51 protein-coding genes and 8 pseudogenes (1 of these 59 running past the window's edge) are annotated in these 57,671 nt (G+C 55.4%); 40 read left to right on the top strand and 19 right to left on the bottom strand.

The features are described 5' to 3' along the window. From AC007G_RS25525 to AC007G_RS25430, 20 genes are all read left to right on the top strand, one after another. On the top strand, positions 1-3,066 hold the 3' portion of the coding sequence (locus AC007G_RS25525) for an LPD7 domain-containing protein (protein ID WP_064357941.1). 150 nt of this gene lie to the left of the window's left edge; the window shows 3,066 of its 3,216 coding nt (coding positions 151-3,216); the start codon falls outside the window, past its left edge; the stop codon is at positions 3,064-3,066. Between the two features lie 33 nt (positions 3,067-3,099). Further along, complete coding sequence (locus AC007G_RS25520; RefSeq protein WP_064357942.1) at positions 3,100-3,453, top strand: hypothetical protein; 354 nt, start codon at positions 3,100-3,102, stop codon at positions 3,451-3,453. 73 nt (positions 3,454-3,526) lie between these two features. Beyond that, complete coding sequence (locus AC007G_RS25515) at positions 3,527-4,195, top strand: DotI/IcmL/TraM family protein (RefSeq protein ID WP_196548568.1); 669 nt, start codon at positions 3,527-3,529, stop codon at positions 4,193-4,195. A 10-nt stretch (positions 4,196-4,205) separates the two neighbouring features. Further along, entirely contained in the window at positions 4,206-5,309 is a 1,104-nt protein-coding gene (locus tag AC007G_RS25510) for a DotH/IcmK family type IV secretion protein (protein WP_479466717.1), read from the top strand. 3 nt (positions 5,310-5,312) lie between these two features. Beyond that, positions 5,313-6,641: a conjugal transfer protein TraO gene (gene traO, locus AC007G_RS25505; RefSeq protein ID WP_064357943.1), complete on the top strand. Its 1,329-nt coding sequence runs from the start codon at positions 5,313-5,315 to the stop codon at positions 6,639-6,641. Positions 6,642-6,647: 6 nt separating this feature from the next. After that, the gene (traP, locus tag AC007G_RS25500; RefSeq protein ID WP_064357945.1) at positions 6,648-7,367 is read left to right on the top strand and encodes a conjugal transfer protein TraP; all 720 of its coding nucleotides are present in this window, start codon (positions 6,648-6,650) and stop codon (positions 7,365-7,367) included. 9 nt (positions 7,368-7,376) lie between these two features. Further along, on the top strand, positions 7,377-7,910 hold the full coding sequence (gene traQ / locus AC007G_RS25495; RefSeq protein WP_064357947.1) for a conjugal transfer protein TraQ: 534 nt from the start codon (positions 7,377-7,379) through the stop codon (positions 7,908-7,910). 55 nt (positions 7,911-7,965) lie between these two features. Beyond that, positions 7,966-8,367: a DUF6750 family protein gene (locus AC007G_RS25490; RefSeq protein ID WP_032440588.1), complete on the top strand. Its 402-nt coding sequence runs from the start codon at positions 7,966-7,968 to the stop codon at positions 8,365-8,367. Positions 8,368-8,410: 43 nt separating this feature from the next. Further along, positions 8,411-8,974, top strand: coding sequence for a hypothetical protein (locus AC007G_RS25485; protein ID WP_064357949.1), 564 nt, complete (start codon positions 8,411-8,413; stop codon positions 8,972-8,974). A gap of 9 nt (positions 8,975-8,983) precedes the next feature. Further along, on the top strand, positions 8,984-12,031 hold the full coding sequence (locus tag AC007G_RS25480; RefSeq protein WP_064357951.1) for a hypothetical protein: 3,048 nt from the start codon (positions 8,984-8,986) through the stop codon (positions 12,029-12,031). Between the two features lie 9 nt (positions 12,032-12,040). Then, positions 12,041-13,237: a conjugal transfer protein TraW gene (traW, locus tag AC007G_RS25475; protein ID WP_064357952.1), complete on the top strand. Its 1,197-nt coding sequence runs from the start codon at positions 12,041-12,043 to the stop codon at positions 13,235-13,237. Then, positions 13,234-13,815 (top strand): conjugal transfer protein TraX, encoded by a 582-nt coding sequence (traX, locus tag AC007G_RS25470; RefSeq protein WP_064357954.1) that lies wholly within the window; start codon positions 13,234-13,236, stop codon positions 13,813-13,815. Before traW ends, traX begins: the two co-directional genes overlap by 4 nt. Positions 13,816-13,856: 41 nt before the next feature. Continuing rightward, entirely contained in the window at positions 13,857-16,001 is a 2,145-nt protein-coding gene (locus AC007G_RS25465) for a DotA/TraY family protein (RefSeq protein ID WP_064357955.1), read from the top strand. A gap of 65 nt (positions 16,002-16,066) precedes the next feature. Then, positions 16,067-16,690 (top strand): plasmid IncI1-type surface exclusion protein ExcA, encoded by a 624-nt coding sequence (excA, locus tag AC007G_RS25460; RefSeq protein ID WP_064357957.1) that lies wholly within the window; start codon positions 16,067-16,069, stop codon positions 16,688-16,690. A 101-nt stretch (positions 16,691-16,791) separates the two neighbouring features. Further along, the gene (locus AC007G_RS25455; protein WP_071887238.1) at positions 16,792-18,210 is read left to right on the top strand and encodes a secretion/conjugation apparatus DotM-related subunit; all 1,419 of its coding nucleotides are present in this window, start codon (positions 16,792-16,794) and stop codon (positions 18,208-18,210) included. 10 nt (positions 18,211-18,220) lie between these two features. Beyond that, positions 18,221-19,312, top strand: coding sequence for a thioredoxin fold domain-containing protein (locus AC007G_RS25450; RefSeq protein ID WP_064357959.1), 1,092 nt, complete (start codon positions 18,221-18,223; stop codon positions 19,310-19,312). Position 19,313: 1 nt separating this feature from the next. After that, the gene (gene trbC / locus AC007G_RS25445; RefSeq protein WP_064357960.1) at positions 19,314-21,506 is read left to right on the top strand and encodes an F-type conjugative transfer protein TrbC; all 2,193 of its coding nucleotides are present in this window, start codon (positions 19,314-19,316) and stop codon (positions 21,504-21,506) included. Between the two features lie 45 nt (positions 21,507-21,551). Next, on the top strand, positions 21,552-22,085 hold the full coding sequence (locus AC007G_RS25440) for a phospholipase D family nuclease (protein ID WP_096807525.1): 534 nt from the start codon (positions 21,552-21,554) through the stop codon (positions 22,083-22,085). An 11-nt stretch (positions 22,086-22,096) separates the two neighbouring features. Further along, a complete protein-coding gene (locus AC007G_RS25435) occupies positions 22,097-22,348 on the top strand; it encodes a hypothetical protein (RefSeq protein WP_064357964.1) in 252 nt (83 codons plus the stop codon). Between the two features lie 708 nt (positions 22,349-23,056). Further along, positions 23,057-23,554 (top strand): RepA family replication protein, encoded by a 498-nt coding sequence (locus tag AC007G_RS25430; protein ID WP_159041655.1) that lies wholly within the window; start codon positions 23,057-23,059, stop codon positions 23,552-23,554. A gap of 1,065 nt (positions 23,555-24,619) precedes the next feature. Here the strand turns inward: AC007G_RS25430 and tnpC are convergent. Both tnpC and tnpB read right to left on the bottom strand, forming a co-directional pair. Beyond that, a pseudogene (tnpC, locus tag AC007G_RS25425) lies at positions 24,620-25,546 on the bottom strand (IS66 family transposase); the annotation flags it as partial. Between the two features lie 49 nt (positions 25,547-25,595). Next, entirely contained in the window at positions 25,596-25,943 is a 348-nt protein-coding gene (tnpB, locus tag AC007G_RS25420) for an IS66 family insertion sequence element accessory protein TnpB (protein ID WP_479466716.1), read from the bottom strand. A 186-nt stretch (positions 25,944-26,129) separates the two neighbouring features. On the opposite strand from tnpB, the gene AC007G_RS25415 reads away from it, so the two are divergent. Continuing rightward, entirely contained in the window at positions 26,130-27,098 is a 969-nt protein-coding gene (locus AC007G_RS25415) for an IS5 family transposase (RefSeq protein ID WP_072206565.1), read from the top strand. 246 nt (positions 27,099-27,344) lie between these two features. Here AC007G_RS25415 and AC007G_RS25410 read toward each other — a convergent pair whose 3' ends face one another. The 4 genes from AC007G_RS25410 to AC007G_RS25395 form a co-directional block, all read right to left on the bottom strand. Then, the gene (locus AC007G_RS25410; protein WP_016947011.1) at positions 27,345-28,664 is read right to left on the bottom strand and encodes an anaerobic C4-dicarboxylate transporter family protein; all 1,320 of its coding nucleotides are present in this window, start codon (positions 28,662-28,664) and stop codon (positions 27,345-27,347) included. A 61-nt stretch (positions 28,665-28,725) separates the two neighbouring features. Next, on the bottom strand, positions 28,726-29,571 hold the full coding sequence (locus tag AC007G_RS25405) for a fructoselysine 6-kinase (RefSeq protein ID WP_016947010.1): 846 nt from the start codon (positions 29,569-29,571) through the stop codon (positions 28,726-28,728). Positions 29,572-29,634: 63 nt separating this feature from the next. Then, positions 29,635-30,612, bottom strand: coding sequence for a 6-phosphofructose-aspartate deglycase (gene fraB, locus AC007G_RS25400; RefSeq protein ID WP_085956082.1), 978 nt, complete (start codon positions 30,610-30,612; stop codon positions 29,635-29,637). Positions 30,613-30,804: 192 nt separating this feature from the next. After that, entirely contained in the window at positions 30,805-31,521 is a 717-nt protein-coding gene (locus AC007G_RS25395; RefSeq protein ID WP_016947008.1) for a GntR family transcriptional regulator, read from the bottom strand. Between the two features lie 95 nt (positions 31,522-31,616). Between AC007G_RS25395 and AC007G_RS25390 the strand changes: the two are divergent. Further along, a pseudogene (locus AC007G_RS25390) lies at positions 31,617-31,844 on the top strand (DDE-type integrase/transposase/recombinase); the annotation flags it as partial. Positions 31,845-32,055: 211 nt separating this feature from the next. On the opposite strand, the pseudogene AC007G_RS25385 reads toward AC007G_RS25390, so the two are convergent. The 3 genes and pseudogenes from AC007G_RS25385 to AC007G_RS25375 all read right to left on the bottom strand — a co-directional run. After that, a pseudogene (locus AC007G_RS25385) lies at positions 32,056-32,228 on the bottom strand (IS110 family transposase); the annotation flags it as partial. 56 nt (positions 32,229-32,284) lie between these two features. Continuing rightward, positions 32,285-33,253 (bottom strand): IS5 family transposase, encoded by a 969-nt coding sequence (locus AC007G_RS25380; protein WP_000654811.1) that lies wholly within the window; start codon positions 33,251-33,253, stop codon positions 32,285-32,287. A 95-nt stretch (positions 33,254-33,348) separates the two neighbouring features. Next, positions 33,349-33,543, bottom strand: a pseudogene (locus AC007G_RS25375) (helix-turn-helix domain-containing protein); the annotation flags it as partial. A gap of 76 nt (positions 33,544-33,619) precedes the next feature. Between AC007G_RS25375 and AC007G_RS25370 the strand changes: the two are divergent. The 10 genes from AC007G_RS25370 (at position 33,620) to AC007G_RS25325 (ending at position 43,867) form a co-directional block, all read left to right on the top strand. Then, entirely contained in the window at positions 33,620-33,850 is a 231-nt protein-coding gene (locus tag AC007G_RS25370; RefSeq protein WP_214574972.1) for a PhzF family phenazine biosynthesis protein, read from the top strand. A 393-nt stretch (positions 33,851-34,243) separates the two neighbouring features. Then, positions 34,244-36,028, top strand: a complete 1,785-nt coding sequence (atzF, locus tag AC007G_RS25365; protein WP_040119812.1) for an allophanate hydrolase — start codon at positions 34,244-34,246, stop codon at positions 36,026-36,028. 28 nt (positions 36,029-36,056) lie between these two features. Then, positions 36,057-37,163, top strand: a complete 1,107-nt coding sequence (locus AC007G_RS25360) for a BMP family ABC transporter substrate-binding protein (protein ID WP_040119811.1) — start codon at positions 36,057-36,059, stop codon at positions 37,161-37,163. A gap of 9 nt (positions 37,164-37,172) precedes the next feature. After that, a complete protein-coding gene (locus tag AC007G_RS25355; protein WP_047721805.1) occupies positions 37,173-38,279 on the top strand; it encodes an ABC transporter permease in 1,107 nt (368 codons plus the stop codon). Continuing rightward, positions 38,272-39,192: an ABC transporter permease gene (locus AC007G_RS25350; protein WP_040119810.1), complete on the top strand. Its 921-nt coding sequence runs from the start codon at positions 38,272-38,274 to the stop codon at positions 39,190-39,192. The genes AC007G_RS25355 and AC007G_RS25350 overlap by 8 nt, the downstream gene beginning before the upstream one ends. Positions 39,193-39,204: 12 nt before the next feature. Continuing rightward, the gene (locus AC007G_RS25345) at positions 39,205-40,209 is read left to right on the top strand and encodes a formamidase (RefSeq protein ID WP_040119809.1); all 1,005 of its coding nucleotides are present in this window, start codon (positions 39,205-39,207) and stop codon (positions 40,207-40,209) included. Between the two features lie 6 nt (positions 40,210-40,215). Further along, positions 40,216-40,905 carry a biuret amidohydrolase gene (gene biuH / locus AC007G_RS25340; protein WP_040119808.1) on the top strand — a complete coding sequence of 230 codons (690 nt, stop codon included), beginning with the start codon at positions 40,216-40,218 and terminating at the stop codon, positions 40,903-40,905. Further along, a complete protein-coding gene (locus AC007G_RS25335; RefSeq protein ID WP_198537384.1) occupies positions 40,902-42,446 on the top strand; it encodes an ABC transporter ATP-binding protein in 1,545 nt (514 codons plus the stop codon). Before biuH ends, AC007G_RS25335 begins: the two co-directional genes overlap by 4 nt. Next, the gene (locus AC007G_RS25330; RefSeq protein ID WP_040119807.1) at positions 42,443-43,111 is read left to right on the top strand and encodes a cysteine hydrolase family protein; all 669 of its coding nucleotides are present in this window, start codon (positions 42,443-42,445) and stop codon (positions 43,109-43,111) included. Before AC007G_RS25335 ends, AC007G_RS25330 begins: the two co-directional genes overlap by 4 nt. Positions 43,112-43,147: 36 nt before the next feature. Further along, positions 43,148-43,867, top strand: coding sequence for a GntR family transcriptional regulator (locus tag AC007G_RS25325; protein WP_040119806.1), 720 nt, complete (start codon positions 43,148-43,150; stop codon positions 43,865-43,867). 50 nt (positions 43,868-43,917) lie between these two features. Here the strand turns inward: AC007G_RS25325 and AC007G_RS25320 are convergent. Beyond that, a protein-coding gene (locus AC007G_RS25320) for an IS1 family transposase (RefSeq protein ID WP_249418530.1) occupies positions 43,918-44,615 on the bottom strand; the annotation gives its coding sequence in 2 pieces (ribosomal slippage) (positions 43,918-44,366 and positions 44,366-44,615; 699 coding nt in all). Between the two features lie 56 nt (positions 44,616-44,671). Between AC007G_RS25320 and AC007G_RS25315 the strand changes: the two are divergent. From AC007G_RS25315 to AC007G_RS25305, 3 genes and pseudogenes are all read left to right on the top strand, one after another. Continuing rightward, positions 44,672-45,184: pseudogene (locus tag AC007G_RS25315) on the top strand (transporter substrate-binding domain-containing protein); the annotation flags it as partial. Positions 45,185-45,207: 23 nt separating this feature from the next. Beyond that, the gene (locus tag AC007G_RS25310) at positions 45,208-45,732 is read left to right on the top strand and encodes an L-2-amino-thiazoline-4-carboxylic acid hydrolase (RefSeq protein ID WP_003032103.1); all 525 of its coding nucleotides are present in this window, start codon (positions 45,208-45,210) and stop codon (positions 45,730-45,732) included. Then, positions 45,729-46,481, top strand: a pseudogene (locus tag AC007G_RS25305) (VOC family protein). Before AC007G_RS25310 ends, AC007G_RS25305 begins: the two are co-directional and overlap by 4 nt. A gap of 100 nt (positions 46,482-46,581) precedes the next feature. Here the strand turns inward: AC007G_RS25305 and AC007G_RS25300 are convergent. Beyond that, a complete protein-coding gene (locus tag AC007G_RS25300) occupies positions 46,582-47,346 on the bottom strand; it encodes a GntR family transcriptional regulator (RefSeq protein ID WP_032192077.1) in 765 nt (254 codons plus the stop codon). A 226-nt stretch (positions 47,347-47,572) separates the two neighbouring features. Between AC007G_RS25300 and AC007G_RS25295 the strand changes: the two genes are divergently transcribed. The 4 genes and pseudogenes from AC007G_RS25295 to AC007G_RS25280 all read left to right on the top strand — a co-directional run bounded on the left by AC007G_RS25295 (position 47,573) and on the right by AC007G_RS25280 (position 51,251). Continuing rightward, positions 47,573-48,358 (top strand): ABC transporter substrate-binding protein, encoded by a 786-nt coding sequence (locus AC007G_RS25295; protein WP_003032097.1) that lies wholly within the window; start codon positions 47,573-47,575, stop codon positions 48,356-48,358. A 4-nt stretch (positions 48,359-48,362) separates the two neighbouring features. Next, positions 48,363-49,337, top strand: coding sequence for an SIS domain-containing protein (locus AC007G_RS25290; RefSeq protein WP_003032095.1), 975 nt, complete (start codon positions 48,363-48,365; stop codon positions 49,335-49,337). A gap of 12 nt (positions 49,338-49,349) precedes the next feature. Then, positions 49,350-50,162, top strand: coding sequence for a PfkB family carbohydrate kinase (locus AC007G_RS25285; RefSeq protein WP_003032093.1), 813 nt, complete (start codon positions 49,350-49,352; stop codon positions 50,160-50,162). 391 nt (positions 50,163-50,553) lie between these two features. After that, a pseudogene (locus tag AC007G_RS25280) lies at positions 50,554-51,251 on the top strand (IS1 family transposase). Between the two features lie 52 nt (positions 51,252-51,303). Here the strand turns inward: AC007G_RS25280 and AC007G_RS25275 are convergent. From AC007G_RS25275 to AC007G_RS25260, 4 genes and pseudogenes are all read right to left on the bottom strand, one after another. Next, entirely contained in the window at positions 51,304-52,272 is a 969-nt protein-coding gene (locus AC007G_RS25275) for an IS5 family transposase (protein ID WP_479466713.1), read from the bottom strand. A 33-nt stretch (positions 52,273-52,305) separates the two neighbouring features. Beyond that, a pseudogene (locus AC007G_RS25270) lies at positions 52,306-52,443 on the bottom strand (sugar dehydrogenase); the annotation flags it as partial. Between the two features lie 65 nt (positions 52,444-52,508). After that, complete coding sequence (locus AC007G_RS25265; protein WP_008502228.1) at positions 52,509-53,210, bottom strand: DsbA family oxidoreductase; 702 nt, start codon at positions 53,208-53,210, stop codon at positions 52,509-52,511. 65 nt (positions 53,211-53,275) lie between these two features. Then, complete coding sequence (locus tag AC007G_RS25260; protein WP_006687059.1) at positions 53,276-54,382, bottom strand: alkene reductase; 1,107 nt, start codon at positions 54,380-54,382, stop codon at positions 53,276-53,278. Positions 54,383-54,594: 212 nt separating this feature from the next. On the opposite strand from AC007G_RS25260, the gene AC007G_RS25255 reads away from it, so the two are divergent. Beyond that, positions 54,595-54,924: a thioredoxin family protein gene (locus AC007G_RS25255; protein WP_008502229.1), complete on the top strand. Its 330-nt coding sequence runs from the start codon at positions 54,595-54,597 to the stop codon at positions 54,922-54,924. A gap of 29 nt (positions 54,925-54,953) precedes the next feature. On the opposite strand, the gene AC007G_RS25250 is transcribed toward AC007G_RS25255, so the two are convergent. The 4 genes from AC007G_RS25250 to AC007G_RS25235 all read right to left on the bottom strand — a co-directional run bounded on the left by AC007G_RS25250 (position 54,954) and on the right by AC007G_RS25235 (position 57,346). Continuing rightward, positions 54,954-55,292, bottom strand: coding sequence for a carboxymuconolactone decarboxylase family protein (locus tag AC007G_RS25250; RefSeq protein ID WP_000888080.1), 339 nt, complete (start codon positions 55,290-55,292; stop codon positions 54,954-54,956). A gap of 4 nt (positions 55,293-55,296) precedes the next feature. Then, positions 55,297-55,878 carry a TetR/AcrR family transcriptional regulator gene (locus AC007G_RS25245; protein ID WP_008502230.1) on the bottom strand — a complete coding sequence of 194 codons (582 nt, stop codon included), beginning with the start codon at positions 55,876-55,878 and terminating at the stop codon, positions 55,297-55,299. 141 nt (positions 55,879-56,019) lie between these two features. Further along, on the bottom strand, positions 56,020-56,577 hold the full coding sequence (locus AC007G_RS25240; RefSeq protein WP_274920441.1) for an OsmC family protein: 558 nt from the start codon (positions 56,575-56,577) through the stop codon (positions 56,020-56,022). A 184-nt stretch (positions 56,578-56,761) separates the two neighbouring features. After that, positions 56,762-57,346: a recombinase family protein gene (locus AC007G_RS25235; RefSeq protein ID WP_008502231.1), complete on the bottom strand. Its 585-nt coding sequence runs from the start codon at positions 57,344-57,346 to the stop codon at positions 56,762-56,764. Positions 57,347-57,671 lie beyond the last annotated feature (325 nt).

Raw genomic sequence — 57,671 nt, 5'->3', positions numbered from 1 at the left:
GAAGGCACCGCCTTAGCAGGCATCCGGTTATGGCTCCCTGATACTTCCGCGCGGGCAACGGGTGACGCCGACCCCCGGGTGGAGTTTGCTGACAGGTTAAAGGAAGCCGGTTTCATCCTGGAAGGCCTCCCCGTCATGGACGGGAAATGGCACCGGGCCAAAGTCGAAGAGGATAAAAAAGGTAAATCACACCGGGAAGGGGGCGGTGCCTATAAAGGGTTCACTGACGGCCATCCCGCCGGCATTTTTGTGAATTATCACCGTTCGTCGGAAAAAGAAGTTTCCCGGTGGCGGGCTCAGGGGGGAGAAACGGACCCGCTGACACGGCTGCACATTCGCGCTGCAACCCGCCAGGCGCAGGACGATAGCGAACGTGTCCGGCAGCAGGCCTATGCGGAAAAAGCCCGTGCGGCCAGCCAGCTTTATGACCAGCTGGCCCCGGCGACAGACTCACATCCTTATCTGATGCGTAAAGGCGTTTCCGCCGATCCGGCATTACGTGTCACCCGCAACAACCGACTGGTAGTACCGTTTTATAACCAGGACGGTGAATTTCAGTCCCTGCAGTACATCGCCGAAGACGGGGAAAAGAAACTCTATTCTGAAGCGCCCAAAGCCGGCAATTTTTTTATCACCGGCGGCATGCCGGTGAATGGCCAGCCCATTTTGTATGCCGAAGGGTATGCGACGGCCAGAAGCCTCACTGCAGCGACAGGCTTCCCGGTCGTGATGGCCATCGATGCCGGCAATATGAGAACGATAGCGGAAGGATTCGGACAGCGGTTCCCCGACAGCCCGCACTTCTTCATGGCCGATATGGACCTGAAGAAAAACGATAACAAAGACGATCTTTACCTTGCCATTCAGTCCTCCCGTTTTGTCCCCAGCGATCCGGGTTTCTATATGGATGAAGAAAAACTGAAGGAAATGAAGGGACTGTTTATGGCGTTACAGGCCGCCGATCGTGTGCCTGACGGACATGTTGTGATACCGCCATTTACTGAGCAGGAAATGAAAGCAGGGTTGTCTGATTTCAACGATCTCCATTCAGCTCGCGGGCTGGATTCACTGAAAACCGTACTGGCGGAGACACCCGGCCTTGCTGCACATCTGTATCACCCGGAGACGCAAACAATGACAGTTCCAGTTGAAAAGCAGGCACCTGCGCAGCCCTTCCCTGAGCCGGTCCCCGCGTATGACAACGTATCACAGGAAGGGCCTGACAATACCAGCGCAGATATGGAGAGTTATGAAGCCATGATGGCTGCGGAAGCAGCAGCTGCACCGGAAGCAGCAGCGGCACCGGAAGCAGCAGCGGCGCCCACCTTCGCCAGCCTTCTGAAAGTGACCTCAGCGCCTGCGGAACCAGAGGTATCTGCAGATCCGGCGGCAGATGACAATCCGGCACCGGTAAAAGCAAAAACCACGGCAGAAAACGCGACGACCGCTGCGAATGAGCCGGATGAAACTGAAAATGCCATCGTATGGGGGCCCCGCGCGCCGGGCGAAGGTAACTTCACCCCGGAGACAGCGCCCGCATCAACCTTAATTGATACCAATGCCCTGCTTCAGCGCATCACGCATGAAATGCAGAGCAACACCGTGCTGTACAAGCTCGATGGTCAGCCGGCATTTCGCGATCATGGCAACCGGATGACAATGGAAACCCCGGATGCCAGTAAGCAGGATGACATGGTGATGGCCGCGCTGCTCACGGCAATGCAGCATTATGGTCGCAGGATCCAGATCACCGGCAGCGAAACCTTTCAGACGAAAGTTATCGGGCTGATTGCATCACACGGGCTGGATGTGCAGATGCGCGATCCGGTACAGCAGGCCATGTTAAACGAGGCGATCAAACAGCAGGCCGCTGACAGGCCGGATGTCCGCGACAGTATCAATGCCACGCCCGTGATGCCTGCGGATGCGCCCGTTCAGACCAGTCCCGGCAAAAACGCGCCCGGTCCAGCACCGGCAGGCGAACAACCCTCCCCGGTCCCGCCCGGTGGTACGGCCGTACCGCCGGTTAAGGCCTCTGAACCGGCGGGGCAACCACCTTTAGCGACGAAAGCCGAGGACTTTAAAGACGGCGTGAAGGGGCGCCTGCTGGAGCATGGCCGGGCGCATTACCAGTTCAATGAACGGAACAGCATGAACTATTACGTTCATCTCGAAACCCGCGAGGGAGTCCGGGAGGTCTGGGGAAAAGAGCTGGAACAGGCCATCAATCAGAGCCGCGTCAGTGAAGGTCAGGTCGTCAGTCTGAAGTTTGAAGGGAATAAACCTGTCACCGTCAATCAGCCCGTCATGAAGGACGGAAAAATCCAGGGATACGAACAGATCACGGCGCACAGAAATTCATGGAGCATGACGCCGCTGGTTAATCCCCGCGTTCGCCCGCCGGCGACACCCACTACCGGGGAAACACTCTCCGCGTATGACCTCCATGAGTACAGCAAAATACAGGCCCGTCTGTTGCGCACCGTGCAGGCAGAGAACGTGCCACCGATCGTTGGGCAGAAAAATAACCTGCTGTGGATACGGCCCGACGGGCGGGGAACGGGCGATGCCGGCGACCCGGCCACGGTAAAACTTCCAGCTAAAGATAGCCAGTCCACGACCCCGGTCGTCAGCGCCTGGCGGGATGACGGACAGCTGGCACTGCACCTGGTCAAAGGGCATGGCCCTTACCTGCAGGGCATTGCGCAGATTAACGGACAGTACCAGCACGTCCTGGCTTCCATGACGGGAAATCAGAGCAATGCCAGTCTGATTATCAACGCGATAACCCCTGATGGCCTCAAAACCGTGGGATACGGACAGGCCTTAAACAAGGTGGAAGGTAAGCCCGTTGCGCGGGATGCCATGGCCTTTCGTTTCGCGGGGGAGGCCGGCACGGACAAAAAGCTGATTGGTAAGCTGGAAAATCCGGAAACCTTACCCCGGACTATCCACGCCAGACTCGGATTTGATGAACCTTTCCGTCCCGACACCGACTACCCAAAGTCGCAGCCCCGGGCAGAACATCATCACAAGGCCGCACCGGGAGCCGGACGCCCGGGGTAACACGCAGCACCCGACCCTCATGAGGAATCCATTATGCCAGTACAAAAAACACTGGGCGCCCTGGTTGTATGCGCCCTCTTCCTGACACCCCTCTCGCTGCAGGCCGCTACCTGCCGGGCTGCCACCGCGGCCGAGAAAGGCAGTGACACGGGATACCAGACAGCAAAAAAAGCGGCCGAAGCCTGGTATGAACGGGAATCAGATGTCTCTGACTCCCTGCAGAGTTGCCTGGATAAAATCAGGACCCTGTCCATTACCATGCCAAATTTCAGCAGCCTGTCTTCCATTCTGAACGGCTATGCGGATGAAATTTGCAGCACCGTGGTCAGTAAAGTGAACAGTTACATCCCGTCCAGTATTGACCCCTGGGATGAGTTAACCGACTAACCCCCGACCGTCCCCTTTTCTTACGGAAAAAAACGCCATGAATACACCCGCGACAGGGGGCACAGACTCGTCTGTGCCTCAGACAACGCGTTCGCTTTCAGCGCAGGAACAACAGGTCTACGACGAAGCCATTCGCCTGCAGAATGAGCAGGCGCTGGGGGCGACCTTCGCCCGTAAGCTGCTGACATCAAACCTCATTCTGGGCACCGCGTTCCTGCTCACCACTTCCCTCAGCGGTGTGACGCTGTGGAAAGTGTATCACCCGGATAATCACTACTTCGCCACGGAAAGCGGCCGTGTCACACCGATTTATCCGCTGAACAAACCGGCCTGGTCGATGGAAGACATTGCTGGCTTCGGCGCCGACACCATCCAGCGGGCTTTCACGATGGACTTCGTTCACTACCGTCAGCAGATGACATCGGTGATGACGCGCTTTACCAATCAGGGATACGCCGATTATTACAAGGCGCTGACGAGCTCGAACGTGCTGAAGATGGTGCGCGATCAACGCATGAACCTGTCCACCACCGTCTCGCCGGGGGTCGTACACAGCCAGGGCATTATTAACGGGATCTATACCGTCAGGGTTCAGTATCCCGTCTCCCTGAAGCTCGATGGCCAGGAGCGCAGCCTGCCTGCAGCGAATTACATCATCGAGCTGACTATCCAGCAAACCGATCCACGGGAAAAGCCCCTCGGCCTGGAGGTCAGGCAGACCATCATGACTTCCAGTCATTAACGGAGAACGCATGAAACAGTATTTTGCACTCTCTTTACTCGCCGTGATGTGCTGCAACGTCGGGGCGGTGGAGACTCAACAGACCGTGGTACCTAACTCTGCCGATCCGATACTGGTCACTGACGGCCCCCAACAGGATGCCGCGCTGATGAATAAAGCCGGATTACCGCCGCAGCCCGCTGAACAGCCACCGGCGCCGCCGGTGCAAGCGCCAGAAACCACTCAGGCCGCACCGCCATCTGCATCAACAGTCGCCGCGCCACAGGCCAGTTCGCAGACGGACCCGGCACCGGCGGCGACGCCAGGCAGTGACGAACTCCCGCCGCCTTCGCCGCTGTACAGTGCCGCGCAGAAGCAGGTTGCGCCCCTGACACCGGATGAAGTCCGACAACTGCGGGGGCAGAAAGAGAATATCAACCGGGCGCTGGCTTCCCCGGCGATGACGGTGGTACCCCGCATCAGTGCGCAGACGGTGAATCTGTCACCGGGTTCCAGTCTGCCTCTGGTCCGCACAGCGGTAAACCATCCCAGCAACCTGAGTTTTACCGATGCTACGGGCGCCCCCTGGCCTGTGACAGGCAAGCCGACGAACCCGATGACGAAGGACTTTGATGTGTATTACATCCCGGACTCACCCATCGTCACCATTGTGGCCAAACGGCCCTATGCGAGCGGCAGCATTACCGTCCTGCTGAAAGGCCTGTCCGTACCGATTTCGGTGGAAGTCACCAGCGGTGACACCGACAGCCAGTCCCGGGTGTGGACCGTCGATAACCGTCTGGATCTGCGCATTCCGCAGCGGGGACCGTCCGCCAGCCCGATGGCCGCGCCGGAATCGAAAATCGGCCTTTACGACAACACGCTTCAGGCCTTCCTGGATGGTACGCCCCCGAGGGAGGCACACCGCCTGAAAGCGACCGGGCAGGTGCCTGATACCACCGTCTGGCAGCTGGGCGACGACCTCTTTATCCGGACGCGCGCTGAGATAGTCGATGAGTTTGATCAGACGCTGTCCTCCGCTGACGGGATGCACCTCTTTAAGCTCCCGGTCACGCCCTATGTGACGTTCTCCGTGATGGGGCGTTCTCAGGCACTGAACATTACTCTGGAGTGAAGCATGGCCAACGAAAATGACGCAAGTCGCGATAAGACATTACTGGTCGGGCTGGCTGCCCTCGTCTGTGCCGGCGTTGCCGGAGGGGGCTACCTGCTCTGGAACCACTTCTTTGCCCCGGCGCCGACACCTTCCCGTATCAATGTGACCAACGTTGCCAGTGCGGGGAAACACCAGAGTGCAGAAACTGAGCAGTACCGTCAGCTCCTGCACGAATACAACCGGGAGGGCGCCAGTGCCGCACGGGCGGATAATTCCAGTTTTATAGCCAGTATCCCGGTAGGCGGGAGCACCCCGGTGCATACCGTGGAAGCCCCCCCGAAAGAGAAAAAGCGGAAGCCCGCTCACGAGGAAAAACAGCAGGAGAAGAAAAAGGACGAGGGCCTCAGTAAGTCAGACCAGGCCGCCCTGAATAAACTCCTCGCATCAATGGACACGTCGGCACAGTCGCCGGATCTGCAGCAGGTCTCTCTGGCCGTGGCAACCGAGCCGGGCGCTGCCGCCGAAGGCAGTCAGGCCAAATCGGCTTACGCTGACTGGACATCGTCCATCATGCCCCGGACAACCGGCGGGGGTTTATCTGGCGGGGGGGAAAGCACGGCCCCGGTCATCGAGCTGATCCCGGCTTATACACGTGTGCCCGGCTCAGTGGATTTTGGTATTGATTCCGACAACAACCATTCGCCGGCGGTCGTCAGGCTCTATACCGGCCCCTATAAGGGGGCGGTGTTGAAAGCCTCTCAGGCACAACTCGGCGGGGACGGCATGGTGATCCACATGACAACCATGTACTGGAACCGCAAAAACTACCGTGTTGACGCCTATGCGCTGAAAGACGACACGCTCATGGCCAATGTGGCCACTGACGTGAATCACCACTATATGTCCCGCATCCTGTTGCCGTCGATTGCTGCCGGCATCGGTAAAGCCGGTGACCTCTATGCGGATGCCAATACCGAGATCCTGACCAACGGCTACAGCACGGTGACCAGCCATGCCGGGATACCGGATGGCGAGGCGGTGGCCGGCGTGGTAGCCGGTGGCGCCGCATCCAATGCTGCTGACGTACTGAAGTCGGACGCTGCCAAAATTTCACCGACTCAGGTCACGGTGGATGCCGGCCAGGCCGTTTATGTCGAGTTTATGGCTGCTGTCACCACGGCCGATGAAATCAAGCCTCGCGGTCAGAACACCACCGGCAACACGGCCACCCCGCAGGACAGCCATACCGACAACGCACTTTCGCCGGTCAGCCCTACGCTCGCACAGCTACGGGAACAAACGCAGTCACGCATCCGGACCCAGTCACAGCCTGAAAACACGTCGGAGTAAAACAACATGAATGAATTTAATCATCCCGCCACAGACAAGGATGATCAGCCAGATATATCGGCTATCGTGCAGCATGAGAAACCGAGTCTGAAATATCTTATTCTGGAGAAACAGTATGTTATGGGACTGAATGGTCCCTGGCTTATCGGCATTCTCATCGCCGCCACCCTGGCCATCTGGTATCTCTTTGGCACAGCTACCCCGTCTTCACAGGATGAGCTGAATGCGGCGGCCGGCTTTGAAAACGTTCCTCCGGCAGCCTCACAACCAGACAACCGGTCAATGTCCTCAACACTGTCCCCGCCGGCCGGCGATAACGTGAAAGAGGAAGTGGCCACGATGGTGAACGGTGTCAAAACCTACGCGGAAGCCAACCGTACAGCCATCCAGCGGCTGTCCGACACCGTGAAAACCCTGCAGCAGCAGGCGGCCACCGCGCAGCAGCTGCAGAGCCAGTATCGGGAGGAGATCAACATCCTGAAGTCACGGGTGGCGACACTGGAGGTGGAGAAGGTCAATACCGCAACGTCCGCCCCCCATCGCCCGCGCCTGCTGACGTCGGGCATGAAGGTCAGTTCAGTCCAGGACGGTGCGGCGTGGATCTTCTGGAAAAACAAAACCTGGGCCGTCCGTGAGGGCGATACCCTGGCTGACGGTAAAGTCAACATCATCCGGATCGATTCGGCAAACCGCCAGGTATTCACGACTGAAGGCGTGATCCGTTAAGGGGGATACATGGTTGATGCCCTGACGGCACTGGTCAACCTGGCCAGTGCGATCCACACCAGTGGTAACCGGTTCATCTTCGCCCTGGCCGTTGTGCTTGGCATTTATGGGGTGATGTTCGCACTGACCAAAGAGGCCCGACTGGCCCGCCAGGTGCCGGGCCACAACGGTACGGGAAAAATCATCGGCGTCGTCATTCTCGGCGGCATGCTGATAGGGCTGTCCCAGATAATCAATGCCGGGGCCGCCCAGCTCGGCTGGTCTGATGTCACCTTTGATGAGGTCTCGTATGTTTCCACCGACACCTTTGGTCAGGGTGCCGATGCGGCCAATGCCCTGCTGACGCTTCTCCAGACGCTGGGTATAGCCTATGCACTGTCCGGCACACAGCGCATCAAACGTTCACTGAAAGACGGCCACACCGGTCTGTCAGCCGGTGAAGATGTGGGAACCGGCGCCGTGAAATTCATTACCGGGGTGTTTCTTATCTGCGCCCCGACACTGCTCGATGCTATCCAGACCAGCCTTGGTCTGTCTCTCTAGTCTGTCCTCCGCTCTCGCGGAACATTTAAACCAAAACTACCTATAAGGAGACGTTATGTCTGCAATCTTCGATCGTGTCTTAAAAGCTTCCATCACTGCACATGAGCTGCGCCATTCCATGAAACGTAAATTCACTGCCGGTATGGCAAGCCTGGTGGCGTTAACCCCGCTCAGCGCCCTCGCTGACGGTACCCTGACCGACATGGTTGATGAGGGGGCGAGCGGGATGAGCGATGTGGAAAAAGACGCGCTGGTTTTCGCCGAAGGTGTCGGCGTACTGATCGTGTTTGCGACCATCATCGCCATGAAGAACAAGGAGAAAAGTCCGCACATCACCACCAAAGGCATCATTATCGGCTGGGTTGTCGGGATCTTCCTCATCGGGCTGGGTGAAATCGTTCGCCGTTCGCAGAGCCAGGTGGGTCTGACCGAAGTCACCGTCGGTTCCGGTAGCTAATCATCACAACGGGCAGCCTTCGTGCTGCCCTCCGGAGGTCTCAGTGACACAAAAAGGTGTTGATGATGTCGCCTGGCTGGATGTCAGCGGTGATGACACGCCGCCCTCACCGGTTCAGGTAAATGCTGAATGTTGCTCACGGTGCCGGTGGCCCGCCCGGCGGCTTTTCCGGCTCCGTGAAGCAGAGAACGACGCGGTCTGTGCAGTCTGCTGGATAAGCCACAACCTGGACACGGCGTCAGCACACCAGGGCGACCTGTGCTGGTTACCGGGGCTTCATGCCGCAGACGTCGTGAACCTGCAACGGATCGCCTGTATCGCGGCCATCGCCGGCAACAGTCACGCGAAAAAACAGGGGCAACGGGTGCTGCTATGGATGCGCCGCCACAAACGGGAAACCGAACGCGCCTGGGATACGTCCCGCCCGGCTGAATTTGCGGCGGTGATGTCACGCTTACACCCGGATGACCGGCGGGCATTCCGTCAGCGACTGGCAGGCTGTCATCTGGTCCTGCCGGCCACCGTGTTCAGCGATCTCACATTGCTGCTGCCTGCCGGCATGGACGCGGACGCCCTGCTGAACACTCTCACACTCCCCAGGCTGTAGGAGCTATATATGTCATTAATGAATGCGGTTGAAGATTTCATCACCTCGGTCAGCCGGCACACGGTTTCTAATGCAATGCCGGACTACTGCGACCTGCGGACCATCGTCAATCTGACGGAGTCAGATCGCAACTTCTATCCGGATATGCAGGTCCCCTTTATCGCCGTTACCGACGCCGGCCATTATGCCTCTACTTTTGAGGTACAGGGTGGCTTCTGTGAAATGGACGAGGACGCCCCCGCCAGTCAGAAATTCAGTTTTGACGGGTTTATCAATAAAGTGGCCACGGCAATGGCCACGGATTTTAAATCGACGGGCCACAAAATCTCGATGGTGATGGAGAATGACCCCAACCAGGGCAATGCGGAACTGAAGCGCCTGCTGGCACACCAGTACCGCTCCATTGCCCGCACTGGTGTGAGCATGGCGGACATTCTGGATGAAAAGATCGCCAAAATTTCCCCGTGGGTAAGCCGTGAACGCGTCTGGCTGACCTGCTGGACGGGGCGAGAAACCCTTTCGCCTCAGGAGCTGAAAGGCGACATGCGTCGGATCAGCGGACTCGTCAGTAAAGCGCCCGGCACGCAGTTTGGCCAGGTCCCCGCGTTCTCCGAACTGACAGGGCTGAAAATTCGCCATGACGCCTTTCTCAACACGATAAAAACCGCCCTTTTTGACGGGGGGGATGGTCAGCTTATCGACCTGATGGATGTCCATCAGCTCGGTCGGGAAATTCGCCGCCAGGTGGACAGAAAGGGCACCGATGAAACTTACCGGCCGGTACTGGCGTCCGATCGCGTCAGGCCTCACGGAAAACGTAACCGGGAAGACGCTTCACCGCTCTTCGCCCCCTGGCTGAACTACCAGCTCATGGGCGTGGATGCCGACGCCGAAAACAACTTCATTAACATTAACGGCATGTGGCACGCCACGCTCTCCGTGGCGATGGGCCCACAGCAGCTATTAACCTTCGCTCAGCTGAAAGCCCGGATCCCCCGCTCCATACCGTACCGTATTCGCATGGACGTCATGCCGGGAGGACTGAAGAGTCTGTCATGGAAAGGCACCCTGCTCACATATACCGCTTATATCCCGCCACTGCGCCCCATCTGGGAGGCGGTGGAAGAACTGAAGAAGCGCGACAGTCACGATCCGGTCTGTGTGATGACGATAGTGGCTTCAACCTGGGGAGAAACGAAGGAAGAGGCAACGCTGAACCTCACCCTGCTGACCAAAGCGTTTCAGGGCTGGGGCGTCTGTGAGGTGACCAGTACGTTTGGTAATCCCTACCGTGCCTGGGCGTCAACGTTACTGGCGGCCCGGACCGGTGGTGGTCCACACAACCTGTATCCACCGCTGAAAGATGCGCTCAGCCTGCTGCCGTTAAGCCGGCCCGCGTCAGCCTGGTCCGATGATGCCTCGATTGTTTTCCCGACCCCTGACGGCAAAATCATTCCGGTGGGGCTGGCGTCAGCTAAGCAGAATAAGCACACCGAGGTGATTGTCGGTGAACCCGGTTCGGGTAAGTCGCTCATCATGAACATGCTCAGCAATGCCATTGTGTGCAACGCCCAGCAAAAACTGCCCTTTATCGCGGTTGTCGATAAGGGCTACAGCGCCCAGGGACAAATCCAGCTTATCCGGGACAGCCTGCCCCCGGAACGCAAGGATGAAGCCATCGGCTGGGCACTGCGAAATCACAGCGATCACTGCCGCAATATGTTGGACATCCAGCTGGGTGCCCGTTACCCCATCGCCCCGGAACTAACCTGGATGAAAAGCATGCTGACCGCGATGTGTATTGACTCCAACACCGGTCTGCCGCCTAACTCCCGCGATATCGACGTCCTGCTGGAGCGGGTGATTACGATGGCCTATCGCGATAAGGATGAAACCAGCCCCAATAAGTTTTCAGACGGCGCATCGCCGGAGATCACCCGGGCGTTAAAAGCGTCCGGCCTCTGGACCCGGTATGACGAGGAATGGTGGGACGACTGTCCCTGGTATGACGTCCGCGACATGCTGTTCAGCGCCGGCTACGTGAAAGAGGCCCAACTGGCACAGTTCCTCGCCGTGCCGGAACTCTCCGACATGAGCGAGTACATCAACAGCCCGGAGATCAAAGCGAGCTTCGGCAACGTCTTTCGTGATAACTCCCGGGAGCTGCTGACAGAGTATGTCGCCCGCGTGATCGGCCAGGCTTGTAACACTTATAAAATGCTGGCCGGCCGGACCCGGTTCATTATTAACCCGGCCACCCGCATTATTGCCATCGACCTGAATAATGTCGTCGGGGATAAAAGTGCTGAAGGGCAGTTGCGTACTGGCATCATGTACCTCTTCGCCGGCCAGGTGAGCGGCGGAGACTTCATCCTGCCGCAGTACCGTAAAGAGCTGATGGCCGCGGTACCGGAGATGTACCGGCCGATGCACATGGAAAAACTGGATCAGCTTGACCAGGAAGTGAAGTCGAAATACTACGACGAACTCCACAACGCTTCGGACGTGCCGTTCATCTTCCCGATGCTGGAAACGCAGGACCGTGAACAGCGTAAATTTGGTATCCGTACCGTGTTGTGCTCACAGTACCTGACCGACTTCCCTGACACGATCCTGAAATCGGCCAACTCGGTGTATCTCATGCACTGCCGCCCCGAAGATGAACGGGCGCTTGTCGACCACTTCCAGGTACCGGAAGTCACCATCCGGAAGTTCATGCAAATACCGAAAGGCCCGGCCGCTGATGGCAGCGGGACGAGCTTTCTTGCCGTATTCCGCACGAAAGCCGGTCGCATCGCCCACATTCTGAAAAACACCGCGGGCCCGAAAGAACTCTGGGCGCTGAGTTCATCGCCGGGCGACACCGCCCTTCGGGATTATCTGTATGAGGAACTGGATGGCGCCACCGCGCGCGACATTCTGGCGGAAAACTTTGAGCACGGTTCGGCTCAGCGTGTCATTGAATTCCGTCGCAAGAAGGCCGGCGAACAGGACGCCGGGAACGTCACCCGCCATCTCGCCCGGGAAATTATCGAAAAACGCGGTTACCGCCTCTGAGGTGAATCCATGAAACGAAAACTTTTAGCCGCCGCATTGTCCATCGCATGCGGACAGGCTCTTGCTGCCTACCCGGTTAGCGTTGTTTCCAGTGTGCCGATCACAAGCCAGGTTGTGCCCCATCTGACAACGATGCAAACCACGCTGGCAGAAATCCTGACCACCAACACGGAAATCGGCAGCGCCATTACCCAGGCGAGCGATAAAAACACGGCGACCCTGACAGAAGGCTTCCAGGCACAACGTCAGGCGGACAATTTCGGCCGTGAAACCGAACGTCTGGAAAAGGCACGCGCCAGCTTTAGCGTGCCGGACAGCATCTGCAGCGAATCGGCGTCCGGCGTGGCGCATCAGGTTCATAATACTGCCCGGGCCACCGCGTCCTCTCTGGCGTCAGGAAGCGGGATCAGCAACTCGGCCATTCAGAAAGCCGTGGCTTCCGCGCCGGTTCTCCCCGCGCAGGATGATTACCGCAGCGCCGCCATTCACGCGAATTACTGCACCAGTGCCGAATACGCGGTGTATGGCGGCACCGCGCTGTGCCAGTCGGTGTCCTCCGACATGCCTGGCGGCGACATCCAGGTCCAGTCGCTCTATGACGGTGCCGGTGCCGCGGGTAAAGAGTCGGAACTCACCTTCAGTGATGACCAGATCGATGCCGGGATGGCGTACATGCGGAACAGCGCGAAACACAGTCCCGGGCGCACGCTCGGCAAGGGAGAAATCAAGAATGAAACCGGCTGGCAGTACCAGGGCCTGCTGACGCAGTACAAGGCGATTCAGAGTGCCGCCCAGCAACCGCAGTTATCGATGATTGCGGACAGTAAACCCAACAGCAGCACGACCACCGCGCTGAAAGAAGTGCTGGAAAATGCATCCGCCAGGTCGTATTTCGATGACACCGCGTCAGATCTGGCCAAAAGCAACTACCAGATGTCAGCCCGCGAGTTTGAAAGTTTCGAAGTCGGCCGCCGGTATGCCAATACCGATTACCAGGAAGACCTGCAGGCAATGGATGGCGATAACCTGATGCGCGAACTGATCCGGGTACAGTCACTGTCAAATTATCTGCAGCTCGGCATTAAGAACCAGCTCAGGGAAAGCAACATTATCGCCGGCCAGCAACTCGCCCTGGCGGCTGACCGGGAATATCGCCCGCAGTTGCAGGCACTGATGCAGGAAATCAGCGGAGGCGTCGCCAAATGACACACAATGCCCATGATGACCAGACCGAAGCGGCCGGACAGGCGCTGCGTTCAACGGCAGTAAAAAGGGCCCGCAAGGCCCTTTCCTTGTCGGTCTCGATTTTAACGCCCATTAACGACATGCGCCGTATGGGGGCGGACGTCAGCCAGTCCGTGAAGACCAGTATCTCCCGGCTGAAGGCCTTCCGGCGTCAGGCGCGCGAGGAAAAACGCGAGAAGCTGACATTTGAACAGGCTGTCCAGGCCAGTGGCTACAGTCTGCCGCAGCTGCTGTGGAAGTATCGTTTTCTCAAGCGACTGTGGTGGGTGGTCGCCGGACTGTTCCTGGTCCTGACGCCCGTACTGATGAGTATGATATTGCTGACGGCGTCCACCCTGCCCCCGATGACGTTCTGGCGGGCGATTATTTTTGTGGTGATCTTCGCCGCGCTGGCCAGTCTGGCGGCACTTAAAGTGGTGATATGTCAGTACCGCCTCTGGCAGCTGCAGCAACGTCGCGTCAGTGACGAAGAAGGCGGACGCTTCAGCGATTTCCTCCACCACGCACACTGGATCAAAGACGCCCTGAACCCTGTCTGAACGGATCCCTCTGTTCTTACTCATTTACGCGCAGGTTTTCTATGAAACTATTTAAGCAGCCCCTGCAGGGTCTGTTGCTGCTGCTCGTCTCACTGCCGGCGCTGGCCGATGACGTGACGTACAGCACCATTCGTGACGCTGCTGAAAATTCAAGTGACCTCTCCCGCCAGGCGCTGGTTACAATCTTTGGCGACGTGGTGACGTCGCCCTTTACTTCAACAGATACCACCGTTATCGGTTCCCTCTTCGGTATCCTGAACGGTGTTATCTGTGCTATTGCCCTGTTCTGGTTTCTGACGGTTACCCTCAAAAGCATTGTCAAAGCGGGTAATGCCGGCAAAGTCTTCGGCAGTACGCGCACCGCGATGGCGCCCCTCATGTCCTTTGTCGGGTTCATCACCCTGGTACCGACAACGAGCGGCTGGTCGCTTTCGCAGCTGGTCATGCTCTGGGCGGCCTCCATCATGGGGGTGGGCGGCGCCAATCTGCTGACAAACAAAGCTGTGGATATGATGGATGACGGGTATTCACTGGTCACGCAACCCGTCGCCAGCTCGACGAGGGATGCAGCCCAGCAGATTTTTGAGATGAACCTGTGCAAGTATGCCATCAACGAACAGCTCAGCGGCTTCTACGACGATGCCGGCTCAGCGAGCACGTCAGAGATGAGCACCTCCGGCAGTGACGGCAGTTATGAAACCAGCAACGGCAGCGCCTATTGCGGGACCGCGAAAATCCCCACGACCACGCGCAGCAGCAGCTGGTCGGTCTTGTTTGATTCCGATGTGGATACCGACGCCATTGTTGATGCGCAAAAGTCCGCGCTGGAAACCATGCAGACGACCCTCGACAGCGCCGCGCAGACGTTTGTCAGTACCTATATCAGCAAACGTGATGATGACTCCGGTACGCTGACCGATGCCGAAACCACCATCCAGAATGCAGCAACCGCCTATGAGAACACCATTAACTCCGCACTCAATCAGATTGACTATGAAGACACCCTGCAGAGCAGTCTGACCAGCAACATGAAAACCTACGGCTGGATCGCCCTGGGTGCCTGGTATCAGACGTTTGCGACCGCGAACGCCAAGACCTCCGACGTAGGTAAATCAGCACCGACCGTCAGCGGGCCGACAGGACTGGGGGAAATGGGCAACACCGACCTCTACCAGCAGGTGTTCGCTGCCTACAACGCCCAGCTGCAGAACAGCAGCTACACTGCAGCACTCGGCACCCAGACCAGCAAGAAAGACATCGAAACGGGGCGGGCAAAAGATCCGAAATCGGTGTTCGTCGGGCTGTTTAACAGCCCGATGCAAAAATTGACCAACTATATTGCGACGAAAAATATCGGACAAACCGATAACAGCAGTGAACAGGTTAATCCATTGCTTAAGATGAAAGCCATCGGGGACTACACCCTGGACACGGTCGGCACGGCCCTGACGGCCTATGTGACCATTCAGGGGTCGATTGCATGGAGCGGTAATAATATCGTGGGACGAATCACGAACGGACTGACCGGCTGGAAAGCTACAGTCGCGGCGGTGGTGCAGGCGCTGTCCCCTCCGTTCTACTTCCTGCTGCTGATCCTGTTCTCGGCGGGCTTCAGTCTGTCTGTGTTGCTGCCAGCGATCCCGTTCATCTACTGGATGACCGGCGTTCTGAACTGGTCCGTCAGCGTGCTGGTTGGCTGTGCCGCCGGCCCGATGTGGTCCGCCACGCACCTGGGCACCGAAGAGGATCGGGGAAGCCGCGCGGCCTACGGCTATGTCTTTCTTATCGACATGATGCTGCGCCCCAGCCTGATGGTGCTGGCCTTCTTTTTTGCCTCTGTAGCTATCGTGGCGGCCGGTACGATCCTGAACCTGCTGTTTGCCTCGGCACTGGCCAACGCACAGATTGACTCCTGGACCGGCCTGTTTACCGCCGTCGGCTGGCTGCTTATCTATGCCAGGATTTGCACCACCGTGGCCACCAAGGTGTTCTCGATGCTGGTCGTCATTCCGGATTACGTCATCGGCTTCCTGGGCGGGCGTGAAGGGGCCTCACTGTTCAGCGGCCTGAGCGATTCGGTCTCGAATATCTTTGCCGGCGTCGGGCGTACGGTTAACCCTGGCCGCATCCCGGGAATGGATGCTAAAGAGCGTACTCCCGGGGACAAGGATGGATTTAAGGGGTGAGAAACATACTCCGGATCAACAGGTTATGATATAATTTAACCATGAATTAACAATGAGGACTGCTTATGGCAAGCCAGCGGGAACGTACCGGCATGGAGACCTTCGTGTCACTGTTAAAATTCTGGGCCGCGATGATCTATCTCCCGATATGCCTGTTTTTTGCCTTCTTCCACACGATTTCTTCAGAAGATGGTGATGGGGAAATAGCGCTAATATTTTGGGCTCTTTTTGTCGCACCGTTCATCATTCGGCAGTTTACCCTGCAAAAACGCCGCCGCGCCCTGAACAGCGTGGTGGCGGCCGTCAGTGGTGAGGAGTTTATGCCGCAGAAAGGGAACGTCATCATCTCGGGCAACCGGACCTATCTGGGTGTGGATGCCATCCGGGGAACCCTGCTCTACGTCAGTATGCGCCGCAAGGGAGAATACGATGTGATGGGGATGGACATGTCCAGCTGGACGCGGGTGGCGTATAAGGGCGATGTCATCACCCTCAAAACCAAAAACCCGGAACTCCCCAGCGTCAGCGTCGATGCACCGGGCGGTGAGAAATATTCTGCCGCGCTGTATGACGTCATCTGTGCGATGGAGCACCGGCAGTATGCCGACCTGCAGTTCCCTCAGAAGGCCCATGAGCGTGCCCGTACCGCCCGCAAAGAGACCGGTCTGACGGTGTTCAGCTACACCTGATACCCCGTCGCGTTAACGTCCCCTCTACCATACCGCCCCCGGTTCCCGGGGGCTTTCAGTTTCTGCATCCCTGATCCGCTTATCGTATTAATGAGGTCCCTATGTCTCAGAACCGTCAGGCCGCTTCCGGCCATGATGACGCCTACGGCTTTCTGCTGATCCCTGCCGCCCTCGTGATTATCTGCTGGCTGTGGTTCAGTAAATTTGTATGGGTATCGTGCCTGCTGCTCTACTGGCTATGGGGGATGGTCGATTTTCAGCGTATCCATCCCTGGGTCGCGGAAAAAATCAAACTGCTGGCCCGTACCGGCAATCACGCTCAGTCTATCTCCTGGCATGACTGGTTCGCCGTGATGAATGAAACGTCCGGCATCCTGCTGATTTTTCTTCTCCCCATCGCCATCAGTGCGCTGGTCGGCATCAAAAACCATCCGTCCCGGCCGATGAAGAGCAAGCGTATCGTCAATATCCACACGCTGCCGCAGATCATGAGCAAATGGTCGCCGGCCATTGTGCCGGTGCTGGCAGAAAGCCGGTCGCCGGACCTGTTAATGAACGATGACGGCCCGGAACGCCGCTGGGCGGAAAAACCGGAAGAGTTCGCCGCCAGGCATGGTCTTATCGCCTCGCGCATACTGGACCGAGAAAAAGCCCGTGACGTTTTTATCTCTCAGCTGGGTACACGGTTGTCTGCCTCTCCGGACACATTGCAGGATTATGAGAAAGCCCTGTTTGCCGTGTTCGGCCTGCAGGTGTTGATGAATGACCGTAAGGCTGCCAAAAAACTGCTGGATGATCTGAACCGCAGCTGCCTCCCGCGCAACCGTAAAGAACGTAAGCGCACGAAAAATCTGTACCGTCCTGATTTTTCCCGAGCAGAAAAAGCCTTTCTGACGGTCTGGCAGGCGGAGGGGATGAAAGAAATCCATGCCACACACCAGTACGTCAGAACGGCTCTCAGCGGCCTGCTGGGCCACGATATTCGCCTGCCGCCGTCACAGTATCTCTGGCTGAAGCCCATCGATCGCACGCTCTGGTATGCCCTGCACGGTGCCGATACCGCCAGCGTGTTTGTGGAGGGGGCAGGCGTCATTGCTCAGACGCGTTTTGAAATCGTGGTACGAAAAGAGAAGCTGCCATTGCAGATCGATTATGTCGAATCCGCCATCGACGGGCTGCAGTACGAGCTGGAAGGGCTGGGTCTGGTGCATGAGCGACGCGTGAAAAAAACCGAACGCCGGAAGAAAGCACCTGACTGGTTACCCCCGACGCTCAGCCAGGACAGCTTTACTGACCTCCAGGGCGATGAACCGGAACCTGCAGAAGCAGAACAGCCTGAAGATAATGCTGCTGCAGCGGAGGCGCATCCCGACCAGGACGCCGGGAGACACACCGGGCCGTCCACTCCCCCCCTCACTGATACCGCCTCAGCTGCCGTATCGACCGTAACCACACCTCACGTATCACATGACGCCGCAGCCTGTGAGGCGACGGACGACGATGAACCTGCTTTTATATAAGGCCCCAACGATGATGACTCCGACATTTAATGCCCGTATCTCCGGTAATCACCTGATTGCTTCACTGAATGACGACACACCGATTTTTTCCCTCAATGTGAGTGAGGACCCGAGTTTCTGGATCGAAGGGGGCACGCTGATGGTCAGCCTGAATACCGACAGTAGCCATCCGGTATACCGGGCGCTGGACTACAAAGAGGCAGAACAACTGCTGTCTGTCATTACACGGGTACTCAGCGATCGTAAGCCGAAAATAAAGTGGAAGAACACCCTCCTGCCCGCGGCGGCGCTGCTGGTTAGCTGTTTTGCCGTCTGGCGTTTTGCGCCTGCAACACCCTCAGCGGGCATGCCGCCGTTCGGACAGGAAGAGCCCCAGAATGCCACGGCGGAAACAGCCGCACCGCGCTTCCAGGGACTACCGGAGCTGCGCAACCCTGCGCCGGGTAATCCCTATTTTGGCAACCACACAACACCGAATGCCGACAATGGCCAGCCGATGCCGACAGCTTCCCCTGTCCGGCCCTCAGCAACCCGGCCGGTTTCCGTGGCCAGTCAGGAAACGCTGAGCCCACACATTATGCAGAACCTGCAGAAAGCAGCAGGCCGCGGCTATTTCACCGTCCCCCTGTCTTCCGGACACGAACGGACACTGTACGTTTTTGCCGATCCGGAGTGCCCTAACTGCAAAAACTGGGAGCCGGTCGTCGAAGCATTAGGTAATGAATACAACGTGGTGGTCTTCCCCGTCTCTGCGATTGGTAAAGAGAAATCTGTCCGGAAAATCCAGTCTGTCCTGTATCTGGAGACGGCGCACCGCGCTGCGGCCTGGAAGAAACTGTTTTCGGTTGACGAGGGCATGCTCACCATTGGCAAAAAGAAAACCGGTGACGATCAAAAAGAAGCCCCGGTACAACGCGATTATAAACGCTGGAAAATCGCCGGCGAGGCGCTGGCCATTAACGATGTCGCGTTCAGGCAATACCGTATCCCCGGCACGCCCTGGGTCATTGCCGACGACGGCCGCCATGTACCGCAGTCAACGATGAAAGATCCGGCCATCCTGCGCGCCTTCATGACAGAGCACAGCAACGCGGAGAACTGATATGCAACAGAAGCAGAAACCGGTCGATGCCGCCCGGCTGCAGCGTCAGGTACATCAGAGCATGGTCGAAGAGATGGCGTATCGCACCGGCCCCCTGCTGCTCGCCATTATCGCCATATTTGGTGCGGCAATAGTCTGGCCTGTCCTTCTGTGGGCGGCCATTCCGGTCATGCTGGTCTGGGTCCCGATGTTCATGCTGAATGAATTCCGAATGCCGGCGAGGATGCCAATGGACATGGACAGGCTGGATCCGTCAACGGAAACCATGCGACCCGGCAAACTGCTGGGCTTTCTGCCCGTCACTAAGCTTAACCGGCATATGGAAAAGGCGGCGGGCGTGTTCTATACCGGATACGAACGCACGCTCGATGGCGGCCGTGAGATATGGCTGCGCATGGATGACCTGACGCGCCATCTCATTCTTATGGCCACCACCGGTGCCGGCAAAACCGAGATGTTGCTTGGTTTTGTGTTAAATGCACTGTGTTGGGCGAAAGGGCTGATCTTCTCTGACGGTAAGGCCCAGAATGACGTCTGGTTTGCTGTCGCCTCCCTGTCCCGCCGCTTTGGCCGTGAAGACGATCTGCGGTTGCTGAACTACATCACCGGCGGCCAGAGCCGCTCTCAGCGCCTGCTGGAGAATGACAAATCACGCCAGCAGTCCAATAACACGAACCCGTTTGCGCTGGCCCAGGAAACCTACATCACGCAGCTGATGGATTCCATGATGCCGGAAGCCGGCAACGACCGTACCTGGCAGGAGAAAGCCAAGGGGATGAACCAGGTCCTGACAAAGGCCCTGATTTACAAAAGCCGCAAGGAACAAAAGGTGATGTCGCAGCGGCTGATCCAGGAGTACCTCTCCCTGGATAAGTTCGCGGAGCTCTATCTGCAGGCTGAAGCTGAGGAATGGCACGAAGAAATTCGAACCGGGCTGCGTAATTATCTCTCAACCAGCGTGCCGGGCTTTGATATGAGCCTGATCACCAAGCCATCAGAGTGGTCGCAGGAGGCGCGTAACCAGCATGGTTATCTGACGAGCCAGTACAACCGTATGCTGTCACTCTTCAGCGATACCTATGGCCACGTGTTTTCATCCGGCGCCGGCGATATTGACCTGCGGGATGTGGTCCACAATGACCGTATTCTCGTCATCCTTATCCCGGCACTGGAGCTATCCGCGTCAGAAGCGCTCACGTTGGGGCGGCTGACAACCTCCCAGCTGGCGATGATCCTGAGCCAGGACCTGGGCGAAAGGATGGAGGGGAAAGCGGAAGACATACTGGTTATCAAAAAATTCAGGGACCGCTTTCCCTTTTTATGGCTGGCAGATGAGGTCGGTTCGTACTACTCCGATACCATCGGTCAGCTGGCCACCCAGGTCCGCTCCCTCGGCTATGCGCTCGTTCTGGCAGGTCAGGACCTGCAGAAGCTCAAAACGGCCGTGGGGGATAAGCTCTGGACGCTGCTCGGCAACATGTTCACCCGCATCTTCGGGACCATCATCGATCCAACTGAAACCGCAGAGTTCGCCGCGAAATCAGCCGGGATGGAATACCAGGCCATTCAGGACAGTATGGAATACCGCGCCGGCGCGATTGGGGGGAGCTATGCCGATACCGGGCGCGTTACGGTCCAGGAGAAACCGAAACTGCCCTTTGATGAACTGCAGGCTTTAAACCAGGGGGAGCAGGCCACGGTCTTCAAAGGGGCCGTCATCCGGAACAACGCCCTGTACATCGCGGATGACGACAAAATCACCGACAAGGACGTCCGCATCAACCGGTTTGTTGAGGTGGAATGGCCAACGTATGACAGCCTGTCTCACCTGCTGCCGGCAAAAGTCCGCCGTGACCGCCCTCGTCCGGCCAGTATCAACCGCATTATGGCCATCGTGAAAAACGACAACATCAGACACGCCCCTGACAGCATGATCATTCAGGATGGCGTGCTGTATGCCATTGCCGATGAAGCCATGTATTTCGACGAAGTCTCCCCCGTGCCCCCCGATACAGTCCGGCGCGCGACGCAGCTGCTCAGCCTCGCCGCCTCGGTACTGACCGAGACCCGGGGCCGTTACAGCGTCGAATACCCGGAGCCGGAAAAACTGTCCGTCAAAAAGGATGAATTGGAAAAATACCAGCACATTCACCAGTCGGCCGTCACTCAACAGGTTGACGGTTTCGTTTACTGATCTTCGGCTGCCTGTCCCGGTGGCCACATCATGAAAGGTATCCCCATGTTAAAAAAAATAGTGGTGGCGGCCGTAATGGCCACCACACTCTCTTCGTCCCTGTCAGCGATCGCCGCTCCTTCCGTGCAGGTCGGTTTCAGCCCGGAAGGGACCGCCCGGGAACTGGTGCTCAGCACCATCCATCATGCCCGTGAGTCCGTCCGTATGATGGGATACAACTTTACCGCTGCGGATATTGCGAAAGCCTTGGCGTCCGCCAGCCGGCGTGGTGTGGACGTTAAAGTCATCCTGGATAATAGAGAAAACCAGAACAAATATTCGAAAGCGGCACTCAATATCCTGGTGAATGCCGGCGTGAACGTGCGTCTGACGGATGCCTATAAAATCCACCATGACAAAGTCATTATCATCGACCAGAACACGGTTGAAACCGGCTCATTCAACTTCAGTAAAGCTGCGGAGTATTCGAATTCAGAAAATGTGCTGGTTCTGAATGATATGCCACAGGTGGCCAGCGTCTATCTGGAACACTGGCAGTCCCGCTGGGACACGGGACGTGACTGGAAATCGACGTATTAACAAAGGCTGTTATGTCTGAAAACACACAAAGAAAAAAAGCCCGCCGCGATAACGATGTACAAATCACGACGCGCGAGTTTGCGCTCATGCTGGGTGTACCTGAGCATGAACTAGGCGTCGCGGCAGCCACTACCAATATTTTCCGAGAAATAACATTACCGGCACCGGTAAGTCTGTTAAAGGGGAAGACAAGGCAATTCTGGCTGTCTGAGTGTCTGGCTTTCGCCGAACAGTTAAAAGGAACATCCGCAGAAAAAAAATAACCTTAGGCCGTCTGATTATTCAGGCGGCCTTTTTTTATGGTCTGATAGTGTTACAACACACAGGGATGCTATCGGCAGGTGGTACACTGACTTGCCTATAGAAACAGGGACTTCAATACGATCTTGAATGCGTTTAGGACTTAGTGATGCAGGTTTTTTTGTGAAAAATCATATATATGCGATTATGTCATATATTGCATATATGCGTGATTTTATTGTGAGCGATCATTCACGGATCTCCTTTTATAAATTGATCCTTGCTACGCAACATGGTAGTTTACAACGGTTTGTAGGAATTACTTGGGTGGGACGTTCCCGGAATAGCGTCCAAAGGGAAGGGATGACGAATTTACGGCCCCTGAATGCAAAAACCCCCTGAAATCTGCTATCAACTTGGCGGGAGATTCAGAAATCAGGGGGTCCAAAAGCAGGCGCTGGCCTGTGAAGGATTATAGCAAATGCATATTCTAACACAACCCCTACTCGCCATAAGTCCGGGCGGGTGTGACTGAAACAGGTCTTCATCTTAAAGCTCGTCCTTCGGGCGTACCCAATCAGACCCCTTGCTATAACGTGGCTTCTCGTCGCCGCCGCCGGTTCCTGAACCGGTGGATCAGGTCACTTGCCACCCCTGCGGGCCGTCAGAAAATCAAAGCAGAACTGCGGCGTCGTATCCGGCATAACAGATACTGGGTCAATGAAGCAAATATGTACGGCATTGAAACGCTGTGCGAGCTGATGCTGGCCATTCTCGACGATCTTGATTTACGGGACTGGCAGATCCGGCACAACCTTGAAACACTGGCTGAACGCGCAGGCCTGGCAACGCGCAGTGATGGCGGTCATAAGTCGATTTCCCGGGCCAGCCGCGGATGCGATCGCCTCTCCTGGCTTAATGCCATCATCACAGAAAAAGCTCCCTTCAATCCTTATGACGCCCGTTGCGCCTGTAAGCACATAGAGGTGACTGAGGAGTTCTTTGCCATTCTGGGAATTCCCCTGAAACAGGCATACCGTGAACGCGCCAGGCTACTGGAGGCTGATCCGAATGAAGTCATCTCGTCGGGAGATATTCGCCTGATTGCCATCAGAGTCGAGAACTGGACCCGCAAAGCCGCCGCCGGTTTATCGCGAATGAAAGCCAGGCGCGACGTAGCTCGCCAGCGTAAACGGGAATATTTCTCCCAACCCCCCGTACTGGCCTGAAAAGGCCGCGTATGAACCGCCTTGACTGGCGGGGATCCCACTCGCCATAAATAAAACCCTGCCTGGAAAATGAACAATCCTTTAGTTAACAGCATGCCCCGTTGGCTGGTTTTACGTGTTTACCTGCCGATAGCGGGAGTAAGTGTGGTACAGGTTGTGGGTAAGTACTGTTGAAGTGCCAACGATATCCTGCAATTACTCTTTCGGTTTTATCTTTTAATTACTTACGTAATATAAAAGATAAAACCAAATAAAAGACATTACTGTTATCCCCTTTAAAAAGTGAATAACTTAAAAACATCGGCGCAAGCGCCTCAAAAGTAGCTCCCATCGCTTCGCGACGGGCCCCGACCGGAGAAGTAAATTAGTTACAGCATTCAAAAGGGAGTTCACCATAAAACCAGCGCCGGTTTGCAAGCCAGGAGCCCCTCCCCACCACTGAAAAGCGCCGCCGCCCCCGGCCGAAGGCCGGGAGTAGTGTCGCTTTTAATGATGGGTGTTGTAACTACTCTTCTTCATCGCTGTGGGTGGTGCTGCGGTCGGTTGTCTGGTACACGCTCGTAAGCGGCCCTCCGGCCCGCTAACGCGGAGATACGCCCCGACTGCGGCTGTCGCCTTGTCGGGACCACTCCGACCGCGTACAAAAGCCCCTGAGCCGCTTTTAGTGGATTATGGCTTTTCAGGGTAAGGAATTGATAGGCAATCCATTTCGATCCCTCATTGGTATCGGCGGATAACCCTCGGTGCTACCTGTCGTTTCATCCTGCCGCCTTACATGCGCTGACGCGCATCAATCCCCGTTCCTCAGTGGAACGAAAACTCACACTAACAGGGTAGTGACCGGGTAGCTGCGATAACCGCCAACAAAATTAGCCTACAGGTTAATACCTTTCATTGCCCTGTACTGAATAACCAGCCCTCCGGGGCTGGCTTTTTGGATTCGGTCAGTCCCAAAAATTGGTCAAGAATAAATGGAGGTATCCGCCTGCTATTCAACGTTAAATTTCAATTTAAACAATAAATTGTCTCCTTAGCGTAGGTTCTCGTTCCATTGGCCCTCAAACCCCGTAACACACCGTTGAACCCGGACAGATGCGTCTGCGGATGGATGCCTTTTCTGTCCGGTGAGTAAGCGAACCACACGGCCGGAGCCAGCGCTGACCCGGCGTTGCGGTCGTCGCGAACGTACGTCCACAACCGCCCGGTCTTCGTTTTCTTGTTACCTGGCAACAGTACCGGGACGGGCGTGTCATCGGCGTGGAGCTTGCCGTCCGTCAGGACATAGTCCTGAAGTGCCTCTTCCAGCGGTGACAACAACCGACAACATGCATCCACCCAGCCCGACAGCAGCGAGCGACTCAGCTCCACGCCCTGGCGGCCGTATATTTCAGACTGCCGATACAGCGGTGTGTGCTCTGCATATTTTGAGGTTAGCACACGGGCCAGCAGCCCCGGCCCTGCGATACCCCGTTCGATGGGTCGCGAAGGGGCGGGAGCCTGCACGATGGCATCGCACTGAGTGCAGGCATGCTTTTCACGTATTGTCCGGATAACCCGGAAGGCGCTGCGCATCAGCTCCAGCTGTTCGGCTGCATCCTCACCCAGGTAGCTCAACGCACCGCCACAGTCCGGACAGCATGTCGTTGCCGGCAGCAGTCGTTTTTCGTCACGAGGGAGTGACTCCGGGAACGGTTTGCGGGTGCGGGTCTGACGCAGCGGGCGCTGCACTGCCGGGTCATCCACCCGACCGGTCAGCGTATCGCTTTCTTTCTGAAGCGCCTTCAGGTCAGCTTCCATCTGTGCAATACGACGGGATACTTTTTCGGAACGGCTGCCGAAGTTCATCCGGCGGAGTTTATCCAGCTGCGCCTGCAGGTGGTCTATTTCGCGTTCACGATCGGCCAGTTTTTCCAGCAAGGCACGGTTCAGCGCTTCCTGTTCGGCCAGGCGCTGTTTCAGCAGAAGGATGTCGTCAGAAGAGGTGTCGTTCATAAGCCCGTATTTTACCAGGCTTATTCAGCAACAACCAGGATAAAGAGATTTACAGCATGGTCAGGGATGTCAGCAGCCGTTTAGGTTGTCGCCAGTCGATACCTTCCATCAGCATCGCCAGCTGTGCCGGGGTCAGGAACACTTTGCCATCGCGGGCCGACGGCCAGGCGAAGCGGCTGCGCTCCAGTCGTTTGGTCAGCAGACACAGTCCGTCGCCAGTGGACCAGAGCAGTTTTACCTGGCTGCCGCTGCGTCCCCGGAAGATGAAGACGTGGCCGGACATCGGGTCATCTTTCAGCGTCGTCTGTATCTTTGCGGCGAGGCCATTGAAGCCGTTGCGCATGTCGGTGATGCCGGCAACGAGCCAGATTTTGGTTCCTGAAGGTAACGGTATCATCGCTTCAGTTCCTGTATCAGCAGGGTCAGAAGTTTTTCGCTGAGAGTGCCGTTGAGGCGAAGTGTTCCGTGCCGGAACGTTACTTCACAGCTGATACTGAGGGGCTCAGGAGCCTCTGCGTACTGTTCTGGCGGTACGGTGGTGGCATCAAGAGGGCTTTGTTGAATAAATCGAACTTTTGCTGAGTTGAAGGATCAGATCACGCATCTTCCCGACAACGCAGACCGTTCCGTGGCAAAACAAAAGTTCAAAATCACCAACTGGCCCACCTACAATAAAGCCCTCATCAACCGTGGCTCCATAACTTTCTGGCTGGATGATGAAGCTATTCAGGCCTGGTATGAGTCGGCAACGCCTTCATCACGGGGAAGACCTCAGCGCTATTCTGATCTCGCCATCACCACCGTTCTGGTCATTAAACGCGTGTTCAGGTTGACCCTGCGGGCTGCACAGGGTTTTATTGATTCCATTTTTACACTGATGAATGTTCCGTTGCGCTGCCCGGATTACACCAGTGTCAGCAAGCGCGCAAAGTCGGTTAATGTCAGTTTCAAAACGTTCACCCGGGGTGAAATCGCGCATCTGGTGGTTGATTCCACCGGGCTGAAGGTCTTTGGTGAAGGCGAATGGAAAGTCAAAAAACACGGCAAAGAACGCCGTCGTATATGGCGAAAGTTGCATCTGGCAGTTGACAGCAACACACATGAAATCATCTGTGCAGACCTGTCGCTGAACAATGTGACGGACTCAGAAGCCTTCCCGGGTCTTATCCGGCAGACTCACAGAAAAATCAGGGCAGCATCGGCAGACGGCGCTTACGACACCCGGCTCTGTCACGATGAACTGCGGCGTAAGAAAATCAGCGCGCTTATCCCACCCCGAAAAGGCGCGGGTTACTGGCCCGGTGAATATGCAGACCGTAACCGTGCAGTGGCTAATCAGCGAATGACCGGGAGTAATGCGCGGTGGAAATGGACAACAGATTACAACCGTCGCTCGATAGCGGAAACGGCGATGTACCGGGTAAAACAGCTGTTCGGGGGTTCACTGACGCTGCGTGACTACGATGGTCAGGTTGCGGAGGCTATGGCCCTGGTACGAGCGCTGAACAAAATGACGAAAGCAGGTATGCCTGAAAGCGTGCGTATTGCCTGAAAACACAACCCGCTACGGGGGAGACTTACCCGAAATCTGATTTATTCAACAAAGCCATCTACTGGTACAAATATCTTCAACATCACTCACTTCAAGCCAGAGCAGTACATCGCTGCACCAGAATTATTGCCGGACAGGGTATCGCGCCATAATGCGTCTCAGTAGGTAATCATGGACTTTTAGCACGGCTTTGGCGCGAAAGGATATAAAAAACGGCCCTTGGAACAAGCGGGCCGAGGAACAAAGTCAGCCTAATATCATCTTGCCAATCATCAGGCCCATCGCCACCGAGACAATCACGTTCACCAGTCCCGGACGCATAAAGCTGTGGTTAAGCACGTATTTGCCGATGCGGGTGGTGCCGGTATCGTCGAAGGCCAGCGCCGCGAGGCACTGTCCCGCCACGGGGATAAAGAAGTAGCCGTTTACCGCAGGCCAGGAGCCAATCAGCGCATACGCCGGGAGCCCAAGCGCCAGCCCCAGCGGCAGCAGGATCAGGGTGGTCGCCGCCTGGCTGCTGACCATCGCCGAGACAAAGAACATCATGATGGCGATAAGCCAGGTATGCTCCTGCAGCACCACCTGCACTTCCGATTTGATCAGGTCGATATGGCTGCTGACGAAGGTTTCACTCATCCACGCCAGGCCAAAGGCGCAGACAATAGCCAGCGCGCCGGCGCGGAACACGCTGCCGCTGAGGATCTGATCCACCGGCGGGCGGCACAGCAGCACAATCAGGCAGGCGAAGGAGAGCATCACAATCTGGATCGCCGCCGACATTGACAGCGGCTGCAGCCCCTTCGCGGTTTCAACCATCGGACGCAGGCCCGGGACCAGCCCCAGCAGGACAATCACCACCGCGCCGCTCAGGAACAGCAGCACCGAGAGTTTGGCGTGTGGCGCGATTTCCGTGCTGAGCTCCGCTTTACCGTTAGGCTTGAGCAGACCTTCTGCCAGGCGACGCTGGTATTCCGGATCGTCTTTCAGCTCTTTACCTTTATTAAAGGTGGCGAGCGCTCCCGTCGCCACGCCAATCAGCGTTGCCGGAACGCAAATCATCATGATGGTGGAGATGGAGATGCCGAACGGCGCCATCAGGCCAATCATCGCTGCCATTGCCGCAGAAATTGGGCTGGCGGTAATCGCCTGTTGCGAAGCGATGACGGAAATCGACAGCGGACGCTCGGGACGAATGCCGGAATCCCGCGCCACTTCGGAGATCACCGGCAGCAGGCTATATACCACGTGGCCGGTGCCGGACATAAAGGTGAAGATATAGCAGATAAACGGCGCCAGAAGCGTAATATAGCGCGGGTGGCGACGCAGCATTTTTTCCGCCAGCCGGACTAATAGAGTCAGTCCGCCGGAGGCCTGTAATGACGATGCTGCTAATACTACCGAGAGAATAATTAAAATAACGTCGATGGGGGGGGATGAGGGCGTCAGCCCAAAACCAAAGACCAGAACGCCGACGCCAAGACCGCCAACCATACCTAAAAATACGCCGCCGATACGAGCGCCAAACATCAGGGCGATAAGGATAAAACACAATTCTGTCCAGAACATACTTCCTCCCGGATAATGGAGTGAATGCCAGTTATGTTTTTATATAATCAGTGAGATGTGGTTAGCCGGAATAGGATTTACCAAAACCAAACGCGCCGTAATGATGTAAAACCTGGCCCGCTGATTTCCCCCCCGCCGACATGGCGCGAATAATATCGTCGCGTTCCGCTGGTGCTTTACCGCCTGCCAGAATGGAGAGCATAAAACCGGTTAAAAAGGCATCGCCTGCGCCGAGCGTATCGACGGGCTGAATATAAACAGGCTGCCATTCAATAAGTTCGTTTCCGGCATAGTAATAGACTTGTTCATGTCCGCGCGTGGCGATAACATGTTTACAGCCGTAATCGTAAATTGTATGAATTTTAGTAATAGCTTCTTCGACCGATAGCGCACCGCAGGAAATAAAACCGTAATCCACCCACGGACAAACCTGTCTAAAATAGTCATCGGTACCGCGCCCGGAAAAATCAAACGACAACGTGACGTTAAGTTGTTTTATTTTTTCTAATTCCGTTTCCAGGAAACCATTAATACTGGAGTGCACCGCATCGAACCGGGAAATATAATCGAGATCGTCATCTGATAATTGCAGCGGATTTTCCCGTAATACGCCGTTTTTATTGCTGGTAACAAATTCCCTGTCGCCCTCTACCAGACGGATACAGGCATAACCGTTTTCACCGTCGTAATGCCGACATCGCTGAATATCAACCTGCAACTCCTGCAGGGCATCCTGCACGTGCCGGGCAGCGGCGTCATTACCGAATGCCCCGAGAAATGCGCTTTTGTTGCCCGCCAGCCGGGCATACACCGCGTAATTCAGAGCGTTGCCGCCGGGGTACATCACGCCGGAATGAAGATATTTATCAACGACATTATCACCAATGCCAATCACCTTAATGTCCATCATTGATCCTTGTTAATAGCGATAAACCGGGCGTCCCTGCCCATGCTTCAAGTCCTGGTGTGATTAATATTCGACCTTCCACATATAGCGACGGGTCGTTAACGGATGCTGGCGGATCGCAGCCAGCGCGCGGTTATAAACCGGGTAAACGTTGTTGAACAGCGAATGGTTGAAGTAGTCGATTACCGTCGGCCTGATGGTAGAAAGCCCCAGCTCTTTCGCGTCCACCACTTCGATGCGGCGGCCATATTTTTTCAGGAAGTTCAGGGCGCGTTCATCCACCGCGCGGGTGCTGCCTTCGGAGAACTGAAAGAAGAACGGCGTGTTGGCATCGGTGATTTCAAACGGACCGTGGAAGAACTCGCCGCTGTGGATGCAGGCGGAGTGGATCCACTGCATTTCCATGAAGATACAGATGCTCTGCAAATAGGCCGCACCGTAGCCTGCGCCGCTCGCCATGGTGTAGATGACTTTGTCGTCTTTGTACTCCCTGGCGAACGCCTGCGCTCGGTTCTGCAAATGATCCCAGGCGCGGTAAACGATGCGGTTAATTTTACTCAGGCCATCCTGGAAATCCTCATAGTGGGCGTACCCTTCTGTCTGGTTAAGGATTTCTACGGCAGTAATCAGGCCCTTGAGGGTTTTCTCTTCGGCGATATCTTTACCGTCGCCAAAGCTGTAGGTCTCTACAAAGTCGCAGTGCGCCACCAGCGGGGAATCTGTCACCCAGGTCAGGCCGATGACCGGCACGCCACGGCTTTGGGCCAGCTCGGCCGCTTTGATGGTTTCCGGGGTGTTGCCTTTGTGGGACGCCACCACCACCACGGCGTTGTCGCCCAGCGCCACGGGCGGGTTATTAATAAATTCGCCGCTGTTGTACAACCCGACGGTGACTTTGGCGGCTTCTTTTTCCAGGAAGGCTTTGGCCGGGTAGAACGCTGCATACGAGCCGCCACAGGCGACGTAGTACACGTGCGTGATCCCGCCCTTCTCCGTTTTGTTCTCCACAATGCCGCTAATGATTTCTTTAATACTCATCACATTTCCCCTTGGGTCGTTTCTGACGCGAACTGCGTGACGGTAGCGCGCCATTCAATGTATCTAAATGTATCATTTAAATTGTATAGCATTTGAATACATTTAGATCAACGAGAGCCGATGCAAAAAAAAGGATCCGTGACGCAGATCCCGATTTACGCTGTAACGGGGTGATGATCAACGGCTAAAACATGGTCAGACAGTAAAACGCAGCTTGTCACCGACGATCAGTTGATGAGACATGCAGGACATTTCGCCTTTGTTATCAATCATCTCGCTTTTAATCGAGATCAGCGGATAGCGGTTGGCGACGCCAAGATAGTGGGCGACTTCAAAACTGGCGTACACCAGCTCAATGGTTTTGCTGGAGTGGGTAAACCACAGTCCGTGCTTGTCGCGCAGGGTGTCATACAGGGAGTTGCTGTTGAGATCTTCATTCAGCAGCGCGGCAAACTGTGGCGGGAACCACACGGTTTCCAGCGACACCGGTACGTCGTCGGCATAGCGAATACGCTCAATGACCACCGCTTTTTCACCGACCGGGATGTTCAGTTTGACGCGGGTGTCCTCATCGCACGCTTCAAACACAGATTTGATGGTACGTGAACCGGGGCGTCGGCCCTGGGAGCGGCACAGCTCGCTGAAGCTCATAATGCCGGTCATGCTGCGCTGGAACTTCTCGCCGGAGACGAAGGTCCCTTTGCCTGAAACGCGGGTAAGGAAATTCTCCCGCGTCAGCGCGTCCAGCGCTTTGCGTACCGTCACGCGGCTAACCTGCCAGCTGGCGCTGAGGTCGTTCTCGGTGGGGATCTGTTGCCCCGGCTGAAACTCTCCGCTTAAGATCGCCCCTTTCAGGGCGTCTTCAAGCTGCTTATACAGCGGTTTGGCACTTGAGGTATCCGGCAGATTCACGATATGTATCCTTTTGTATTGTCATAAGGCAGACGGCACATGGTTTACAATATACAATAATTTGCTTATGGCTACACTTTAGCAGTGGGTGGATTCCACTCGCGACACCTGAGGCGCTTAATCAGAGCTGGTCGATTGACTTTATGCACGATGCGCTGGTCTGTGGAAGACGCTTGCGTACCTTCAATGTGGTGGACGATTTTAACCGCGAAGCACTGGCGATAGAATTCGACCTGAATATCCCGGCCCAACGGATTGTCAGGGTGCTGGACAGGATAGTCGCAAACCGTGGATATCCGTTGAAGATGCGGATGGACAACGGACTACCGTCGGAGTCAACTGTTTTTACGCAAAGGGCTCCTGCCATCTGATAAAAAGACAATGGTTCATTTTTACATCCGATACCGCTCATTTCCTTCTGGCTTATAAATATGCTTACCATGATATACAAGGGTCCGGATGGCCCGACAGGACTTAACACAGCATTTTAGGAAGCCATGGACATTGAGCATTATCTAATGGTCGCGATGCGCCTTACGGCCCGTTGAATAACGTCCCATGGCTTATTTCGTAATAACCTTTATAATCAATATCCTGTTTTACAATTGCATGCGCCTCTCTGGCGACTTTTGTTGCCACAGCCGTCATGGCTTTTCTTTCTGATCGGGTTTATCTCCATTTTCCCGGATATAGCGTTCATATTTGTACGGCTTTGTTGAATAAATAAGATTTCTTGCGAACGACCCTGTAGCTGGCTGGATTTTCAGGCAATACGCACGCTTTCTGGCATCCCGGCCTTTGTCATCCTGTTCAACGCACGCACCATGGCCATAGCTTCCGCTACCTGACCATCGTAGTCACGCAGCGTCAGTGAATCTCCCAACAACTGCTTCATTCTGTACATTGCCGTTTCCGCTATCGAGCGACGGTTATATTCCGTTGTCCATTTCCACCGTGCATTGCTTCCGCTCAGCCGCTGATTAGCAACGGCACGGTTGCGGTCTGCGTACTCACCGGGCCAGTAACCCGCGCCTTTTCGGGGAGGAATAAGCGCGCTGATTTTTTTGCGGCGCAGTTCATCGTGACAGAGCCGGGTATCGTAAGCCCCGTCTGCCGCGGCTGCCCTGATTTTTCTGTGAGTCTGCCGGATAAGGCCCGGGAAGGCTTCTGAGTCCGTGACGTTATTCAGCGACAGGTCTGCACAGACAACTTCATGTGTGTTGCTGTCAACAGCAAGATGCAACTTTCGCCAGATACGACGGCGCTCTTTGCCGTGCTTTCTGACTTTCCATTCGCCTTCACCAAAGACCTTCAGCCCGGTGGAATCAATCACCAGGTGTGCGATTTCACCCCGGGTGGACGTTTTGAAACTGACATTAACCGACTTTGCCCGCTTACTGACACTGGTGTAATCCGGGCAGCGCAACGGAACGTTCATCAGGGCAAAAATGGAATCAATAAAACCCTGCGCAGCCCGCAGGGTCAGCCGGAATACGCGTTTAATCACCAGAACGGTGGTGATGGCGAGATCAGAATAGCGCTGGGGCCTTCCTCGTGATGAAGGCGTTGCCGACTCATACCAGGCCTGAATCGCCTCATCATCCAGCCAGAAAGTGAGAGAGCCACGGTTGATGAGAGCTTTGTTGTAGGTGGACCAGTTGGTGATTCTGAACTTTTGCTTTGCCACGGAATGGTCTGTGTTGTCGGGAGGATGCGTGATCTGATCCTTCAACTCAGCAAAAGTTCGATTTATTCAACAAAGCCCATCTGGCAGTGTCAGCAGACTTTCGCGCTCGGTGGCGGACAGGATTGAGCGGCGTGGCATGGTCAGTCTTCCCGCAGGTACTGGTACAAGGTTTCGCGGCTGATGCCGAAGTCACGGGCCACCAAGGTTTTCTGCTCGCCTGCCGCAACTCGCCGTTTCAACTCGGCAATTTGTTCGCTGTTCAGCGATTTCTTTCGTCCCCGGTAGGCCCCGCGCTGCTTAGCCAGCACGATTCCCTCGCGCTGACGTTCGCGGATCGCACGCGAGCTCGGTATCAGCAAGAATACCGTCGCTGACATCGTGCAACGACACAGAGCTAACGCTTAGGGTGTCATTTCGCCCTCAGCCGGAACCGACCCCTATGGCGGCGTCTATGAAGATCCGGCTACGGGTGCTGCCTCTGCGGCATTTGCTGGTTATTTACGGGATATAAACTGGCCGCATGGTGGATCAATCGATCTTATTCAAGGGGAAGATATGGGAATGCGCTCCCTGATCCGTGCAGAAATAGCAGATGAATTAGGGAGTTCAATCAGAGTATCAGGCCAGGCCAGATTGATGTGACTTATTGACGTATCACCTTGCTGGATATTTATAGAACGCAGCCGTCTGGATGACGGCTATATTGCCAAGTTAGCCATATGATACGGGTTGACGTTTGCGGCTTGATAGTCTTGAAATCGGATATTTTAAACGAATCAATTAACTAAAGCAGCCACCATCACGTTGATTGTACAAAAGCTGCATCGCGTTCCTTATGCGGCTTCTGGACCATGGAAAATTGAGGGGTGTTGCCACATCATGGTGCAAATAGAGGGGCCTTCCTGAACAGAGTGCACTTTTTTGATACTTTGCCTTTACTCTCTGCGCTGATTATTCACTGCCCGCCTGGGTTAACCGTATTGGCATGGATCATGCTTAAGCAAGAACAATCTTGTACACAAGAAAGAATTCATCGTGACAGCTAATACCATTAACTCACTACAAACCAGCATTATAAGCGGTGAATTGCCGCTCAGCCGTCTGGTAAAAGATATTGGCCGCAAAATTGATCAACAGCAGCCGGAAATTTGGATCCATCGTGTTTGTGAAGCTGATTTGCTAGACCGCGCCGCGGAGCTGGACGCATTGGCTCAACAGTATGGCAATGCGCTGTTAAAGGCGCTGCCGCTGTACGGTGTGCCATTTGCGGTCAAAGATAATATTGATGTGGCCGGTCTGCCGACAACTGCCGCTTGCGCCGAATTCAGTTACCTCGCGCAACAGGATGCGTTTGTGGTACGCCGGCTGCTTGACGCGGGCGCCATTCTGATCGGCAAAACCAATCTCGATCAGTTCGCCACCGGTCTGGTAGGGGTACGCTCCCCTTATGGCATAGTGCGTAACGCAATCGATCCGCGCCGGGTCGCCGGGGGTTCCAGCTCGGGTTCAGCAGTTGCGGTGGCGACAGGCTTAGTGGCTTTCTCTCTGGGCACCGATACTGCTGGTTCGGGGCGTATACCGGCGGGCTTCAATGGCGTGGTAGGACTTAAGCCCAGCCGCGGCTTATTCAGCGGCAGCGGGGTAGTACCGGCTTGCATGACGCTTGACTGTGTCTCTATCTTTGCCACCGATGTCGCCGGCGCCTGGCAAGTGGCGCAGGTAATGGCCGCCTACGATGATCAAGATGGGCGTTCACGCCGGGTGGCGATGGCGCCAGTGCGCCGCCGCCATCGTCGTGTAGCGATACCGGCAGACTGCGAATTTTTTGGCGACCAGCAGGCCGCCGATGCCTTTGCCGCCGCCCTGGACACCCTTCGTCGCCAGCCTGATATCATTTTCAGTAAAGTCCCCTTTGCCGTATTCGCCGAGGCGGCGGCGCTACTCTATGAAGGGCCGTGGGTAGCTGAACGCCGCGTCGCTATCGATGACTTTTACCGGAACCGGCCGGAGGCTATCCATCCCGTGGTCAGGGGCATTATCGCTAACGGGGATAAATTCAGCGCTGCACAGGCGTTTAGCAGCCGCTACCGCTTGGACGATTTGACTCGTCAGGCGCAGCGTTTGTTGGCGGAGACGGATTTGCTATTGGTGCCTACCGCGCCCTGTATGCCCACTATTGATGAAGTGCTGGCGGAGCCAGTCAGGGTCAATGCCCAGCTTGGATACTACACCAATTTTGTCAACCTCATGGACATGGCGGCGCTAGCAATGCCAGCCACGCCCCGCGCCGATGGCCTGCCTGCTGGAATTACGCTTATCGGGCCAGCCGGTGCCGATCATCTTCTAGCCGAGACCGCCGCTGCCTGGCAAGGACTGTTTAACGGTGCAGACCAGAGCGATGTCATTAGCGCACAGCCGCTGACGTTTAATGAACCCGTCGTGGAGGTCGCAGTAGTAGGAGCTCACCTTCAAGGCGAACCATTGAATTGGCAGCTGATCGAAGGCGGTGCTCGCAAGATGGCTGAAACCACCACCGCCCCCGCTTACCGGTTATATGCCTTGTCCGGCACTAAGCCGGCCAAACCTGGGTTGGTACGGGTAGCGGAGCAAGGGGAGTCCATCGCGCTGGAGCTGTGGCAGATGCCGCTGCGCCACTTTGGCTCCTTTGTTGCCGCCGTGCCACCGCCACTCGGCATTGGTACCGTCGAGCTGGCAGATGGGCGATTGGTAAAGGGTTTTATCTGCGAGCCCGCCGGGCTTACGAATGCCGTAGATATTACCGCCTTTAAAGGATGGCGCGCTTACCGTGCCGCTGTTTAATTGCAGTTGCTAATAAAAGGTACTTTTCATGTCCATAGATCGTCGTGATTTTATTAAGCTGGCCGGTCTGTTCGGCCTAGGTTGCGCCATGCCCTTCACTATGGCGCGCGCCGCAGATAAGCCGCTGGTAGTGGGCTTTATCTACGTCGGTGCCCGCGATGACTTCGGTTATAACCAGTCACATGCCCAAGCGGCGGCCATTATTAAAAAGTTGCCGAATGTGAAGGTTATCGAAGAAGAAAACGTGCCGGAAACAGTCGCGGTGCAGAAGACAATGGAGGCAATGATTCGTCAGGACGGTGCGCAGCTGATTTTCCCGACCTCATTCGGCTATTTCGACCCCCACGTCGTCAAAATGGCAAAAAAATACCCCGATATCCGCTTTGCTCACTGTGGCGGCCTCTGGCAGGAGGGTAAAGATCCGAAAAACGCCGGCAGCTTTTTTGGTTATATCGACGAGGGCCAGTATCTCAATGGGATAGTAGCCGGTCATATGAGCCAATCTAAAAAGCTTGGCTTTATCGCCGCTAAGCCAGTACCGCAGGTGTTACGCAATTTGAATGCGTTCACTCTCGGTGCGCGCCGCGTAGATCCGACGATTACTGTGACAGTGATTTTTACCGGCGACTGGTCGCTGCCGGTGAAAGAAGCGGAGGCCGCTAACAGCTTGATCGATCAGGGCTGTGACGTCCTGACCTGCCATGTGGATGGTCCGAAGGTTCTGGTAGAGATTGCTGAGAAGCGCGGCGCCATGACTTGCGGTTACCACGTCAGCCAAGCAGCACTGGCGCCTAAGGGCTATCTGACCGGCGCTGAGTGGAACTGGGAGACGCCCTACCGCGTTCACGTTGCGGCGGCGCAAAAAGGCGAACCGATGATCAACTTCATGCGCGGCGGTTTGAAAGAAGGCTTTGTTAAGACCTCTCCCTATGGCGCCAAAGTCAATGACGCAGCCAAGCAGCAGGCCGATGACATTAAGGGACAGATGATGAACGGCACCTTTACCATCTACTCCGGTCCGATTAAGGATAACCAGGGAAAGTTAGTAATCCCGGAGGGAACCATCAAGGCGCAAACTGATGTCTCGCTGGAGAGCATGAACTGGCTGGTGGAAGGCGTGCGAGGTCAAATCTGAGTGCCGTCGATGAACGCGAGATTCCTATTGCCCGGCGCGACGCGAGCAGTACTGCCAGCTCTGCCCACGGTGCTGGCAGTTGTCACCTCAAGCCTGCTGTTTATTCTGTTCCTGGCATTACAGGGCAAGCCTGCGCTTGAGGCCGGCCGGCTAGTGTTGGAAGGGGCCTTCGGTTCGTCATTCGCTTGGGAGAATACCCTACAGCGCGCGGCACCGTTGATGCTCACTGCGCTATGTGTGGCGCTGCCGGCGCGGGCCGGGCTGATTATTATCGGCGGTGAAGGGGCATTAGTGCTCGGCGGGCTGGCGGCGGCAGTCACCCCATTGTGGCTGCCGGCCTGGCCGCCAGTGCTTATGCTGATATTCATGGCACTGGCGGCCATGGTGATGGGTGGGGCGTGGATCGGGTTAAGCGGCTGGATGCGCCAGCGCCGAGGCGTGAATGAGACCATTAGCAGCCTACTGCTCTCGTATATTGCCATTGCGCTGTTTCGCCAATTGGTGGAGGGGCCCCTGCGCGATCCTGCCAGCTTAAACAAACCCTCTACCATGCCGTTGGATGACACTTATACCATCGGCAACATTAGCGATGCGTTCGAAGTGCACTGGGGACTGGCGGCCGGCGCCATCGCCTGTCTTCTGGCCTGGGTACTGTTGCGCTATAGCGTGGCCGGTTTCTCGCTGGGCGTTGTGGGGGGTAACGTGCGTACCGCGCGTATGATTGGCCTGCCTGTGGACCGGCTGATGCTGCTGACCTGCGTATTAGGAGGCGCCGCCGCCGGTCTGGCCGGCATGTTCGAGGTAGCTGCGGTGCAGGGGAGTGCCAATGATGCTTTGATCGCCGGCTACGGCACGGGCGGCATTCTGGTGGCCTTTGCCGCCCGTCAACACCCGCTGGGTATCATTCTATGCGCCACGTTAATCGGGGGTATCGAGGCCAGCGGCAGCCTATTACAGCGTCGTTTGGACTTGCCCGACGCCACAACGCTGATTCTTGAAGGGTTACTCTTTACTAACCTGCTCGCCTGGGAGGCGCTAAATGGGCGTATAACCCGGGGGCGTATCGCACTGGCGGCACAGGGCGCAGCGCAAAAAGGAGAGCCTCGGCATGGCTGATTTGCATCTCACCACCTTTTTACTGGCGTTGCTGGCCGGCGCGGTGCGTGTCGGTACGCCTTTTCTGTTTGTTAGCCTGGGAGAGTGCCTGACCGAAAAGGGTGGGCGTATTAACCTCGGTCTGGAAGGGATCCTGGTGGTAGGCGCCATGACCGGCTACGCGGTCTCCTATATGACAGGTTCGCCGTGGCTGGGCGTCCTGGCCGCCGCCGGCGCCGGACTGCTGCTAGGGCTGCTGCATGGCATGGTTTGTTCGCTGCCGCGGGTTAACGATATCGCCTTCGGTATTGCGCTTATCCTGCTCGGCACCGGCCTGGCGTTTTTCCTCGGCAAACCTTTTATTCAGCCGCAGGCGCCTATGCTGCCTAGCGTGCCGCTGGGTAGCTGGAGCGGCGATGAGCGTGTGCGTTCGGCGCTGAATATCAATGTGCTGTTCTTCATCGGTATAGGATTGGCGCTGGCGCTGCATTGGGGACTGAGCAGTACTCGCTGGGGGTTGATGCTTCGGCTGGTGGGCGATCACGCTGAGTCGGCCCAGGCAATGGGCTACCGGCCGCTGCGAGTGCGCATTACCGCCACGGCGATCGGCGGCTTTCTTGCCGGCGTCGGCGGCGCCTATCTGTCGCTCTACTATCCCGGCAGTTGGAATGAAGGACTCTCTAGCGGACAGGGGTTAATGGCAGTGGCGTTAGTTATTTTCGCCCGCTGGCGCCCGCTTAATTGCCTTTGGGCATCGCTGCTGTTCGGCGCCGCCGGCGCTATTGGCCCGGCGCTACAGGCGGTGGGCATCAGCACCGGCTATTACCTATTTGCCGCCGCGCCTTATGCCCTGACTCTGTTGGTGATGTTTATCACCTGCCGCCCCGACCGAACCCTGACAGGCGCCCCCGGCGAACTCTCTCTCACCCGATAAGAGGAAATAATCATGTCTAGCGGACTTGGTGGTTTAAATAAATCCCCTCATGGGGTAGTCATCGGCCTGGCGCAGTTGGCGCTGCCTGATCCCCACAGTAGGGAAGCCTTGTGGCAGCAGACGCAAAGCGTCGTAGCAATGGTAGGCAAGGCACGCCGAAGCATGCCCACGATGGATCTCATTGTGTTTCCCGAGTATTCGTTGCAGGGCCTATCAATGGATACCTCCCCTGAGGTCATGTGTAGTCTCGATGGGCCCGAGGTGGCCGCGCTGCGCGCAGCCTGCGTCGAACACCGCATATGGGGCTGCTTTTCGATTATGGAGGCCAATCCTCATGGCAATCCTTACAATAGCGGTATTATCGTCGATGATACTGGAGAAATCCGTCTCTACTACCGCAAGATGCATCCTTGGGTACCCGTTGAGCCATGGGAGCCGGGCGACGGCGGTATTCCGGTATGCGACGGGCCGCGCGGCTGCAAGTTGGCGCTGATTATCTGCCATGATGGCATGTTTCCGGAAATGGCGCGTGAATGTGCCTATAAAGGCGCGGAGATTATGATCCGTACCGCCGGCTATACCGCGCCGATCCGCCACGCTTGGCAGATCACCAATCAAGCCAACGCTTTTACCAACTTGATGCAAACCGCCAGCGTTTGCATGTGCGGCTCGGACGGCACCTTTGACTCTATGGGTGAGGCGATGTTTGTGGACTTTGACGGTACGCTCATGGCCAGCGGCGGTGGTCGTGCCGATGAGATCGTCTGCTGCGAAATGCGCCCGGATCTGGTGCGCGAGGCCCGACGTCACTGGGGCGTAGAAAATAACATCTACCAGTTCGGTCACCGCGGTTATTCGGCGGTACGGGGCGGGGCGCGCGACTGTCCCTATAGCTATATGCACGATCTGACCGCAGGATGCTACCGTCTGCCCTGGGAGGACGAAGTGGTTCATACCGACGGTACATCTTGCGGACTGCCAGCGCCGCAGCGCGACTACCTTGCTAAAAAGGAATAATGATCGATGAACGAACGTTACCTTGCCTCCGACCCCTATCCCTGGCCCTATGATGGTCAGCTGACGACTTCAAATACCGCTTTGGTCATTATCGATATGCAGACCGACTTCTGCGGCACGGGCGGGTATGTAGACAGTATGGGTTACGATTTATCACTGACCCGTGCCCCCATCGCGCCGATTAAACGGGTACTGGCGCGGATGCGGGAGAAAGGTTTTCCCATTATCCATACCCGTGAAGGTCACCGTCCAGATCTGTCCGATCTGCCAGACAATAAGCGTTGGCGCTCCCAGCGTCTGGGTGCCGGCATTGGTGATGTCGGCACCTGTGGACGTATTTTGGTACGCGGCGAGCCGGGTTGGGAAATCATCCCGGAACTGGCGCCGCTGCCGGGAGAAGTGATCATTGATAAACCCGGCAAAGGCTCTTTCTACGCCACCGATCTGGAGCTTATTCTGCGTACCCGCGGCATCACTCACCTGATTTTGACCGGCATCACTACCGATGTCTGTGTACATACCACCCTGCGCGAAGCCAACGATCGTGGCTTTGAGTGCCTGATACTTGAGGACTGCTGCGGTGCCACCGACTATCAGAACCATCTGGCGGCGCTGAGCATGGTCAAGATGCAGGGTGGGGTATTTGGCGCGGTGGCTAGCGCTGCTATGTTACTCGATGCGCTAGGCGGTGAATGATGATGCGCGCGCTTAGTCTGGAGACCGTCGGCGCCGGTAAACAGTTCGGCGCCTTCCGCGCCCTGGATGACGTGTCGCTAAGAGTACGCGCCGGAACCGTGCATGCCCTGCTGGGGGAGAACGGCGCCGGTAAAAGTACGCTGGTAAAAGGCATCGTCGGTTACGATCCTCTCGACACAGGCACGTTATTGGTCAACGGCCGCGAGCAGGAGATGCGTACGCCGCGCGATTCCCATGGACTGGGCATAGGCATGGTATATCAGCATTTTACCGTTGCGCCTGGGCTGAGCGTAGCGGAGAATCTGGTACTGTCCCGTGACGATCTACCCTGGCGTATTAATTGGAAACAAGAGCGCGAGCGGCTGACGGAATTTATGGCGCGCATGCCGTTTCGCCTGGATATTTCACGGCCGGTAAGTCATCTGGCCGCCGGCGAAAAGCAGAAGCTGGAGATTTTAAAGCAGCTCTATCTCGATCGCCATTTTATTATCCTTGACGAACCTACCTCGGTATTGACGCCACAGGAGGCGGACGAGGTATTGGGGCTGATGCGCGATATGGCCCATCGCGGCGAAGTATCGGTACTGATGATCACCCACAAATTCCGTGAGGTGAGCGCCTATGCCGATGATGTGACGGTGCTGCGCAAGGGCCGCCTAGTGGGCAGTACAGCTGTGGCGCAGACCTCAACGGAACAGCTGGCGCTATGGATGATGGGGCAGGCGGATACCCGCGCTTTTAACCGCGATAGACCAGCGGTAAACGAGGCGCTGGCACCACGGCTGGAACTGCGGGATCTGAGCATTACCGGCGACAAAGGCACGCTGGCGGTTTCCGGTCTGTCGCTGGCTGTACGGCCGGGGGAGATTGTCGGCATCGCTGGAGTTTCCGGCAATGGCCAGCGAGAGCTGACCGAGGCACTGCTTGGCCAGCGCCGTATTCGCAGCGGCGAAATCCGCGTCAATGGTAAACGCTATCTTGCCAGCCGGCGGCAGATGCAGCGTGAAAGGGTCTTTAGCCTGCCGGAAGAACCGCTGCGCAACGCCTGTATCGCCGGCATGAGTGTGGCGGATAATCTAGCGCTACGCAACTATGATCGGCCCCCGCTATGCCGCCAGGGCTGGTTCATCGATCGTCGAGCCATCCATCGGCATGCGCGAGAGCTGATCGGCCGATTTCAGGTGCGTCCAGCAGATCCGGGACGGCCTATTGGAACCCTGTCCGGCGGTAATGTCCAACGGGCGGTACTGGCCCGGGAACTAACTGAAGACGTTTCGGTGCTAGTGGTCTCCAATCCGGTTTTCGGGCTGGATTTTTCTTCGGTGGCGCTTATCCACCAGCGTATCGTTGAAGCACGCAACCAGGGGGCGGCAGTGCTACTGCTAAGCGAGGACCTGGATGAGCTGCTGGCGCTGTCCGATCGGATTATGGTAATTCACGCTGGGCATATCAACTATGCTGTAGACGCGGCGGCGATAGAGGATCGCGGCGAGCTAGGACACTATATGGCAGGGGGAACACAGCGCGGGAGCAGCATATGATAAGGGTAGCGGCAACACCAGACGCTTTTTGTTTTATGGCGGCGCATTGTGCGCTGGTAATTATCGATATGCAGCGCGACTTTATCGAGCCAGGCGGGTTTGGAAGCGCGCTCGGCAACAACGTCGCCCCGCTGCGGGAGATTATACCTGCGGTGGAGCGATTACTGTTACTGGCGCGGCGGCATGCCATACAGGTAATTCATACTCGCGAGTCTCACCTGCCGGATCTCTCTGACTGTCCGCCAGCAAAATATGAGCATGGACGGCCGGGGCTGCGCATCGGCGATGCGGGACCGATGGGACGCATCCTGATTCGCGGCGAGCCGGGTAATCAGATTATTGACCAGCTAGCGCCGCTGACGGGGGAGTGGACAGTAGATAAACCCGGCAAAGGCATGTTTTTCGCCACCGGGCTAGATGCGCGGCTGCGACACAACGGCATAAGCCATTTGCTATTTGCCGGTGTGACCACCGAAGTTTGCGTACAAACCAGCATGCGTGAAGCTTGCGACCGCGGCTATCGCTGCCTGCTGATAGAGGATGCTACAGAAAGCTATTTCCCAGCATTCAAACAGGCGACGCTGGCGATGATTGTCGCCCAGGGCGGCATCGTTGGGCGTACAGCATCACTGGCCGCGCTGGAATCAGCCCTGAATACCCAGTAGTATCACGTAGTGCTTGAACAACCAAGGCGTAGGGTTATGAGTCAAATTATCAGCCAGAGTAACGCGCTGGCCGAGCATATTTACCAAAAGTTGAAGCAGGAGATCTTTGATTTTTATCTATTGCCCCATGACCGTTTTACCGAGACGCAGATAGCCGAACGCTTCGAGGTTTCGCGTACTCCGGTGCGCGATGCGCTATACCGGCTACAGCGAGAGGGCTATCTGGACGTGGCTTTTCGCCGCGGCTGGACGGTACGCCCGCTGGATTTTAGTCGTATAGATAACCTTTACGATCTTCGCGTGGTGCTTGAGAGCGCGGCAGTGGATCGCATCTGCGCTCGGGCTGACACGCCTGCGAAGCTGACTGCGCTTGGCCGAATTTGGCTTGTGGCCGAAGCAGAGCGCGAGTCGGCGCCGTCGGTGGTGTCGGAGATGGATGAAAATTTCCATATCGACTTAGTCGCGTCCTCCGGTAATCTGGAAATGCTGCGGGTGCACCGGGAGGTGACAGAGCATATCCGTATTGTCCGCCGGCTGGATTTTTTTAAAAGTGCCCGGGTGGATCATACCTATGATGAGCATTGCCGCATCCTCAATGCGCTGTTCCGTCGCAAGCGCGACGACGCGTTGCTAATGCTGCGCGCCCATATCGAACAGAGCAAAATCGAGGTACGTAAAATTAGCCTGTCCATGTTGGCGGATGCGCGGCAGCGCCATCAGCAGCCGACGGCTGGAACAGATAGCAACGATGGTTAATTTCCTGGACGACTGGATTGCAGATAATCGCTGTCGGTAATGACTCCAACTTACTGATAGTGTTTTATGTTCAGATAATGCCCGATGACTTTGTCATGCAGCTCCACCGATTTTGAGAACGACAGTGACTTCCTGCCCAGCCTTGCCAGATGTTGCCTCAGATTCAGGTTATGCCGCTCAATGCGCTGCGTATATCGCTTGCTGATTACGTGCAGTTCTCCCTTCAGGCGTGATTCATAAAGCGGCCAGCCATCCGTCATCCATACCACGACCTCAAAGGCCGACAGCAGGCCCAGAAGACGCTCCAGCGTGGCCAACGTGCGTTCACCGAATACGTGCGCCACAACCGTCCTCCGTATCCTGTCATACGCGTAAAACAACCAGCGCTGGCGTGAATTAGCGCCGACGTAGCCCCACTGTTCGTCCATTTCAGCGCAGACAATCACATCACTGCCCGGTTGTATGCGCGAGGTTACCGACTGCGGCCTGAGTTTTTTAAGTGACGTAAAACCGTGTTGAGGCCAACGCCCATAATGCGTGCACTGGCGCGACATCCGACGCCATTCATGGCCATATCAATGATTTTCTGATGCGTACCGGGTTGAGAAGCGGTGTAAGTGAACTGTAGCTGCCATGTTTTACGGCAGTGAGAGCAGAGATAGCGCTGATGTCCGGCAGTACTTTTACCGTTACGCACCACGCCTTCAGTAGCTGAACAGGAGGGACAGCTGATAGAAACAGAAGCCACTGGAGCACCTCAAAAACACCATCATACACTAAATCAGTAAGTTGGCACCATTACCCTCCGGTCAGCCTTCGGGGATTAGCGACCTGCGTTTAATTGTGCGTAACAATGAAAACGATATTCATACTCTGGGCGATCTGGCGAGCGGCAAGAAGAAGCTGGTGCCGATTCATACCTCCGATGCGCGCTACACCGTTATTGATAACTACAACAAGAAACACCCTGGGCAGCAAATCAATCTGCAACCGAACGGCGAGCAGTCTGCGGCGGACATTTTCAAAGCCGTTGCTTCCGGAGAGTACGATGCGGCTATCTATCCGATTGGCGCATTACTGGCGTTAAACAAAGCCCTCAATCTCAATCTGAAAGCCTCCGAGTCTGTCGGCCTGTTCCCTAACGTTTATTTATACAAAAAGAATGCTGACCCGAAACTGATCAAAGCCATCGACAACGAACTCGCTGCCCTCAAAAAGGACGGCACGCTCGCTGCGCTGTCCCGCAAGTGGTATGACGAAGATGTTTACGGTCTGCCGCGCGCGGAAAACGTCAAAGTGAATACCGACTGGGAATAATCGTTCAAGGGGAGTGCTGTCTGATGAGTACAAAACAGCCCGCTTCGGCGCACAACGCGCCGACCCTGGACGACGAAGTTACCCTGGCGCTGCGTGCCATTACCGAAAAACGCGCGGCCACGCTTGGCTATTTGCTTGATGAGTCCCGACAACGCCATCAGCCTGACGATTATGCGCGTGACGCTATCCGCCATTATGGCCGTGATATCGGACGTTCCGTGCGCGCGAAGATGCGTCATGGTCACGACCTGCAGGAGTTTGCCGCCGTGTTTACCCGTGGCCTGGAATCGCGGGTTTACGAAATGGAGACCGTTTCAGCCAGCCCGTCAGAGTTTATTGTGCTGTTCCATTATTGCCCTTACGTCAATTGCTGGCGCCAGCAGGGACGCGATGCCCGGCAGATTGAGACGCTGTGTGATATCTGCATGGAGGGGGATCATGCGTTAACCGATGCGCTTGATGGCGTGCAGCTAGCGGTTGAGACGGCGCTGGCGCGGGGGGATGCCGCCTGCCGCCTGCGTTTCTATCAGTCTCAGGAGGCTTCATGACAACATTAAAATGGGATCACGCTGTTCAGTTTGTGAACCAGCCGGACGAGGCGATTGCAACGTTTGCCGGGCAGGGGCTCAACGCGTTTGCCGGTGGGCGTCACCCTGGCTGGGGAACCTGGAATGCGCTCAGTTATTTCGGGCTTACCTTCATCGAGTTTCTCGCCATTTACGATTATGTTGAGCTGGCTTCGGCGTAGGCCGATTTTTTGCTCTCCCGTGATGCGGCGCAACTCTTGCCCGAAAACCAGGTGCTGCACCGGGTAGCGTTGCGCACGGATGATATTGACCAGACGCATGCAGAGTTGCGCAGTCAAGGGTTACAGGTCTCGCCAATTGTTAACGGCCAGCGCAACGACCCGCAAGGAAACGTCATTAGCTGGCGTATTTTTACCATTGATGGGGATTTTAACGGCCTGCCGTATCCCTTTGTTCTGCAATGGGGAGAAGATGATAACGCACGGCTAACGCGGCTACGCGCTCAGGGGCTCGACAAGCCGCATCCGGCAGGCGAAGTGACATTACAGAGCGCCATTTTTGAGGTGCAGGATCCGCAGGCCGCGCGTGAGCACTGGCACGCGTTGTTCGGTTTTAATGAACTGTCTGAAGGTCTGTCCGCAGGACAGCAGCGCTTTCTCTTTCGTCAGGGGGAGGCCAATCGATTAGTCGAACTGGTTTTTAACGCCTCTGATCCGTCGCTGAAAGGCCAGCGTTTTCGCGTCGGTCGCGGTGAATATCGCTTTCAATAAGGCGTTGCCGCTCATGGCAAATGTACATTTTATTGGTGCCGGCCAAATGGCGGAAGCCATTATCCACGCCCCGCTGGCGGCGAAAACATGCAATAGCCCGTCACGGTGAAAACACGTCCACTTCCTTCAGGCCGCCATTGATGCGAAAAGCGACGCGTTGCGGGTGATTCACCGAGACCAGATACTCAATCGGCTGATGCTGGCTATCGTAAATCACACCACGGTAGACCAGCGCCGGGCTCTCTGGTTTCGCCTGCAACAGTTGATGCTCCTCTTCGCTCATCGCCGCTGCCCGGATGGTTCCTTCATCGTACACATCGTGAATAGCGTAACGTTCAGCCAGCAGGCGATAAAGCGACCCTTCTTTTTCTAACATATCAGCGCTCAAATCCGCGACACGGGCTTGAGGTAAGTAACTGGTTTCGATGCAGAAAGGGTGTCCATCAGCCAGGCGCAGGCGTTTGATCATGACTAAAGGATCGCCCTCTTCAATGTGCAGTAGCCGTGCAATGCGGGCGCTGGCCGCGGAAATATGGAAGTAGATCAACTGGCTGCTGGGCACTGCGCCATTCAATTCAAGAATTTTACTGATGCCCAGCGCAGGCTGTAGCGGGCGTTCAATCGCCGTATCGACCAACCAGGTTCCCTGATTCCCCCGTCTTTCCAGCACGCCTTCGTCAATCAATTCAGTGATGATTTTTCGCACTGTCACACGGCTGATACCCAACACCTCGCTTAATTCGCGCTCTGCGGGGATCTGATCGCCGCTGTTGAAATCGGGTGAATTGAGCATTCCGAGTAGTTTTTTGCGCGCGTCGAGATAGCTCCTGCGCGGCCTTCTGGTCTGTTTTACTGGGCTGGTCATGGTCTGTTTTGTGTCGGTTATGGAAAGCAAAAAATAGGAAATCAATCAGTTGATTATACAAAATAAAAATCATTTATATCGGTATGGCGTGACACTAAGCATAACATACCACGACAATTTTTTTGGTTATTATTCGCGAATTATTGTTGCTATATCCGCCAGATCGAGCGTATATCAATCTTCGTGGTATATTTTTTGGTATGTTTAAACATTGGGGGGAACAGCTATGAAAATTAAAAAAGCCATCGCCGGGCTTGCTTCAGCGATAGCCATGTTAGGCTGCATTCACACGTCGGCGGCGGCGGATCAGCTGCGTTTCGGTATCGACCCGACCTTCCCACCGTTTGAATCGAAAAATGCCAATGGTCAGCTCATCGGTTTCGATATCGACCTTGGTAATGCGATTTGCGCGGAGATGAAAGTGCAATGCTCCTGGGTACAGAACAGCTTCGACGGGCTTATTCCGGCACTTCAGGCAAAGAAATTTGATGCCATTCTTTCTTCTCTGTCGATCACTGATGAACGTAAAAAAGCCATCTCTTTCAGTGACAAACTCTTCAATACTCCCGCATTCCTGGTGACCGCTAAAGGCAGTTCGCTCGCCCCCACGGCGGCATCGCTGAAAGGTAAACGTATTGGCGTCCAGCAGGGTTCGGTATTTGAAAGTTATGCCAACAAATACTGGCGCAACGCGGGCGTTGAGGTGGTTGCTTATCCGGATGCGGAATCGGTCTATGCCGATCTGATTAATGGCCGCCTTGATGGCACGCTCGATGATGCGGTGGTGATCACTGAAGCGCTGTTGAGCAAACCCCAGGGCCAAAAGTTCACGCTAATCCAGCCGCAAGTCAAAGATGATGAGATCTTTGGGCCCGGCACCGGGATCGGGTTACGGCAGGATGATATAGATTTGCAGGCCCGTTTTAACAAGGCGATCGCCGCGATTCGCGCCAACGGAACCTATGATCGTTTAGCGAAAAAATACTTCAATTTCAATATCTACGGTGATTAACCCCATGCAGACCCAACCCATCATTACCTCCCTGATGAGCAGCCATTTTCAGGATAAGCCGCTGCGTCAGGTTTTCCTGGTCGCTTGCGGTGGCTCGCTGGTCGATATGTATCCTGCTCATTATTTCCTCAATGAGCAGAGTGAAAATCTGCGCTCATGGATGATGACTGCCAATGAATTTGTGCATGCTGCACCGCGCGCGTTAGGTGCCTCGTCACTCGTGATTGTCTGTTCGCATGGTGGCAACACGCCAGAGTCTGTGGCTGCGGCTCAACTGGCAAAAAACCGTGGTGCCGCCACTATCACGCTTACGCACAATGCGGAAGCGGAACTGCTGCAATGGGCCGACCATAACCTGTTATATAAATGGGGTGATGATACGCTGGTCACCGAAAACCCGATGGCGCTGATCCTCAGCCTGTGCATGGATACGCTGTATCAGGTGGAAGATTTTGCCGAATGGCAGGCTTTCCAGCATGGCTTTGCGCAAATCGATACGGTGATCCGCCAGGCCCGCGCTAAGGTGGTAACCCGTTGCGCCGCGTTCGCAGAACGCTATCAGCATGAGTCCCTGTTCTATGTGCTTTCGAGTGGCGCCTCATACGGGCATGCCTATGGATTCGCCATCTGCTCACTGATGGAAATGCAGCGTCTCGATGCCGCTTCTATTCACAGCGGCGAGTTCTTTCATGGCCCATTTGAAGTCACCGATAATCACGTACCCTTTATCCTCCTGATGAATGAAGGCCGCACACGTGCTCTGGATCAGCGTGCGCAGGCGTTCCTGAATCGTTATAACGACAAAACAGAGGTTGTGGACGCCCGCGAGTTGGGCCTGAATGCGCTGCCTGCATCAGTGGTGGACTACTTTAACCCGGTGCTGTTTTACAGCATCATGTGCGACTACCGTGCGGCACTGGCTGATATCCGCCAGCATCCGCTCTCAACCCGCCGCTATATGGGCGTGGTGGATTACTAAGGGCGGCGATCAATGAAAGTCATTGGCATAGGCGACAACGTTGTCGATAAATATGAACACCGGCGTGTACGGTATCCTGGAGGCAACGCGCTCAATTTCAGCGTGTATGCGGCGATGCTGGATGCATCGGCTGCCTATCTGGGCATTTTTGGTAACGATGCGGCGGCTGACCATGTGATGCGTGCGCTGGCAAAGTTCGGCATCGATATACGCCATTGCCGTCAGGTTGCGGGTGAAAATGGCTATGCGCGGCTGACGATTGAACAGGGGGAACGGGTGTTTCTCGGTTCGAATCTCGGCGGTGTGCGCCAGACGGAATCGATGGACTTTATTTTGCAACAGATGGACTGGCTTAATGATTTCTCGCTGATCCACACCAGCAGCTACAGCTATATTGATGCGCAACTACCTGCGCTGGCAACGTTATCCGGATGGCTTTCATATGATTTCTCAGATGATTTTGTCATCGCACAGGCGCTGCCATTATGCCGCTGGCTCGACGCGGCATTTTTCTCCTGTGCGGGATGGTCGCTGGTAGAAACGCGTGAACTTCTGGTGCAGGCGGTGCAGGCAGGCAGCGGTTTGGCGGTCGCGACGCGTGGCGAGCAAGGTGCACTTCTGTTCGATGGTAAAGACTGGTATCAGCAGGAGCCGGAGACGGTAACACCAGTGGATACATTAGGTGCGGGTGATGCGTTTATCACTGCGTTTCTGCTCCATTTACGTCAGCACGGTAATATCACCGCAGCACTGCAGGCTGCTGCGCATTTTGCAGCGAGAATTTGCCTGGTGGACGGCGCCTTCGGCGAAGGCGAAGCTTATTAATCCCGCAGGAATGTCTCCGCTTTTGAGTGGATTCCCCTTCGTTAATGGGAACCGCTCATTCTGCTGTTTTTGCAGCAAAAATGATGGTCCTGCTCAACGAGCAAACTTGATGCCGGCTTCGGTAAGTCTGGCGTTTCGTTAATATTATTTCTGATTGCCGATCTGATGATAAAAGGCGCTGCCACTTATTATTGAAGTATGTAAGTAACTGATTACTTGTGTGTGCTGGTTAATTAAAGGACAATACCCTTAGTAAAGTGGTGGGTTTATCGCCGGGAGCTTACTTCATTAAGGATAAAGCATGCTGATGGATCAGTCTGCATTCACCGGGAAAGGGGTAATGGTGCCAACTTACTGATTTAGTGTATGATGGTGTTTTTGAGGTGCTCCAGTGGCTTCTGTTTCTATCAGCTGTCCCTCCTGTTCAGCTACTGAAGGCGTGGTGCGTAACGGTAAAAGTACTGCCGGACATCAGCGCTATCTCTGCTCTCACTGCCGTAAAACATGGCAGCTACAGTTCACTTACACCGCCTCTCAGCCCGGTACACACTAGAAAATTATTGATATGGCCATGAATGGCGTCGGATGTCGCGCCAGTGCACGCATTATGGGCGTTGGCCTCAACACGATTTTACGACACTTAAAAAACTCAGGCCGCAGTCGGTAAACTCACGCATACAACCGGGCAGTGACGTCATTGTCTGCGCTGAAATGGATGAACACTGGGGCTACGTCGGCGCTAAATCACGCCAGCGCTGGCTGTTTTATGCGTATGACAGGATACGGAGGACGGTTGTGGCGCACGTATTCGGTGAACGCACGCTGGCCACGCTGGAGCGTCTTCCGGGCCTGCTGTCGGCCTTTGAGGTCGTGGTATGGATGACGGATGGCTGGCCGCTTTATGAATCACGCCTGAAGGGAGAACTGCACGTTATCAGCAAGCGATATACGCAGCGCATTGAGCGGCATAACCTGAATCTGAGACAACATCTGGCAAGGCTGGGCAGGAAGTCACTGTCGTTCTCAAAATCGGTGGAGCTGCATGACAAAGTCATCGGGCATTATCTGAACATAAAACACTATCAGTAAGTTGGAGTCATTACCGATTTCGGGTAAGTCTCCCCCGTAGCGGGTTGTGTTTTCAGGCAATACGCACGCTTTCAGGCATACCTGCTTTCGTCATTTTGTTCAGCGCTCGTACCAGGGCCATAGCCTCCGCAACCTGACCATCGTAGTCACGCAGCATCAGTGAACCCCCGAACAGCTGTTTTACCCGGTACATCGCCGTTTCCGCTATCGAGCGACGGTTGTAATCTGTTGTCCATTTCCACCGCGCATTACTCCCGGTCATTCGCTGATTAGCCACTGCACGGTTACGGTCTGCATATTCACCGGGCCAGTAACCCGCACCTTTTCGGGGCGGGATAAGCGCGCTGATTTTCTTACGCCGCAGTTCATCGTGACATAGCCGGGTATCGTAAGCGCCATCGGCGGCGGCTGACCTGATTTTCCGGTGGGTTTGCCGGATTAACCCGGGGAAGGCCTCTGAGTCCGTCACATTGTTCAGCGACAGGTCAGCGCAGATGATTTCATGTGTTTTACTGTCAACGGCGAGATGCAGCTTACGCCAGATACGGCGGCGTTCCTGGCCATGCTTTTTGACTTTCCACTTTCCTTCACCGAAGACCTTCAGCCCGGTGGAATCAATTACCAGGTGTGCGATTTCACCCCGGGTGGGCATTTTGAAACTGACGTTAACCGACTTTGCCCGCCTGCTGACACAGCTGTAATCCGAGCAGCGTAGCGGAACGTTCATCAGTGTAAAAATGGAATCAATAAAGCCCTGCGCAGCGCGCAGGGTCAGCCTGAATACGCGTTTAATGACCAGCACAGTCGTGATGGCAAGGTCAGAATAGCGCTGAGGTCTGCCTCGTGAAGAAGGTGTTGCTGACTCATACCAGGCCTGAATAGCTTCATCATCCAGCCAGAAAGTTATGGAGCCACGGTTGATGAGGGCTTTATTGTAGGTGGGCCAGTTGGTGATTTTGAACTTTTGCTTTGCCACGGAACGGTCTGCGTTGTCGGGAAGATGCGTGATCTGATCCTTCAACTCAGCAAAAGTTCGATTTATTCAACAAAGCCCCGCTTCGGCTTTGTCTTTTTTATTCCCGGTCAGCACCACACTGCCGCCCGCTTCCAGTACCATGCGTGCCACGGCGAGACCCATGCCGCTGGTGCCGCCGACGACAAGCAGTTTTTTACCTTTGAAAAATGTATTCATTTTCAGACTCCATTACTGGTGGGTAAGACGTTGCCGGCAGCGTGAAACTGCCGGCGGTTGACGGATTAAATGCTGCAGCCATCCGTTCCGCAGGTCTGACCCGCTGTGGCTGAAAATTCGGTTTGCTGTTCATCCCAGACCTGACGCAGGGCATTCAAAAAGTTGTCTGCCCCCTGAGCCCCGCTGATGGCGTATTTCTCGTTCATCACAAAAACCGGAACGCCGCTGAGGCCAATAGACTGTGCGTGGGCTTCATCGTCGGAAACGGTGGCGCGAAAATCGTCATTTTCCAGAGCGGCTTCGGCGTCAGCTTTCTCCATACCGGCTTCTACGGCCATTGCAACGAGCTGCTGACGGTCAAAGAGAGAGCGACCTTCGGTGATACTGCCGTGATAAAAACGTTCTTCCACCGCGTCCGCAATTCCGGCCTTACGCGCGGCAACCAGCAGGGTGTGTGCATCTTCTGTATCACCAAACATCATGCCGTCAAAGTTGTAGATCAGACCTTCAGATTTACCGGCGGTGCCCACCTGATTCATCATCAGCTCCGCTGAATGCTGACTGCCCAGTTTTTTAACGATGGCATCCTTAAAAGGCATAGCGGGAGTACCACCGGCCAGACGGTAGCTGTGATGACGGATCACCACCTGATCGCGAAATTCAAAGCGATTCAGACCCTGTTCAAATCTTTTCTTAGCAATCCAGCACCACGGGCAGACCAAATCTGACCAGATATCGATGGTGAGGGTGGGTTTCAGCGTTTGCATAATGATTCCTCAAAGACCTTGGGCGGTCGGGTCTCACTTATCAGAGAACCGCGACCGTATGGGATTTATTGCGCCTGCCAGACCGGGTAATCGGTATAGCCTTTTTCCGGGGAACCACTGACGCCGTAGTAGGTGGCGCGGTCACTTTCTGCCAGTGGCCAGCCGTTTTGCATTCTTTCAACCAGATCCGGGTTAGCGATGTAGGGCACACCAAATGCCACCAGATCCAGCTCATCATCTTCCAGAGCCTGCTCTGCGATATCACGGGTGAAACCGCCGGCAGCGATGATGGTGCCTTTAAACGTGTTGCGAAAACGGCGGCGGAATCCTTCCGGAAGTGGCGCTTTGGTGTACACCGGCTGATAGTAAAGGTGTACGTAAGCCAGCTCCCGCTGACCGAGCGCGTCGGTGATGGCTGACCAGGTTTGCTCTTCACCTTCATACGGCGCGAGGTCATAAATGCGGCCGAACGGTGACAGGCGCACGGCAACGTGGCTGTTACCCACGGCTTCCGCCACGGCGTCAATGGTCTCCAGCAGGAAACGCTGACGATTTTCCACCGAGCCGCCGTATTCGTCAGTGCGGGTGTTCAGTTCGCTACTGAGGAACTGGTCAAAGATGAATCCGTTTGCAGCCATGATTTCCACACCGTCAAAGCCGGCTTCCATCGCCAGGCGTGCGGAGTGCACGAAGTCTGCAGTGATGCGTTTCACTTCATGCGTTTCCAGCGCGCGTGGCTGGCTTGGTACAACCGGGCCCGGTTCTCCGGATTCGGTCAGCGCAAAAACGGTGGTATTGACCGCCTGAACGGTGCCCGCTGAAACCGGCGCTATGTGGCCTGGCTGAAGAGAGACGTGAGACATACGGCCGACGTGCCAGAGCTGCGCGAAAATACGGCCACCTTTGGCGTGAACCGCTTGTGTCACCTTACGCCAGCCCTGGACGTGTTCGTCGTTGTAGATACCAGGGGTATAGAGGTAACCCCGGCCTTCTTCTGAAACCGGCATCCCTTCGGTGATGAGCAGGCCAGCAGAAGCACGCTGTGCATAGTACAAAGCCACGACCTCATCCGGCACGTCATTCATGGTGCGGGTGCGGGTCATCGGTGCCATGACTACACGGTTTTTTAACGCCAGGCCAGACAGATTGTAGGGGGTGAAAAGCTTACTCATCGTATACCTCACAGAAACAAAAAGGAGTATCCCGGCAGGGATTTGCACAACCCGGAAGTATCATCGACCGGACGTCGCGCACTGGAGTTGCATAAACATCTGATGGATGGCAATATACCAACCATCTAGTAGGTAGGTCAACGGGTGTGCCGTATTTTTTTGTCATAACGCAGCCATTTCTGAATTGTCACTCATTTTGCGAGGTCATCACCATGCGTACATTAACAGCTTATAACGAAGATAATTTCCGCCAGATAGAGCAGTACAAAGGAATATCGGTGGTACGTTTCTCTGCACCCTGGTGTCCGCCCTGTCAGGCCAGCGAAGAAATGTTCAGTCAGTTTGCAGACCGGCTCGATGGAGATATTCAGGTGGGGAAAGTCAATGTAGATCAGGCGCCGGTGCTGACAACCAAATACGAGATCTGGGGGCTGCCGTCTGTGCTGATATTTCATGAAGGGCAATTAGTTAAACGCATACCGGGTGTGAAACCTGCATCGGTATATGCTCAGGCGATTGCGGACATAAAAAAAGGGCAGTAATGCCCTTTTAACGTGGAATTTATTAATGCTTAACCGCGTGCCTGACCGACGGCATCCAGAGTGCGGGCTGAATAAATGACCGCCGCGCCAGCGTTGAGGTTAATCGCCACGCCCAGCGCTTCAGCAATTTCAGCGTCGGTTGCACCGGCTTTCACAGCGGCGTCGGCGTGAAAAGCAATACAGCCGTCGCAGCGGGTTGTGACTGCGCACGCCAAGGCAATGAGTTCACGCACTTTTGCGCCCAAAAGGTCAGTTTTGTTACCTGCGTTGCCCAGGGCAACCACGCCTTTCATGGTCTCGGGGGTCAGTTTGCCCAACTCGCCTAAACGTTGCATTAACTCTGAGCGATAGTTGTTCCAGTCCAGCATAGTGTCATTCTCCTGAATGAGGGGTATTAAGAAGCAGTTTTATATACTTAAGGCTGTTGGCGAAGACTTCGGGTCTGGCCGTTGCATGCGCCACTACGCTTGAGCCTTCACAGACATTAATGATCATCAAAGCAATATCTGATGGTTCGGCATGGGATGAAAACTCACCTGACTCCATGCCCGCCCTGACGACTTTTGTGAGCCACTCGATTTGCATATCGAAATAAAGTGATGTCTGTACAGTAATTGCCTGAGGCAGATTGGCGGTCTCTGCTGACAACGCACAACACAGTGGCAGTAGTGAAGCTTTATGGCTTTGCGCGAAGATATCGATGTAGGCCGCAATTCTTTTCTCCGCGCTTTTCTCAGTAGCCTCTATCTGCTCAAATACGCGTTGCGTATCAGAGAACGCCTGTATTACCACCTGCTCACCCAGAATATCTTTGGTCGGGAAATGGTGATGAATACTGGCCTTGGTGATACCCACTATTTTTGATAAATCAGCATAGCTGAATGCTGAATACCCTTTTTCGCGCATCAGGTGTTCTGCTTCGCTGAGCAGCCGTTCCCGTGTCATGGTTGTCATAATTACTCCATATAATCTACTAGTTGATAGATTATATTGTTGCTATTTTTCCGTAGCAAGTTGTATCACTGACTCAGTATCGTGCAGAGCTGAACGTCACTGCCATCCTGCATTCTGAATGGCAGCATTACATCTCTGACATCACGCCAGGCGTGTAATCATTTCAACCGGATTAGCCAGAGTATCGTGGATTGGCGAATTCTTTTGCATTTCGCTGACCAGCGCTTCTAACTCCTCGCGACTGGCGGTCTTGCTCGTAAGGTGAACATCGACGCGAATAGATTTCGCACCTTTACGCACGTTGCTGTCCAGCCCAAGGAAGCCGTTGAGGTTGATATCGAAATTAAGATCCAGCTCGATACCGTCCAGGTCGATCCCTTTTTCAGCAGCCATCATGGTGAGGGTGGCGGTATAACAGCCAGCCAGCGCCTGCATGATGTATTCAGTCGGGCTCATGCCGGTATCGGTGCCGAGTAAACCTGCGGGTTCATCACCGATATTAGAAAATTTCCCCACGCGGCTGGTATCGATAACGCCGTTCTGGATTGTGGCGCCGGTCTCTGTGCGAACGGTTAATCCGCCGCTGGAACGGGCTTTCATCTGGAAAGTCAGGTTACCCAGGCCAGGCTGGCTGCGAACTGCTTCACGGGTATTGTGGATCGCAACTGCGTCTGCAGAAGGTTTAACGGTAGTAGACATAATGGCTCCTGTAATTTCTTGATAAAAGTTATAGCTGGTGTAATCAGTGCCAACCATCTAGTTGGTAGGTTAATATCGCGAACCTCTTTTGTCTACTCTTTTATAAAAAATAGGGGGAAAAGAACCCAGAAGGCTGTTTTATTTCATAATAACCATTTGATTTTTTTATAATCTTCCCAGCCGCTCACTCTTGCAGCAATCCAGCCTTTACCCGAAGGATAGTCTGGCGGGTGGTATTAAATTCCCGGGCAATAGCACTGATACTGATGCCAGCATTTAGGCGCTCTGTCACTGTTTGCTTTTGTTCCTCGCTCAGGATGGGAGGGCGACCGAAGCGTTTTCCAGCCGCTTTTGCCCTCGCAATACCTGAATGCGTTCGCTCAAGCAGCAAATCCCGCTCAAACTCCGCTACAGCAGAAATTACCTGCATAGTCATTTTTCCGGCCGGACTGGTCAAGTCAACGCCTCCAAGTGCGAGACAATGAACGCGAATATCTAAAGCCGCCAGTTGCTCTACTGTTTTTCGGATATCCATCGCATTACGACCCAGACGGTCAAGTTTGGTGACAATCAGTACATCCCCATTTTCCATGCGATCTAGCAACCGGATAAATCCGGGGCGTTCGCTGGCAGCAACCGAGCCACTGATATGCTCCTCAATAAGTCGTTGGGATCTGATGGCAAAACCCGCCGCTTCAATTTCACGACGCTGGTTTTCTGTGGTCTGTTCCAGAGTTGAGACCCTGCAGTAGGCAAAAACACGTGACATGGGAAACTTTCCGTACGAAATAGGTGTCCGAATTATAACGTGTGTCCGAAATTAATTTCACTAAGTTTCGGACATGTGCTGTAAGCGGTGTACGAAACCGACCGGTTTCGGACGTTTAAGTCACATGCACGTTAACTGTCGGTATTCATCGCCTCACTAGTACTACTCTGCTAGTTCATCATGTTCTTCGAGAGCATATTCAAAATCGGCAACAAGCAAGAAATTTTCTATCCTATAAGCCTGATTTAACTTAATTCGTTGGTATCTTTCGTTCAATAATCGCCATGCTGTTTTCCGTAGTACCATCGGTACGGATTCATCTTTT

The organism is Klebsiella sp. CSG-1 (assembly GCF_056521145.1).
Note: the sequence above shows the minus strand (reverse complement) of the source record. Positions and strands in the feature narration are given on the sequence as shown.

Excerpts from the sequence above, each read along its gene's own strand:
- AC007G_RS25520 (WP_064357942.1), top strand. The coding sequence starts at position 3,100 with ATGCCAGTACAAAAAACACTGGGCGCCCTGGTTGTATGCGCCCTCTTC.
- AC007G_RS25510 (WP_479466717.1), top strand. The coding sequence starts at position 4,206 with ATGAAACAGTATTTTGCACTCTCTTTACTCGCCGTGATGTGCTGCAAC.
- traO (WP_064357943.1), top strand. The coding sequence starts at position 5,313 with ATGGCCAACGAAAATGACGCAAGTCGCGATAAGACATTACTGGTCGGG.
- traP (WP_064357945.1), top strand. The coding sequence starts at position 6,648 with ATGAATGAATTTAATCATCCCGCCACAGACAAGGATGATCAGCCAGAT.
- traQ (WP_064357947.1), top strand. The coding sequence starts at position 7,377 with ATGGTTGATGCCCTGACGGCACTGGTCAACCTGGCCAGTGCGATCCAC.
- AC007G_RS25490 (WP_032440588.1), top strand. The coding sequence starts at position 7,966 with ATGTCTGCAATCTTCGATCGTGTCTTAAAAGCTTCCATCACTGCACAT.
- AC007G_RS25480 (WP_064357951.1), top strand. The coding sequence starts at position 8,984 with ATGTCATTAATGAATGCGGTTGAAGATTTCATCACCTCGGTCAGCCGG.
- traW (WP_064357952.1), top strand. The coding sequence starts at position 12,041 with ATGAAACGAAAACTTTTAGCCGCCGCATTGTCCATCGCATGCGGACAG.
- traX (WP_064357954.1), top strand. The coding sequence starts at position 13,234 with ATGACACACAATGCCCATGATGACCAGACCGAAGCGGCCGGACAGGCG.
- AC007G_RS25465 (WP_064357955.1), top strand. The coding sequence starts at position 13,857 with ATGAAACTATTTAAGCAGCCCCTGCAGGGTCTGTTGCTGCTGCTCGTC.
- excA (WP_064357957.1), top strand. The coding sequence starts at position 16,067 with ATGGCAAGCCAGCGGGAACGTACCGGCATGGAGACCTTCGTGTCACTG.
- AC007G_RS25455 (WP_071887238.1), top strand. The coding sequence starts at position 16,792 with ATGTCTCAGAACCGTCAGGCCGCTTCCGGCCATGATGACGCCTACGGC.
- AC007G_RS25450 (WP_064357959.1), top strand. The coding sequence starts at position 18,221 with ATGATGACTCCGACATTTAATGCCCGTATCTCCGGTAATCACCTGATT.
- trbC (WP_064357960.1), top strand. The coding sequence starts at position 19,314 with ATGCAACAGAAGCAGAAACCGGTCGATGCCGCCCGGCTGCAGCGTCAG.
- AC007G_RS25440 (WP_096807525.1), top strand. The coding sequence starts at position 21,552 with ATGTTAAAAAAAATAGTGGTGGCGGCCGTAATGGCCACCACACTCTCT.
- AC007G_RS25435 (WP_064357964.1), top strand. The coding sequence starts at position 22,097 with ATGTCTGAAAACACACAAAGAAAAAAAGCCCGCCGCGATAACGATGTA.
- AC007G_RS25430 (WP_159041655.1), top strand. The coding sequence starts at position 23,057 with ATGTACGGCATTGAAACGCTGTGCGAGCTGATGCTGGCCATTCTCGAC.
- tnpB (WP_479466716.1), bottom strand. The coding sequence starts at position 25,943 with ATGATACCGTTACCTTCAGGAACCAAAATCTGGCTCGTTGCCGGCATC.
- AC007G_RS25410 (WP_016947011.1), bottom strand. The coding sequence starts at position 28,664 with ATGTTCTGGACAGAATTGTGTTTTATCCTTATCGCCCTGATGTTTGGC.
- AC007G_RS25405 (WP_016947010.1), bottom strand. The coding sequence starts at position 29,571 with ATGGACATTAAGGTGATTGGCATTGGTGATAATGTCGTTGATAAATAT.
- AC007G_RS25360 (WP_040119811.1), top strand. The coding sequence starts at position 36,057 with ATGTCCATAGATCGTCGTGATTTTATTAAGCTGGCCGGTCTGTTCGGC.
- AC007G_RS25355 (WP_047721805.1), top strand. The coding sequence starts at position 37,173 with ATGAACGCGAGATTCCTATTGCCCGGCGCGACGCGAGCAGTACTGCCA.
- AC007G_RS25350 (WP_040119810.1), top strand. The coding sequence starts at position 38,272 with ATGGCTGATTTGCATCTCACCACCTTTTTACTGGCGTTGCTGGCCGGC.
- AC007G_RS25345 (WP_040119809.1), top strand. The coding sequence starts at position 39,205 with ATGTCTAGCGGACTTGGTGGTTTAAATAAATCCCCTCATGGGGTAGTC.
- biuH (WP_040119808.1), top strand. The coding sequence starts at position 40,216 with ATGAACGAACGTTACCTTGCCTCCGACCCCTATCCCTGGCCCTATGAT.
- AC007G_RS25335 (WP_198537384.1), top strand. The coding sequence starts at position 40,902 with ATGATGATGCGCGCGCTTAGTCTGGAGACCGTCGGCGCCGGTAAACAG.
- AC007G_RS25330 (WP_040119807.1), top strand. The coding sequence starts at position 42,443 with ATGATAAGGGTAGCGGCAACACCAGACGCTTTTTGTTTTATGGCGGCG.
- AC007G_RS25325 (WP_040119806.1), top strand. The coding sequence starts at position 43,148 with ATGAGTCAAATTATCAGCCAGAGTAACGCGCTGGCCGAGCATATTTAC.
- AC007G_RS25310 (WP_003032103.1), top strand. The coding sequence starts at position 45,208 with ATGAGTACAAAACAGCCCGCTTCGGCGCACAACGCGCCGACCCTGGAC.
- AC007G_RS25300 (WP_032192077.1), bottom strand. The coding sequence starts at position 47,346 with ATGACCAGCCCAGTAAAACAGACCAGAAGGCCGCGCAGGAGCTATCTC.
- AC007G_RS25295 (WP_003032097.1), top strand. The coding sequence starts at position 47,573 with ATGAAAATTAAAAAAGCCATCGCCGGGCTTGCTTCAGCGATAGCCATG.
- AC007G_RS25290 (WP_003032095.1), top strand. The coding sequence starts at position 48,363 with ATGCAGACCCAACCCATCATTACCTCCCTGATGAGCAGCCATTTTCAG.
- AC007G_RS25285 (WP_003032093.1), top strand. The coding sequence starts at position 49,350 with ATGAAAGTCATTGGCATAGGCGACAACGTTGTCGATAAATATGAACAC.
- AC007G_RS25265 (WP_008502228.1), bottom strand. The coding sequence starts at position 53,210 with ATGCAAACGCTGAAACCCACCCTCACCATCGATATCTGGTCAGATTTG.
- AC007G_RS25260 (WP_006687059.1), bottom strand. The coding sequence starts at position 54,382 with ATGAGTAAGCTTTTCACCCCCTACAATCTGTCTGGCCTGGCGTTAAAA.
- AC007G_RS25255 (WP_008502229.1), top strand. The coding sequence starts at position 54,595 with ATGCGTACATTAACAGCTTATAACGAAGATAATTTCCGCCAGATAGAG.
- AC007G_RS25250 (WP_000888080.1), bottom strand. The coding sequence starts at position 55,292 with ATGCTGGACTGGAACAACTATCGCTCAGAGTTAATGCAACGTTTAGGC.
- AC007G_RS25245 (WP_008502230.1), bottom strand. The coding sequence starts at position 55,878 with ATGACAACCATGACACGGGAACGGCTGCTCAGCGAAGCAGAACACCTG.
- AC007G_RS25240 (WP_274920441.1), bottom strand. The coding sequence starts at position 56,577 with ATGTCTACTACCGTTAAACCTTCTGCAGACGCAGTTGCGATCCACAAT.
- AC007G_RS25235 (WP_008502231.1), bottom strand. The coding sequence starts at position 57,346 with ATGTCACGTGTTTTTGCCTACTGCAGGGTCTCAACTCTGGAACAGACC.